Raw genomic sequence first — 45,417 nt, forward strand, 5'->3', positions numbered from 1 at the left:
ACCTGCGCCCGTTCATCGCTGTCGGGCCAGATCGCAGGATTCGTATGATTCAAATGAATAAAACGGATCTTTGACTTCTCTTTCGCCGGCAATTTTGCAAACCGTTGCATGCTGTGGGTGATAAACGGGTGCGGAAAGCCGCTCATATCTCGCCCGGGAATTTCGCCATCGGTAAAAAACGAGCCATCGAGATATGCCGCATCGACAGACGCGATCATGTCCTCGATATGGGTGCCGGCATCCTCCCATTCCTCCCAGCTATCGATATCGGGGATAAAAATCACGGACCGGTTCGGTCCCTCAATTCGAAAACCAACTGCCTCGGAATACTCCTGCCGATGTGGCACCAAGAATGGCGTCACCCGTAGCCGGTTGTTGAGGCGGATTACTTTGCGATCCTCAAGCCCCTGTATCACGATGTTCTGGTATTTGACCAGCTGGCTCCAGGGTCCGTTGCTACTGAGAAATTCCTGCATTCGCGGCATCGCAAACACCGGTACTTTCTTCGCGCCCATGGATTCGTGGCCGAGAAACATCAGGCCGGTGTAATGGCCAATATGCGCATGGGTCAGAAATATGCCTGCGATGCCCGGCTTGTCTGTTGCCGGAGCGAACTGATCCAGGTGGTGCAGTTGTTCGCGGAAATCGGGGGTTGCCTCGAATAACCATCGTTCCTGACTGACCGGGTCAACCAAGGCGAGACTGACGACCCGCCTTCTGAATTTATTATCAGCCCATCCCGGGTGCTCCTTGGTGCCGGCCTGCGGCGTGCCGCCATCTTGTGATATCCCCAGCACCACCAGGTATGGCGCAGCGTTTGTTTCCTTAGAATCTGCAGCCGCTAACGACGGCCCCAATAGCAGCACAAACAGACAAACAGCGATTTTCTTTGCTGGCAAAACCAGCAGCGAAAGGACTCTCACGTTGCGATAATCTCCATGGGGAATGATCGAATCATATCAGGGCCGCGATGGTCGAGTGAGCCGTCAACCCCGGTGCGTACACGATCGCAAAAGCCGGAATCGCTCCAGCAACAAAAAAGCGCCGTTGCCAGCGCCGTTAATGGTTTCTTTGCAGAGTTAGCTAGCGTTTCGCCGATTTTCTCAATCGCTCGAGCGATTTGAGCTGCGCCTGGATCTGGGCGAGTTCGGCCCTGGCATGGGCGATATCGAATTCGCTTTCCTGGTTGACCAGCGCTTCCTCCGCTTTCTGTTTGGCTTCAAGCGCTGCCGCCTCATCGATGTCCTTGGCTCGCAGGGCAGTGTCGGCGAGTATGGTGACCAGGTGCGGTTGCACTTCGATGCTACCGCCCGAGACATAGAAGAAATGCTCCTCGCCATCGGGCGTCTGTATGCGAACTTCGCCGGGTTTCAGGCCGGTCAGCAAGGGCGCGTGACGCGGCGCGATGCCGATTTCGCCCATCTGGGCCGGCGCGAAAACCATGGTGGCATAGCCGGAGAAAATTTCTCCTTCCGCACTGACGATGTTGACTTCAATTTTTTTCATGCCGCGACCTTGGCTGCATTACCTCAGCTTCTTGGCGTTCTCCACGACTTCGTCGATATTGCCGGCCATGTAGAAAGCCTGTTCGGCAAGGCTGTCGTAATCACCGTTGATAATACCCTTGAAACCCCGAACGGTTTCGGCCAGCGGCACATACTTGCCCTCGGAACCGGTAAAGGTCTCGGCGACGAAGAATGGCTGCGACAGGAAGCGCTGGATTTTGCGGGCCCTGGTGACGCTGAGCTTGTCCTCTTCGGACAACTCGTCCATACCCAGGATCGCGATAATGTCCTGCAGCTCCTTATAGCGTTGCAGGATGCTCTGCACCTCACGTGCAGTATCATAATGTTCCTGACCCACCACATTGGGATCGAGCAGGCGCGACGTCGAGTCCAGCGGATCCACGGCCGGGTAAATACCCAGCTCGGCAATCTGGCGGGAAAGAACCAGGGTCGCGTCCAGGTGAGCAAAAGTCGTCGCCGGCGACGGGTCGGTCAGGTCATCGGCAGGAACATAAATCGCCTGGAAGGAAGTAATCGAACCGTCCTTGGTCGAAGTAATGCGCTCCTGTAATACCCCCATTTCCTCGGCCAGCGTCGGCTGGTAGCCCACGGCAGAGGGCATCCGACCGAGCAACGCGGATACTTCCGTCCCCGCCAGCGTGTAGCGATAAATGTTGTCGATGAACATCAGCACGTCGCGGCCTTCGTCGCGGAAATTTTCGGCGATAGTCAGACCGGAAAGGGCGACCCGCAAGCGGTTGCCCGGCGGCTCGTTCATCTGCCCATAGACCAGCGATACCTTGTTCAGGACATCCGCGTCCTTCATCTCGTAATAGAAGTCGTTCCCCTCGCGGGTCCGCTCGCCAACGCCGGCGAACACCGAATAACCGCTGTGCTCGTGGGCGATGTTACGAATCAGTTCCATCAGCGCCACGGTCTTGCCAACACCGGCGCCACCGAACAAGCCGATTTTGCCGCCCTTCGCGATGGGCATGATCAAGTCGATGACCTTGATACCGGTTTCCATGATTTCCACCGAAATAGCCTGATCCTCATAGCTCGGTGGATCGCGGTGAATCGGCAGACGGACATCGGTGTCGATCGGCCCGGCCTCGTCTATGGGATTGCCAAGCACGTCCATCACCCGGCCCAGAGTCGCTTCACCGACCGGAACCGTAATCGGACCGCCGGTGTTGCTCACCGCCATCCCGCGCTTGAGACCTTCACTGGGACCCATCGCGATCGCGCGTACGACGCCATCGCCAAGTTGCTGCTGCACTTCCAGCGTCAGATCCGTCTCTGCCAGGTGAAGCGCGTCATAGACTTTCGGAATCGCCTCCCGCGGAAATTCCACGTCGACCACCGCGCCGATGATTTGCACCGTCTTGCCAATACTCATGCTCTGTTCCTCAACTTTTGTACTGCAGGTGAACGGCTAAACCGCCGCCGCGCCACCAACGATTTCTGAAATTTCCTGGGTGATCGAAGCCTGCCGCGCCTTGTTATAAATCAATTGCAGGTTATCGATAATATCGCCCGCGTTGTCGGTCGCCGCCTTCATCGCCACCATCCTGGCGGCCTGCTCGCAAGCCAGGTTGTCCAGCGCGCCCCGATAAACCTGCGATTCGATGTAACGCATCAGGACGCCTTCGAGCAGATCGCGCGCATCGGGCTCATAAATATAGTCCCAGTGAGCCTGCAATTCCTTTGCATCCATCGGCTCCACCGGCAACAGCGTTGCCACCGCCGGGCGCTGACTCATCGTGTTGATAAATTCGTTATGCACCAGGAACAACCGGTCTATGGTTCCCTCGGTGTAACTATCGAGCATGACCTTGATCGCACCGATCAGATCGGCGACATGCGGCGTATCGCCGAGATGAGTGACCTGCGACACGATCTTCGCGCCGAAACGCCGGAAAAACGCCACGCCCTTGGCGCCGATCAAACTCAACTCCAGCTGCGCCCCTTTAGCCTGCCATTCCCCCATGTGGTCGATCGCCGCCTTGAACATATTGGTATTCAGCCCGCCGCAGAGCCCGCGATCGGTCGAAATAATGATATAGCCGACCCGCTTCACTTCGCGGGTCACCAGATAGGGGTGCTTGTAATCGGGGTTGGCCTGGGTCAGGTGACCGATGACCGTGCGAATCCGCTCCGCATACGGACGAGACGCCGCCATCCGCTCCTGCGCCTTGCGCATCTTGCTGGCGGCGACCATCTCCATCGCCTTGGTGATCTTCTGAATGTTTTTGATACTCTTGATCTTGGTGCGAATTTCTTTTGCGGCTGACATCGGATACCCCGCCTAGTAGGCGCCATTCACCTTGAAATCTTCGATGGCCTTGCGCAAGCCATTGGCGATGTCGTCGTCGTAATCGCCGGTCGCGTTGATGGTGTCCATCAACTCGGTGTGATTGGCGCGCACATAGGCATGCAGCGCAGCTTCGTAATCGACGACTTTCTTCACATCGACTTCATCGATAAATCCTTCGTTGACCGCAAACAGCGAAACCGCCATGTCGGCAACCGTCAACGGCGCGTACTGCTTCTGCTTCATCAGCTCGGTCACCCGTTGCCCGCGTTCGAGCTGCCGGCGAGTGGTCTCATCGAGGTCAGAGGCGAACTGCGCAAATGCCGCCAGTTCACGATACTGCGCCAGCGCCAGGCGCACGCCGCCACCGAGTTTCTTGATGATCGTGGTCTGGGCGGCGCCACCGACCCGCGACACCGAGAGACCGGCATTGATCGCCGGGCGAATGCCGGCGTTGAACAGATCGCTCTCCAGGAAGATCTGGCCGTCGGTGATGGAAATCACGTTGGTCGGGACGAAGGCCGACACGTCACCAGCCTGAGTTTCGATGATCGGCAACGCCGTCAGCGAACCGGTCTTGCCCTTGACCTTGCCGCCGGTCGCTTTTTCGACGAACTCGGCGTTGACCCGCGCGGCGCGTTCCAGCAAACGCGAATGTAGGTAAAAAACGTCACCCGGATAAGCCTCGCGACCCGGCGGGCGGCGCAGCAACAGCGACACCTGGCGATAGGCCCAGGCCTGCTTGGTCAGGTCGTCGTAAATGATCAACGCATCTTCGCCACGATCGCGGAAATACTCACCCATCGCACAACCGGCATACGGGGCGATGTACTGCATCGCGGCCGATTCGGCTGCCGGCGCCGCGACGACAATGGTGTGTTCCATGGCGCCATGCTCTTCCAGTTTGTGCACTACACCGACGATGGACGAGTTCTTTTGTCCGATCGCGACATAAATACATTTAATGCCCGTGCCTTTCTGGTTGATGATGGTATCGATCGCAAGCGCGGTCTTGCCGGTCTGGCGATCGCCGATGATCAGTTCGCGCTGGCCGCGGCCGATCGGCACCATCGAGTCGATCGCCTTCAGCCCGGTTTGCACCGGCTGGTCGACCGACTGGCGCCAGATCACGCCGGGCGCAACTTTTTCGATCGGCTCGAAACGCTTGCAATCGATCGCGCCCTTGCCGTCGACCGGCTGTCCCAGCGAGTTGACCACGCGCCCGAGCAGGGCTTCGCCAACCGGTACTTCGAGAATTCGGCCGGTGGTCTTGACCGTGTCGCCTTCGGTTATGTGCCGGTAACTGCCAAGCACCACGGCGCCGACCGAGTCCTGTTCGAGATTCAAGGCAATGCCAAAGGTTTCACCCGGAAACTCGAGCATTTCACCGTAGCTGGCGTTGGCCAGCCCGTGAATACGGACAATACCATCGGTCACCGTGACCACGGTTCCTTCATTACGGGCTTCCGTGCCGGTCTGGAATTTTTCGATCTTTTCCTTGATCAGATCGCTGATCTCAGATGCCTTGATAGACATAAAACAAACCTCTTAATGCATCAGCTCGGTTGCCAGCCGCGCAAGGCGGCCGCTCAACGAGCCATCGATAACCAAATCCCCGGCACGTATCACCGCACCACCAATAAGACTTTCATCAATCTCGCAATGCAGCCGGACATCGCGTCCCAGTCGTTTCCTCAGCGCGGCGGCAATTTTGTCCTGCTGCGCCTGATCAACCGGCAACGCCGAAATCAGCGACACGTCGACAGAGTTTTCATACTCCGCACGCAGCGCTTCAAACAAGGTGACAATCTCCGGCAGCACATTCAGCCTGCGGTACTGCGTCAATACGCGGATAAAATTGCCGGCCAGTTCATCGGCCTCGTCAGCGCAGAGCTCGACGATCAGATCGGCCAGCTCTGCACGGGCCACCCGCGGACTGTTCAACAAACCGGCAACCCGCGGATCGCTGACTGCGCTGGCGGTATTGCCGAGGAACTCCGACCACTGTGCGAGCTTTTCCCGTTCGCAGGCGAGCGCAAACACCGCTTTCGCGTAAGGACGCGCAATTGTGACTTTCTCAACCATTACCTGTTCCCTAGGTCAGGCCTCAGAGCTCGGCAACCAGTTTGTCGAGCAAATCGGCATGGGTCTTTTTGTCGACTTCGCGGTTTAGCAGTTTGCTGGCGCCGGCAATTGCGATGCTGGCAATCTCGCCACGCAAGCTGTCTTTTGCGCGGTTCGACTCTTGCTCGATTTCGGAACGCGCCGCTTCGACCAGGCGTTTGCCCTCGGTCACGGCGTCGCTCTTCGCATCGGCCATGACCTGGTTGGCCCGCTGGCTCGCCTGATCCACGATCTCGAGCGCCCGTTCGCGAGCCTCCGCGATAATAGCCTCCGATTTTTCAGTCGCTGCCGCCAGTTCCGTATGCGCCTTATCCGAAGCCGCTATGCCGTCGGCAACGCTTTGTCGCCGCTCTTCCAGAGCCTGCATGATGGGCGGCCAGATGAACTTCATGCAAAAATACACGAAGACGATCATGGCTATGGTCTGGCCGATAATGGTCGCGTTGATATCCACCTGATGGCTCCTGCTTATGGTTTGATGTAACGGGCGTATCGCCGTCTAACCACCGAGTGCCTGCTGCAGCTGGCCAATGAACGGGTTGGCAAAGGCAAAATACAGCCCGATACCCACGCCGATCATGGCAACGGCGTCGAGCAGCGCAACCACGATAAACATTTTTACCTGCAGCATCGGCACCAACTCAGGCTGGCGCGCGGCGCCTTCGAGGAAGCGGCCACCCAACAGCCCCATACCAATACCTACGCCCAGGGCGCCCATACCGATCAGGATTGCGACGGCGATCGCGGTCAATCCAATTACGAGTTCCATTAATTTCTCCTGCTTGCAAAATCGAACTAAAAAAATCAAAAATGGTTAAATCAATCAGTGCTCTTCTTGTGCCAGGCTTAGATAAACTATGGTCAACATCATAAAAATAAAGGCCTGGAGCACAATAATAAGTATGTGGAACACCGCCCACATGAAATGCAGCGGTAGCTGATACCAGCCCAGCAGCGCGATCAGAATAAAAATCAATTCGCCGGCATAGAGGTTGCCAAACAACCGCAACGACAACGATATGGGCTTGGCGATCAGCGAGATCCCCTCGAGGATCAGGTTGAACGGGATCGCGGCCCAGTGATTGAACGGCTGCAGCGTCAGTTCTTTTGTGAATCCTTTTACGCCCTTGATCTTGATGCTGTAGTAGATAATCAGCACGAAAACCGAAATCGACATCGCGAAGGTAATGTTGACATCGGTGGTCGGCACGACCTTGAGATAGGGGATGCCCATGAGCTGGGCAATCCCGGGCAACCAGTCGACCGGTATCAGGTCCATCACGTTCATCAGGAACACCCAGACGAAAATCGTCAGGCCCAGCGGCGCGATCAGTTTGCTTTTGCCGTGGAAAGTGTCGCGTACGCTGCCATCGACAAACTCGACCAGCACTTCGACCAGCGCCTGGAACCTGGACGGCACGCCTGAGTTGGCTTTTTTCGCGACCTGTCGAAAAGAGATCAGGAACAACAAGCCCAGAAATACAGAGAAGAACATCGAATCGACATTGAGCGTCCAGAAATTACCGCTGCAATGGTTCCAGACCCACTGGTCCTCGACCCTGCAAACTTGCAGGTTCTGCAGATGGTGCTGTATGTATTCGCCTGCGGATTGGCCTTCAGTCGCCATTCTTGTCCCTTTGCTCAGGCATCGTGGCCCGATGCCTCAAATCCCGTCTTGTCCAGTCTCAGTGCCACCCACATCACGCTCTGGGTAGCGATAAACCCGGCGAAAAGCCAGCCTGCCGCCAGTGGCTTGACCAGCGTGAACGCCACGATGAACAGCATCGCGCTGAGCATCATTTTCCCTGCTTCGCCCGCGTATATGCCGCGTACCAGCGCCCTCGGCTCGCGCTTCATGCCAGCCGCAATAATCCTCAAAGCCAGAAATGTGTTTGGTAGCAGGCAAATCATGCCGCCAATCAGACCGGAATAGGCCGCAGTCCTCCCTGCGGACAAGCCACCGATCGCTGCCAGCAAAAGACTGACGCCCAATTGGGCGGCGAGTATCCCGAACATCGCCTTGGCGGCGCTGGCCGAATTGCTGGTGCTGCTCGCATGCGGAGCATCGGCGCTCACGAATTCCCCTGGTACATCCCCGAATATCGGCCCGGGCCGTGCCCGGGTACATAAAAACGCCACCACCGATAGTCTTTCAATACGGCGTGTGGCGTCCTGTTTTCCCCCTGATTGTCACCTGCCCCAGGGGGTGGCTCAAAGCCGCACTATTATAGTGGCGACCTTTTGGGCTGGCAACAAAACGGCGATTTATTTGATGTGCGCGAGGATCCCTTCAAGTTCGTCCAGGCTGTTGTAGCTGACCACCAGCTTGCCTTTGCCTTTAGCGCCATGGCTGAGACTGACCCTCGCGCCGAGCTTCTCGCTCAGCTCGGTCTCCAGGCGAACGATATTCGGGTCGCGTCGCTCCGGTTTCCGGTCTTTTTTGCCGCTGAGCAGGCGGCGCACCAGGGCCTCGGTTTCCCTGACCGACAGCCCTTTTTTCGCGACCAGCAAGCCGACCTCGGTCTGTTGGCGCTGGGTCGGCAAACCCAGCAAGGCCCTGGCGTGACCCATATCCAGTTCCCGGGCCATCAGCAGTTTTTTGAGTGGCGCGCCAAGATCGAGCAGCCGCAGCAAGTTGCTGACCGCCGCCCGGGACCGGCCGATGGCATCGGCGGCCTGCTGGTGGGTCATGTCGAACTCGCGGATGAGCCGATCCAGCGCCAGTGCCTCTTCCAGCGGGTTCAGATCTTCGCGCTGGATGTTTTCGATCAGCGCCATGGCAATCGCCGCCTTATCGGGAATCCGCCGAACGAGGCTGGCGATTTCCTGCAGACCCGCCATTTGTGCCGCACGCCAACGGCGCTCACCCGCGATAATCTCGAACTGCTCGCCATCGCCAAGCGGCCGAACCAGGATCGGCTGCACCAGGCCCTGCGCACGAATCGAATCGGCCAGCTCCCGCAGCGTGTCCTCGCGCATATCCTGACGCGGCTGGTACGGGCCGGGCCTGATCAGGTCGATCGGCAAGGTACGCAGGCTTTCACCGTCGCCATCCGCCGGCGCGGCGCCGGTCAATAACAAATCCAGGCCGCGGCCCAGCCCCCTGCGTTTCGCCGTCATCAACTCCTGCCCCTTGTATAGCCATTCATCGCGAAGAGTCCTCTTTAATCTACGCCGTACTCACCATAGTCTGCCGTTCTTCGTGGCGGCGATTGATTTCTCCGGCCAGCGCCAGGTAGGCCATCGCGCCACGCGATTTCTTGTCGTGATAAAGGACCGGGAGACCGAAGCTCGGCGCCTCCGCCAACCTGATGTTGCGCGGGATCACGGTGCGAAATACCTTGTCCTTGAAATGCAGGATCAACTGCCCCGATACATCGTTTGCGAGATTATTGCGCGGGTCGTACATACAGCGAAGCACGCCTTCGATGCGAAGTTCGGAGTTGACCGTCTCGCGGATCCGCTCGATGGTCCTGACCAGGCTGGATAATCCCTCCATTGCGTAATACTCGCACTGCATCGGGATCAGCACGCTATCTGCGGCGGTCAGCGCATTGACCGTGAGCATGTTTATTGATGGCGGACAGTCAATAATGATGTAGTCATAGTCATCGGCCAGCGGTTCCAGCGCCTTGCGCAGTCTCAATTCGCGGCCATATTCGTTGAGCAGCTTGACCTCGGCGGCAGTCAGGCTCTCGTTGCCCGGCAAGACGTCGAACCGCGCGTCCTCGATGTTTTGTATGGCGTCTCTCGCAACGCACTCGCCCATCAGTACTTCATAGGCCCCCTGCTCCAGTTTGTACTTGTCCACGCCGGCGCCCATGGTGGCGTTGCCCTGCGGATCGACATCCACCAGTAAAACGCGGCGTTTTGTCGCCGCCAGCGACGCCGTCAGATTGACGGCCGTCGTGGTCTTGCCGACGCCGCCCTTCTGATTCGCAATCGCTATGATTCGTGCCATATCCGTTTCGGATCCTTTGTCTATTCCCGACCGAAAACCAGTAGATGCCGCTCCGCCACAAGCCCGGGTATCACCAGTTTTTCCGCATGCTGCAGCCGCCATCCGTCGGGCAGCATGCTCAGTTCGTCATGGGGCATTTTCCCTTTCATTGCCAGCAGACTACCCCGATCGGCGAGCAGATGTCCTGCCGCTGCCACAAATTTGTCCAGACTGGAAAATGCCCTTGCGGTAATGGTCGAATACGGCGGCACCTCGTCTGAGGTCACAAGATAATCCTCAACGCGCCGGTTTTCTACCTGCACGTTGGCGAGCCCGAGTTCGACCACGGCCTGGGTCAGAAAACGGCAGCGTTTGGCTGCGCTGTCGAGCAGTACGAAGGACCGGTGCGGTTCAGCGATCGCCAGCGGGATACCCGGCAGCCCCGCGCCGGATCCGACATCCAGGATCCGCTCGCCAGCCAGCCACGGCCTGATTGCCAGGCTGTCCAGCAGGTGGGCCGCGACCATTTCATCGATTTCCCGGACCGCGGTCAGATTGATTGTGCGGTTCCAGCGCTGCAAGAGTTCGAGAAAGCGAAGCAGTTTTTGTTCGGCGCCCTCCGGCAAGGTCTGGCCCAGCTCCGCCAATCCATGCCGCAACTCTTGCGTGATCGTCATTATTGGCGCGCTACCGCCAGCAAGCCTTCCGGGTCATGCAGCACAAAATCTTTGAGTTCCCCGCTTTCGAGATCCAGCATGCGAACGCGGTGATTGTTGGTGTCGGCAATGTAAAGATACTGTCCGGCAACGCTCAGACCACCCGGTTCCTCCAGGGTCGGCTCCCCCGGCGTCAGGCTGACGACCGCCAGGCTGTCCGGATCCAGGCGTTTGATCTTGCTGTTGTAGGTATCGGCGATATAGATCACACCCGCGTTCCAGTCCACGCCGAGCGGGTGTTGCAATTTGGCTTTGCGGCCGCGGCCGTCGACATCGCCAAAATCAAACAGGCCGGTTCCAATCAGGGTATGCAATCTGCCACCGCCGTCCAGATCCGCGCTGCGGATCGCGCTTGCCTCGCTATCGGCGATATACAGATTCTCACCATCGGTGGCCAGCCCGCTTGGCTGGTTGAGCCCCGCGGAAAGCAATTTTCCATCCTTGAGCTGCTCGCGTCGCGAACCGGCAAAGGCTTTTAGCCGGCCACTCGCCGGATCGAGGGTCCAGACCTGGTGCTGTCCCGCCATCGCAATATAGACGGTGTCACCGACGCGCAACAGGTCCCACGGAGAATTCAAACCGTCGCCGGGACCCGCGAGGTTGTCGAACATATAGGCTTGCCGGCCGTTTCCCGCGACTGTAGCCACCGTTTTTCCGGCGAGGTCTATCCGGCGAATCGCATGATTTTCCGTGTCCGCCAATAACAAGGTGTCCTTGTCCAGCAAGGTCATGCCCTGTGGCAGACGAAAACGGGCTTCGCCAAAGCCACCATCGGCATAACCCGCCTGGCCGCTGCCGATAAGCTGCTGCACCCGCCCGTCCAGACCGGCAACCACGATGCGATGGTGCCCGGTATCCGCGATAAACAAGCGGCCGTTTGCGGTATCGACCAGCACCTTGCCGGGGAAACTCAGCTGGCCTCCCGCCCGTTCCTCGACTACCAGGCTCAGTACGGAACGGTCGATCTCAAATTCATCCACCAGCCCGCCGATGACCGTATCCAGCAAATCGTAATGCCCCTCCCCGGATACCTGGCCAACAATGTTGCCGGCCGGGTCGATCACCACCAGCGTCGGCCACGCGCGGGCGCCATAGGCCTTCCAGATCTCGAAATCCTTGTCGTTAACGACCGGGTGCATAATTTGGTAGCGTTGCACGAAACGCCTGATTGCCGCGGTCCTGGATTCACGCTCGAATTTGCCGGAATGCACGCCGATGACAACCAGCTCCTCAGCGTATTTCTCCTCCAGCCGTTTCAGATCGGGGATGATATGCAGGCAGTTGATACAACCATAGGTCCAGAAATCCAGCAATATCACCTTGCCTCCGAGCTGTTCAATGCTTAGCTCACGGCCGCCGGTGTTCAACCAGTCCATGGCGGATGGAAACTCAGGCGCCGGGTTTACGCCCGCGAAGGTTCGCATTTCGTCCGCGCCGGCCTGGCTGGACTCCTGCCATTGCGAGAAACCCCAGGCCGTCAGCATCGCGACAACGACAAACGCCCCGATCGCAGCCAGCAGTCGATTTATCGCATTGATCAATGAATCACTCTCCAGGCTTCATCAAAAAAACGGGGCGAAACCGGTCCGGCAACAAGCTCCACCCGGCGCCGACCGCCATCGTGAAGCAAGCGAGTTCAGGCCTTGACCATCATCGCCATGAAATCCGATACCGCCATGGCGGACAAGCGCTGCGGCTCGGCAAAAAGCGCATTCAATGCCCGGCACTGGCCTGCGTCCAACTGCTCCGCCGCCGAGTGTTCGAATTTCTTGACCAGCACCGGAATTCCTTCTTCGCGGCGCTTGCGATGGCCGATTGGGAATTCCACCGCGACCCGATCGGTACTACTGCCATCCTTAAAGAAGACCTGCAAAGCGTTGCCAATATAACGCCGCTCGGAATCGAAATACGAAGTCGTGAAATCCTTGTTTTCCACAACCTCCATGCTATCTCGCAGCGCGTCGATGCGCGGGTCCGCGGCAACATCGTCTTCATAATCGGCCGCGACCAGCCGACCGAAGACCAGCGGAATAGCCACCATGTACTGAATACAGTGGTCACGATCCGCCGGGTTATCCAGCGGGCCGGTCTTGTCGATGATGCGGATACCTGGCTCCTGCGTTTCAATGACGATTTTTTCGACCTCGCCGAGCCGGTCCTTGACCTGCCCATGCAGAGCCATCGCGCATTCGACCGCGGTTTGCGCATGGAACTCGGCCGGGAAAGATATCTTGAACAGGATATTCTCCATGACATAGCTGCCGAAATCCTGCGGCAGGCTGAATTCCTTCCCCTTGAAAAGCACGTCGAAATAGCCCCAACCCGGTGCGCTCAGCGCCGATGGGTAGCCCATTTCGCCGGTCATCGCCATCAATGCCAGGCGCACGCCGCGGCTGGTCGCATCGCCGGCCGCCCAGCTTTTTCTCGATCCGGTATTGGGCGCATGCCGGTAGCTGCGCAATGCGCCGCCGTCGATCCAGGCATTGGATAGCGCATTGACGATCGTGTCCCGATCGCCACCGAGCATATGCGTTACCACTGCGGTCGTGGCCACCCGCACCAGCAGCACATGATCGAGACCAACCCGGTTGTAACTGTTCTCCAGCGCCAGCACGCCCTGTATTTCGTGCGCCTTGATCATCGCGGTCAGCAGGTCATGGATGGTCAATGGGTCTTTGCCATGCGCCTCGGCCTGGCGGCTCAGGTAATCGGCCGTGGCCAGGATGCCGCCGAGATTGTCCGATGGATGCCCCCATTCAGCCGCCAGCCAGGTGTCGTTGAAGTCCAGCCAGCGGATCAGCGCACCGATATTGAACGCCGCCATGACCGGCTCCAGCTCGAAACTCGTTCCGGGCACGCGCGCGCCACCGGGCAGCGTGGCGCCGGGGACGATGGGCCCAAGCAGCTTGGTGCAGGCCGGGTATGACAAGGCCTGGAAACCGCAGGCCAGCGTGTCCATCAGGCAATAACGCGCGGTGTCGAAGGCCAATTCGCTGTCGATCCGGTAATCACAGACATAGTCCGCGATTTTTCTCAACACCAGGTCGGGCTCCGGCCGTTTGGCGGAACGGATATCACTGGAAGACATTATTGCTCCTGAAGACGACCGGGCGGCGAGCCCGGTCTGGACAAAAATCAATCACGTTCTTCGACGGGCATCCATTGGCGCAATCCCGGACCAATGTAATCCGCAGCCGGGCGAATCAGCCGGTTGTCGGCGCGTTGCTCCATGATATGGGCGGACCAGCCGGTGATGCGCGAACAGACGAAGATCGGCGTGAACAGTTGCGTCGGGATACCCATGAAATGGTAGGCCGTCGCCGAGTAGAAATCTGCATTGGGGAACAGTTTCTTTTCGTCCCACATCACCTTGTCGATCGCCTCGGACACGGCAAACAAACGCGTATCGCCAACTTCCTCCGACAATTGCCGAGACAGTTCCTTGATCACGACGTTACGCGGGTCCGAAGTCTTATAGACACGGTGGCCAAAACCCATGATTTTCTCTTTCTGCGCAAGCGCCTCGTGGATACCCTCGGTAGCCTGTTCCGCGTTGTCGAAGCGCTCGATCAACGCCATCGCGGCTTCGTTGGCGCCGCCGTGCAGTGGTCCGCGCAAGGCGCCAATTGCACCGGCAACGGCAGAGTGGAAATCGGACAGTGTCGCGGCAATGACGCGGGCAGCAAAAGTCGATGCATTGAACTCGTGTTCCGCGTACAAAATCAGTGAGATATCCAGCACCCGGCGATGGAAATCACCGGGCGGCTTGCCGTGCAACAGGTGCAGGAAATGACCGGCGACCGAATCGTCATCGGTTTCCGTGTCGATACGCACGCCATCGGTGTGATAGCGATGCCAGTACATCAGCATCGACGGAAAACAGGCGAGCAAGCGGTCAGCGACGTCCGTCTGATTGGAGAAATCTCCTTCGGGCTCAAGGTTTCCCAAAACCGAGCACCCGGTACGCAACACGTCCATCGGGTGGCAATCCGCCGGCGTGTTCTCCAGAACGTCCTTTAGCGCCTGCGGCAGGCCCCGCATGCCCTGGAGTTTGCCCAGGTAGGTGTCGAGCTGGCCGCGGTTCGGCAGATCACCATGATGCAACAGGTAGGCAACTTCGTCGAAGGTGGCGTTTTTCGCCATGTCCTCGATGTCGTATCCGCGGTAAGTCAGCCCGGCGCCTTCCTTGCCGACGGTGGCAATCGCCGTTTCCCCGGCGATTATGTCGGCCAGACCGCCAGCGCTTTTCTTGTCACTCATTCTTGTTCTCCAATCGGCAGGGTCCTGGCGTCACGACTTCTCTGCGGCAAACAGCTCGTCCAGCTTGCGCTCGTATTCGTGATAGTCCAGAACTTCGTACAACTCATCGCGGGTCTGCATGGCATCGGTACAGGTTTTTTGCGTGCCTTGTTTACGCAAGGCACTGTACACTTTCTCGGCGGCCTTGCTCATGGCCCGGAAGGCGGATAACGGATACAAGGCGAGCCTTACGCCCGCATCGGCAAGTTCGGCAACGGTAAATAGCGGCGTTTTGCCAAACTCGGTGATGTTGGCCAGCACGGGCACGCCGACCTGGGCCGCGAACTCCCGATATTCATCCAGCTCGGTCAGCGCTTCGGCAAAAATCATATCGGCGCCCGCTTCCACATAGTGCATCGCCCGGTCGATCGCGGCCTGCTGACCTTCCACCGCGTGGGCATCGGTGCGCGCCATGACAACGAAACGATCGTCCGGCCGGCCATCCACCGCCGCCTTGATCCGGTCGGCCATTTCAGCGGCCGCGACCAGTTCCTTGCCCGGCCTGTGGCCACAACGCTTGGCGCCAACCTGATCTTCCATGTGCATGCCGGCCGCACCGGCCACACACAAATCGTGTGCCGTGCGCGCAATCATAAATGCCTGGCCCCAGCCGGTATCGGCATCCACCAGCAATGGCAGTTCGACTGCGCCGCAGATTCTGCGAACGTCCTCGCAGACATCGTTGAGGCTGGTGATACCCAGATCGGGAAAGCCGAAAGAAGCGTTGGCGACACCGGCGCCAGACAGGTAGATCGCTTTAAAACCGGATTTTCTTGCCTGCAATGCGCTAAACGCATTGATGGTACCCACGACCTGGAGCGGGCTTTCTTCGCCCATGGCCTGCCAGAGACTGTCACCCGCTGAATGAATTGTGCTCATGTTGTCGTCATCTCCGGTCTGCCGCCGCTGATTCAACGGTGTTGCGAAAAGGGCGGTTATGTTAGCGCAGCGGAGTGCCGTTTCCCAAATGCAGGGGTGCGGCTTACGGTTTACGCAATTTTGACGACGCTGCGGCCGATATTTTTGCCCCGCAGGTAATCGTCGAATTCGCCGGCTAACTGATCGAAGGCTATAACCCGCGTGCAAATACGCTCCAGATGGGCCGGCCTGAGATCACCGGCCAGGCGCTGCCATATTTTCAGGCGCAGCTCTCGCGGCGTCGCCATCGAATTGATCCCCAGCAGGTTTATCCCGCGCAATATGAACGGCATCACCGTGGTATGGAGTTCGTGACCGCCGACAAGCCCAATGCTGGCGATGCTTCCCCACCAGTTCATCGTGCGGGTCAGCCAGGTCAGCATCTCGCCACCGACATTATCCACTGCGCCGGCCCAGATCGCCTTTTCCAATGCCCGGCTGCCGAAATCGATTTCCTCGCGCAGCAAAATCTCAGTGGCGCCCAGCGTCTCCAGATAGGGCAGAGCGTCAGCTTTGCCGGTTACCGCGGTGACCCGGTAACCCGCGCCGGCCAGCATGTCCACCGCCAGGCTGCCCACACCACCGGTGGCGCCGGTTACGACCACCGGTCCGTCACCTGGAACCAGCCCGTTGCGTTCCATGCGGGTAATTGCCAGGGCCGCGGTAAACCCCGCGGTACCCAGCGTCATCGCCTGTGCCTCACTGAGGCCGCCGGGAAGCGGAATCACGCTGTCGCCTTTGACACGGACGATCTCGGCATAGCCACCATCAAATTCTTCACCCAGTCCACAACCGGTAACCACGACCTTGTCGCCTGCTGAATAGCGGCTGTCATCGCTGTGGATAACCGTGCCGGCCACATCGATGCCGCCGACCAGCGGGAATTTCCGCAGGATTTTGCCGACGCCAGTCGCCGCCAGCGCATCCTTGTAGTTGATGCTTGAGAAAGACGAGCGGATAACGACCTCGCCTGCGCTCAGATCATCCAGGGTCAGGGTTTCAAACCTGCCGCTGACTTTTCCATCATCGTTGTGAATTCGAAAGGCTTTGAATGTTTCCATAATGGGTCTCCGGCCAGGAGTCTGACTAACGGCTAGCCATTCGTCTTGCGATCCAGCCAGTATTCCAGCCCCTGCGCGTTGAGTTCAATGTCCGGGTCAAGCAGGCGGTGCCTTTCTGCCTGGCCCAGGCCGCAGCCATGCTGATCCAGGCGCAGGCCCAGATAGTCGTACAATGCGCTGACCATCGCGCTGTGCCGATCATCGCTGTCCGCATGCTGGTGGGTGATCTCAACAAAGGCGTCGATATCGGCATGTAAATCGCGCGCCAGTTTTTCCGGTGATGACACGGCGCTGTAATGGGTCAGAAACATTCGGCTGACCTGGTAACTCAACAGCCGGTCTATGGACGCATGTGCAGCTTCGGGGTCGAAGTGTATCGGTGTAGTCGTGGGCATGATGAAGGCACCGGCCGCGGTATCGAACTCGCGATAGGACACGCCAAAACTGTCGCCGCTAAAGATCGCATCTGCTTCCCGATCCACGATGCAATAATGATGCAGAGCATGGCCGGGCGTGTGCAGGAATTCCAGCTCGCGATCGGCGAGTTTCAGTTTTTCCCCGTCTTCGACCACGCGGATTCGATCCTCGGGGATCGGCAGCAATTCACCATACAGTTGCCGGTACATCTTTTCGCCATAAACGGCGATGCTGCCGGCGATCAGTTTCGTTGGATCGATCATGTGCCTTTTGCCACGCGGATGCACCACCAGGGTCGCGTTGGGTAATGCATGCATCAACCGGCCAGCGCCGCCAGCATGGTCGAGATGGATATGGGTTAGCAGGACATATTCAACATCCGCAGGGCTCAGCCCGCAACGACCCAGCGCCGCCAGCAACAGCGGCACCGAATGCGCGGTGCCGGTGTCCACGAACGCACCCCGACCTCGATGCACGAGCAGATGGCTGGCATCCATTCGCGGCCTGAGATAACCGGTATCGATGGCGAAAACGCCGTTGCCCTGATCAATGATGTCTGGCCTCGGCTCGCTGATCTTTGCTGTCATTTCGGCTGGGTACTCTTCAAAAACAAAAAAGCCGGCTGTCCGCAGCCGACTTTTTTCTCGGGCGAACATGCATTACCGGCTCAGCGTGAACAGGCCCTCCTGCGCCGCGTAGTACGCGGCCAGATCGGCAATGTCTGCGTCGCTAAGCGTAGCCACAAAGGCAGCCATGATCGGGTTGCTTCTTTCGCCGCTGCGGTAGGCCTTGAGAGTGTGTTCAAGGTAGTCCTGATGCTGACCCGCGAGGACCGGGTAGTCCGGCATGACCGATTCCCCGCTCACACCGTGGCAACTGGCACAAACCACCGACTTTTGCTTGCCCTCGACCGCGTCGCCATCGGCAGCGGCTGCAGCGCAAATCAGCATGGCTCCGGCCAGTGCCGCGAAAATCCGAACCCCGTGTTTTCTCATTTTTATCATCCCCTCAGTCATCGAACCGGCTGGCGAGATAGGCCGCCACGTCGGCCATTTCCTGGTCGCTCAGTGTGGCCGCCTGGGCATGCATGGTCTTGTGTGGCCGCGCGCCATCCCGATAGGCCTTCAGCGCAGCGACGATGTAGGCTTCATTCTGTCCGCCCAGCTTGGGAACCTTGTACATCGGGTAGAGGGTCCGGTAATTTTTAATCGCATGGCAACCCAGGCAGGTATCGGTCAGTGCCCGGCCGTTTTTTGCATCGCCATCGGCTATCGCAGCCAAGGGCAGCAATGCCGCCATTGCCATTATCAGTATTTTTCTGGTCACCGTTTTTATCTCCGTCCGGACCGGCGGTGTCATCGCCACGTTGCACAAGTTGCGAAATCTTAAATGCCCGCCGACAAAAATGCCACCGCAGAGCGGGCCCACGTTAAAGAATGGCCGCCAGATCGAGCATCAGACCGGCGTCGCCGGCCATTGTGGCTGATGGATATCGCGCTTTCAGCGTTCCTTCGCCGTCCACCAGGAATTTTTCGAAATTCCACTCAATGTCGCCCGGGCAACCATGCTCCTCGCTGGTCAACCAGGTGTACAGTGGATGCCGCCCGGAACCATTGACCTCGACTTTTGCGGCCATCGGGAAACTCACCGAATACTTTTCCGTGCAGAAACCCAGAATTTCCTTGTTGCTGCCGGGTTCCTGTGCGCCGAACTGATTGCACGGAACACCGAGTACGATCAGGCCCATGCCGCCCATTTCCTGGTATAGCGTTTCCAGCCCTTTGTATTGAGGCGTATATCCACATTCGCTGGCCACATTGACGACCAGGACCGCCCGGCAACGAAATCCGCCCAGCAAATTTTCATCACCGGCGATACCCGCCAGCTTGATATCGAAAAAACCACTCACATCGTTCACCGTCTTCCAACCATGTCACGCTCCCGTTTCACTGTGATAGCATCCGGGCACACTGAGCCTGGGAATGTAACATGCGCCGTCTGCTTGTAGTCTTTCTGATTATCGTCGTTCTGGCTCTGGTTTCTCCGACGCTGACCCGTTCAGTTGCCCAAAAACAGTTTCACCGTTCATTGGCGGATCTCGAGGAACTGGTGCCGGGCTTGCTGTTTGAAGAGACTCAGGCCGATTCGGGTTGGTTCAAGTCGGTCAATACCCAGGAACTGGTTTTCAAGGACATGCTGATTGCCCAAGACGGTTCGGTCGAGGACCAGCACAGCGGTATATTCGTGGAAACCGAGATTTTCCATGGCCCGTTGATATTCGGGATGGGCGACTCCGATTTGCCAGCGATCAGTTTTGCCGCCGCGATCACCCGCTCCCGCGTCAGCTACGTCGATGGAGATGAAGAACCCGTCGAATTACCTGGCGGTATCTACAACCGAATTTCATATGATGGCAGCGGATCGCTGTCCCTGGTTTTCGAATCCTTGTCCGAAGAATTTGGCAAAAAAGCCGCGGCGGGCGGAGCCACCATCACCTGGGAAGGCGCGCACCTGGAAGTCGATTACGATGCGGGCTTGAGCCATTTGGAATCCGTTGGCCTCATCAAGCCTTTGCGTATCGCGTCCGCCGACGGCGAGTTGCGTATTGGTGAAATCAGTTTTGAAAGCACCGCCGATTACAATGATTTCGGCTTCTGGACCGGCAGCTCCACCACCCGTGTCGAAGAGTTAGCCGTGGTCGGCTCGTCGGCGGAGTTCGCCGCGGCCTTTTCCCTGCAGGAAATGACTATGTCCGGCGATAGCGGTATCGAGCAGGATCGCCTGACGGGAAGCATTACCCTGTCGATCGCCGACCTCCAAATAAATGATATCGCAGACAGTTCAGTCCGGTTCGCGATGTCTGCCGAGGTCGATGCTGCGATTGTCGGCCGGCTGAAGAACACCCTGGAGGCGCAGAATCCGGCCAACGCCGGGGTGAATGGGGAGGTTCCGGCGGTTTTGCAGGATGCAGGCATGGAGGTGTTGGCAGCAGGCGTGTCGTTCGAAATCTCCGAGCTGCAAATCAACACCGCCCAGGGTGATGCGCGGTTCGCGCTTCGGATCGATATCCCGGCAAGCGATTTGAGCGGCCAAGCCGCCGTAATCAATGCTTTGTTTTCCATGTCTGCCGAATCGAGCCTGCGGATCAGCCGTTCCTTGTTCGATTATGTATCCGGGAAGAATCCAGCCATGGCGCAACAAATGACGGCTTTGCTGCAGGCCGGCATGCTGATCGACGAAGGCGAGCAACTGACCATGGTGGCGATCTACGACGGCGGCCTGCTGACCGTCAACGGCATGCCGATTCCATTGCCGGTCGTACCGCAATAGTCCGCCACCCGGGAGCCCGCGCATTATTCAAATTCGAGCCTGGCCTCCGACGCCAGCAGGTTTTGGGTGTACGGATGCCGAGGCTCGCTTAGTATCTGCCGCGCCGGCCCGCGCTCCACGATTCTGCCCTTGTGCATGACAATCACCTGGCTGGCGATCCGCCGGACGACGCCGAGGTCATGCGCGATAAACAATATCGACAGCTCCAGCTTTTGTTGCAGTTCGAGCAGCAGGTTGATGACCTGTGCCCGTACCGAAATGTCCAGTGCACTGACGGGTTCATCGCAAATCAGTACTTCGGGCCGGTTGGCCAGCGCCCGCGCGATCGCCACTCGCTGGCATTGCCCGCCTGACAGCTCATGCGGATAACGATTGACGATGTCTTGTCGCAGACCAACCTGAGCGATCAGCTCAGCCAGCCGCTTGCTGATTTCGCCGGCATCAGGCCGCGCGTCGCGGGCGACCGACAACAGCGGTTCGGCCAGCGATCTGGCGATGGTCTGCCTGGGATTCAGCGAGGAAACCGGGTCCTGGAAAACCATTTGCAGATGCTGCGCCTGCCATTGCAGGTCTTTCGCCCGACGCCTTGCCAGCGGCCGGCCAAGCAATTCGATGCTGCCCTGCTCGGGCGCCAGCAAGCCGGCGCAAGCATATGCCAGGGTCGATTTCCCGGAGCCTGACTCGCCGACGACTGCCAGTGTCTGGCCGCGGATCAGTTCGAACCCCACGTCTTCGAGAGCAACAAAGCTGCCGCCGCGACGCTGGTAACTGACTCGCAGATTCGCGGCCGTCAATACCACGGCGCTCACTGCTCATGCTCCAGGTGACAGGCCACCCAATGGGATTGCGTATCGCCGATACGCTGCACCGGTTTGGGCCGCGGAATTTCCTTGTTGCAATGGGGCAGGACTTCACTGCAGCGTGGATTGAACGGGCAGCCGCCCGGCGGATTCCGCAAGTCCGGCGGCTCCCCCGGGATGACCGACAACGGGCCTGTGGCGCCATGCAAATCTTCCAGCGTCCGCAGCAATGCTGCGGTATAAGGGTGGATGGCGTGCAGCAAGACCTGCCGGCTCGGGCCGCGTTCCATTTCCATGCCGCCATACATAATCATCAGGTTCCGGCACATTCCCGACAACACGGCCAGATCGTGGCTGATCAGGATCAGCGCAGTGCCGGTTTCCTGGCACAGGGATCGCAACAATTCCAGGATCTTCTTCTGCACCGTGACATCCAGTGCAGTCGTGGGCTCATCGGCAATCAGCAGGCGCGGTCCGCAAGCCAGCGCCATCGCGATCAGTATGCGCTGGCGCTGGCCCCCCGAAAATTGGTGGGGGTACGCCTTGCTGCGCCGCCCCGGCTCATCGATGCCGGTCATCTGCAGCAATTCACAGGAACGTTTCGCGGCCTCCTTGGCGCTCATCCCCTGGTGTAACTCAAGAACTTCACCGATTTGACGGCCTACCGTCATATAAGGATTCAGCGCGCTCATCGGATCTTGGAACACCATCGCGAGACTCTTGCCGCGCAGGCGGTCCAGGCCGCACTCGCTCTCGCCGATCAGTTCTTGCCCGTCCAGCCGAATACTGCCGCTGACCCGCGCGTTAGCCGCTAGCAAACCCATGATGGCCAGCGCGGTTTGACTCTTGCCCGAACCCGACTCGCCGGCGATGCCCAGGCTATCCGCTTCGTCCACCTCGAAGCTGAGATCGCGTACCACATCGAACACCCCATCCCGGGTGGGATAACTGACTTTGAGGTGACTGACTTCGAGCAGGCTCACCAGCCGTCCTCGTCGCTTTTAGGATCCAGCGCATCGCGCAGACCGTCGCCAATAAAGTTGAAACAGAACAAGGTCCCCGCCAGGAACAGCGCCGGAAAAACCAGCAACCAGGGTGCGGTTTCCATTTCCAGTGCGCCCTGGTTGACCAACGCGCCCCAGGATGTGAACGGTTCCTGTACGCCAAGCCCGAGATAACTGAGAAACGCTTCGACCAGCATGACCTGCGGTATGGTCAGCGTGACATAGACGACGACGACACCGAGGAGGTTGGGAATAACATGGCGGGCAATGATGGTCAGCGTTCCGGCGCCCATCAACGTCGCTGCCTGGATAAATTCCCGATGCCGCAAACTGATGGTCTGGCCGCGCACGATGCGCGCCATGTCCAGCCAGTTGATCGCGCCGATGGCCACAAAAATCAGCAGGATGTTGCGGCCAAAAACCACCATCAGGAGAATCACGAAAAACATGAACGGCATGGCGTATAAGGTGTCGACGAAACGCATCATCAACGCATCGATGCGCCCGCCGCAGTAACCGGCGACGGCGCCCCAGAAGACGCCGATCAGCAACGAAACCAGGGTGGCCACCAGGCCGACCAGCAATGAGATTCGTCCACCCGCCAGCGTGCGCGCCAGCACATCGCGACCCAGCGCGTCGGTGCCGAACCAGTGACCGCCGGCCAGGCTCGGCGCGGTCGAGCCCAGTGACAGGTTGGTCTGCGTGTAGTCATGCTGAGCCAGCCAGGGGCCGGCGATGACCAGGACAACGAAAAACAACAACAACCACAAACTGAACATCGCCGCCTTGTTCCGCCGCAGCCGCTCGCCGGCATTCTGCCAGAGACTGCGGCCACCGACGGTGGCATTTGCGCCGCCGTTGTTCATTGTTTCTGCCGGCTCCTCGGGTCCAGCCAGGCATAGAGGAGATCGACCAGCAAGTTCATCATGATGATCAGCGCGCCGTAGAAAATCACCACGCCCATGACCAGCGTGTAGTCGCGGTTCAGGGCGCCGGTTACGAAATACCGGCCGAGACCCGGTATCTGGAAAATCTGTTCGATGACCACCGACCCGGTCAGCAAGGCCGCCGTCGCCGGACCCAGGTAGGAAATTACCGGCAGCAGGGTCGGTTTCATCGCGTGCCGCCAGACCGCCTGGCTGCGCGACAATCCCTTCGCTCTCGCGGTACGCAGGAAATCGCTGCCCAGGACATCGAGCAGGCTCGCCCGGGTCAGCCGTGCAATGTAGGCAGCCTGCGGCAGAGCCAGCGTAAACGCGGGCAGCACGACGCTCCCCAGGCCGTGCCAGCCGCCGGCTGGCAGCCATTGCAGGTGTACTGCAAACAGCAAAACCAATAACGGGGCGAGCACGAAATTGGGTATGGATATTCCGCTCATGGCGATTGTCATCAGCGCATGATCGCGAAAGCTGTTGCGACGCAACGCGGCGAGTACGCCGGCCGTTATCCCTCCCAGCAACGCCAGCAACAACGCCGTCATCCCGAGCGTGAACGAGACCGGAAAACTCTCCGCAATCAGCTCACTGACATCGCGGTCGCGATAATGGTAAGAGGGGCCGAAATCACCGCTGACGACGCCTTTTAGATAACGGCCAAACTGTTGCAGCAGCGGCTCATCGAGATGGTAGCTGCGTTCGATATTGGCCCGGATATCCGGCGGCAGGTTTCTTTCGCTGTCGAACGGCCCGCCCGGCGCAATACGAATCAGGAAAAACGTTGCCGCCACCACCAGTAACAATGTGGGAACAGCGGACAGCAGCCTTTTCAGCGTAAACGCGAGCACCGGCTCAATCCGCCCCGTCCGCGCCGGCCAGCGACAAGTCCTGACTGTAATGGATGTTCAGGCTGTTGTTTTGCCAGCCTTTGACCCGCGACGCAACCATGCGCTTGTTGACGTAAAAATAGATCGGCATCAATGGCTGGTCGTCCAGCATGATGGCCTCCGCCTGCCGCAGCAAAGCGCGCCGCTGATCGGCATCCGGCGTCGCTGCGGCGCGCCCCAGCAAGTCGTCGTAATCGGGATTGGCATAGCCGACGAAATTTGCCGCCGCACCGGTGCGCATTATCTCAAGAAAGGTAAAGGCGTCATCGTAATCGGCGATCCAACTGCTGCGGAAAACATCGGCCTTCCCATTACGCATGTCCTGCAACAGGACCTGGAACTCCACGTTGAGCTGGCTGGCCTGCACGCCCAGGGTTTCGCGCCAGATGCTGGCGATTGCCACCGCGATGTTGCGATGAATATCGGCGCTGTTGTAGCGGATCTCGATCTTCAGCGGGTTGGCTGCGCTGAAACCGGCTGCGCGATACAGCCGCCGCGCCTCCGTCAGTCTTCGCGTCATCGTCCAGCCGGCCCATTCGGGCTCGACCGCGGTGTAGTTGGCGACGCCCGGCGGCACCCAGCCGGTCGCCGGAATCTGACCGGCGGTCAGGATACTGCCCGCAAGCAGCTTGCGATCGACGACCATGGACAGCGCGCGGCGCAGCCCGCGCTGTCCCGCAAACGGCGCACGCCGCAGATTGAAGCCGTAATAATAAGTCGTCAGTTGCGGCGAAACCTTGAGTTGGTCCGGATAGTTTTTCGCGGCCAGCGCGAACTGGTTATTGGGCACTGTATAAGTAATATCGAGTTCGCCGGCGCGAAACCGGGCCAGCTCCGCGTTCTGATTGGCGATCTGGTGGTACACGACCTTCGCGATAGCGGTATTTTCAGCGTCCCAGTAATGCCGGTTTTTTTCCATCGAGTAATGCGAACCAATCACGGCCTCGGCAAGAACATACGCACCGTTGGAAACAAGATTTCCCGGCCGGGTAAATCCTCGGCCATGCCTGCCCAGCGATGACCGGTGTACCGGGAAATTTGCCGGGTGCGTCAGCACCCCCGGCAGATAGGGGGTCGGGGCCCGGAGGCGTATTTCCAGCGTGTGCTCATCGAGCGCGATAACCCCAAGATCGGCGGCGGGTCTGTCACCGGCAATAATTTCCGACGCGTTGATGACCGGGCTTAAAAAGAATGCGAACGCGGCCGCGGTCTCCGGGTCAACCAGTCGGCGCATGGAAAAAACATAGTCGTGGGCGCTCAGTGGATCGCCGTTCGACCAGCGTGCTGCGGGCCTGAGATGGAATGTGTAGGTCCTGCCATCGGCGGATACATCCCAGCTCGCCGCGGCACCGGCAATCACCTTGCCATCCGGGCCCAGCCGGGTCAGCCCTTCGAAAAGGTCCCTCAGTATCGCCCCGGACGAATCGCTGCGGGCAATTTGCGGGTCCAGGGATTCCGGCTCGGGGCCGTTGCCCCGGTGCAACACGGCCGCCGCGTCCACGTCGCCAGCGCCCTCGTCCGGCGCAGAGTCATCGACTAGCCGCCAACCCATCCAGAGCAGCACCAGCAGGCCGAGCAAAATTATGATTCTTCGCATGTCCGTGTCCGTCCGATGGGCACGGTGGAAGTATATCGCCGGCGCGGGATTAAGCCGAGCGCTGGTATTCGCGCTTCTTCAGATGAACCAGCAACAATGACAGGGCCGCTGGGGTGACCCCGGAAATCCTCGCCGCCTGCCCGATCGTAGGCGGTCTGGCCGCGGTCAGCTTTTGGGTGACTTCCGCAGACAAACCGCTGACTGTCCGGTAATCCAGATCGCCGGGCAAAACGGCATTCGCCTTCCGCTTCAATCGCCTTATTTCCGCCTCCTGGCGCTCGATGTAGCCCGAATAGCTGGCCTGGATCGCTACCTGGTCCCGAACCTGGCTCCACAACCACGGGTCTTCATGCCCAGGCTCGCCGACCACCTCAATCCGTGCCAGGTGATGATAAGCAACCTGGGGCCGGCGCAGCAGATCCAGCGCCTTGATGTCGCGGCCGGGGACTCCGCCAATCTCCTCGGCAAGACCGGGCGGGATATCGCCGGGCTGAATGACTATTTTCGCCAGGCGTGCCTGCTCGGTTTCTATGGCCTGGCTTTTTCTCTCAAAAACCTGCCAGCGCCGATCATCGACCACACCGAGCCTGCGCCCCGCCGGTGTCAGACGAAGATCGGCATTGTCCTCGCGCAACAACAACCGGTGTTCGGCGCGGCTGGTAAACATGCGGTATGGCTCGCTGGTTCCGCGGCTGATCAGGTCGTCCACCAGGACCCCGATATAGGCTTCGTGCCGCTGCGGACACCAAGCCGGCTCACCGCGTATTTTCAGCACCGCATTGATGCCGGCGAGGATGCCCTGGGCCGCGGCTTCTTCGTAGCCGGTCGTGCCATTGATCTGGCCGGCGAAAAACAGGCCGGCTATGAATTTTGTCTCTAGACTGCTGCGCAGGTCGCGCGGGTCAAAATAATCGTACTCGATGGCATAACCGGGTCGCGTGACGTGCACATTCTCAAAACCACGAATGCTGCGAAGAAACGACAGTTGCACATCGAACGGCAGGCTGGTCGAGATACCATTCGGGTAAACCTCGTGCGTGTTCAGGCCTTCCGGCTCGATAAAAATCTGGTGCGAAGCCTTGTCGGCAAAACGGACGATCTTGTCCTCGATGGAAGGACAATAACGGGGACCTACCCCGTCGATTGCGCCGGTGTACATCGGCGAACGATGCAAGGCCTGGCGAATGATGTCGTGGGTTTGCTCGTTGGTGCCGGTTATGTGACAACTTACCTGCCGCGGGTGTTCTTCCCGCCGGCCCAGGAACGAAAACACCGGCGCCGGATCGTCGCCAGGCTGCTCCGCCAGCTCGCGATAATCGATGCTGCGGCCATCGAGCCGCGGCGGCGTACCGGTCTTCAGGCGTCCGACCCGGAACGGCAGCTCCCGCAACCGCGCGGCCAACCGGCAGGCGGACGGATCGCCGGCCCTGCCCCCCCGATGCTGCCTCTCGCCCACGTGGATCAGGCCGCCGAGGAAAGTGCCGACCGTCAGCACCACCGCCTGGGCCGCAAAACTCAAACCCATCCCGGTCACCACGCCGGTTATCCGTTCGTTTTCCACGATCAGGTCGTCGACCGTCTGCTGAAACAGGCTCAACCCGGGTTGGTTTTCGACGATCGAACGGATGGCCTGCCGGTAAAGCACACGATCCGCCTGCGCACGCGTCGCCCGTACCGCCGGGCCCTTGCTGGCATTCAGCGTGCGAAACTGGATGCCGGCGAGATCGGCCGCCCGCGCCATCGCGCCGCCCAGTGCATCGACTTCTTTGGTCAGGTGTCCCTTGCCGATGCCGCCGATCGCAGGGTTGCAGCTCATCTGACCGACGGTCTCGATGTTCTGCGTCAAAAGTAAGGTGCGCGCACCCATACGCGCGGCAGCCAGCGCTGCCTCGGTACCGGCGTGACCGCCGCCGACGACAATGACGTCGTATTGTTCCGGGTGCTTCATCAAACGACAAAAGTCATGTGTGGGTGGCGCATTGTAAGCGCCGAATCGTGCCCGCACCAGCGGAATGCTTTACACTGGTACCGATGCCTGTTTCCCAATCGGCCGTCAGCAGGGCCTTTTTTTTATGCCCCCCGATTCACGCCGCTGTCAAAGTCCGGGTGAACCGGCTGGTGGGCGGCCTGCTGGCAAGCCTTCTTTTCATTGCGCCGGTTTCTTCGACGTTCGCCGAAAGCGACCTGCCGGCCGATGCGCCGCCGATCTCATCGATCGATGAACTACAGGATTGCAATCTCTACGCGGCATCGGGCCTGCGGCGCGTCGCGGCGCGCTGCGGCTGGTTCGAGGTAGCCGAGAACCGCGATGACGCAGACAGCAGAAAAATTCGTCTGCACATTGCACTGGTACCTGCGGTTGATGAAACAGCCCGTGGCTCGCCGCTGGCTTTGCTGGCCGGTGGCCCGGGCCAGTCGGCACAAGACGTTTACACCAGCGTCACGCCGGCGCTTGCGCGCGTGCGCAACAAGCACCCGATCTTGCTGGTCGATCAGCGCGGCACCGGCAGGTCCAACCGGCTGAGCTGTGAGCAACAGGAAGAACTCGAGGACCAAGAGTGGAGCGTGGAGTTGATGCGCAGGGTTGTCAGCGAGTGTCTGGAAACCCTGGCTAGCGATACTCGTTTCTACACGACCACCGTCGCTGTTCGCGATCTGGACGAGGTGAGGCAGATGCTCGGTTTCGAACAACTGAACCTGCTGGGCGGTTCGTATGGTACGCGGGTAGCGCTGCATTATCTTCGTCGCTATCCGCGGGCGACGCGGGCCGTCATTATCGATGGCGTGGTGCCGGCCGATCTGACGCTGGGCCCCGGCATCGCGATCGATGCGCAAAACGCTCTCGATATGGCGTTTGCCCGTTGTGCGGCGGACGATGCCTGCCACGAGGCTTTTCCCGATCCGGCGGCCGATGTCAAATTGCTGCTGGAGCAACTGGCGGCGAATCCTGTTTCTTTGATTTTGCCGGATCCGCTGACCGGCGAGATGCTCGATAAGCGCCTCGATAAGAATCAGTTTATGGGTGCACTGCGGATGCTCACCTACTCCCCGGAAACGGTTGCCCTCATACCTTTGCTGCTCAGGGAAGCAGCCACCGGAAATCCTGCTCCCTTGCTGGCGCAATCGCTGATGATCGCCAGCGACATAGGCGAAATGATGGCGATGGGTATGCACAATGCGGTGGTCTGCACGGAGGACGTGCCGTTTTTTAAGGATCCGGACAGCTATAAGCCGGAACTCAAAGAGACTTTCATGGGCACGATAATGCTCGATGGCATGATCGCCATTTGCGATGTCTGGCCCGCCGGCATAATCGATGACGATTTCAAGACTCCGGTGGTCAGCGATGTACCTGTCCTGCTGTTGTCGGGCGAAGCGGACCCGGTGACTCCGCCGGTCTATGCCGAGCAGGCCGAGGCAACGCTGAGCAATTCACATCACGTGGTGCTGAGTGGGCAAGGCCACGGCCAGATCAGTACCGGTTGCATACCGAAGTTATTGGGCGAGTTTATCGCCGATCCCGATCCGCTGGCGCTGGACGATTCCTGTAAGAAAAACACCAAACCGACTGGCTTTTTCCTCGATTTCAACGGGCCATCGCCATGATACGCGCACAAGGACTGAGCAAATCTTTTGGCAATATTCAGGCTGTGGACAACATATCCTTCACCGCCGAAGACGGCAAAATCACGGCGCTGCTTGGACCCAACGGCGCGGGCAAATCAACCACCCTGCGCATGCTTTACACGGTCCTGAAACCCGATGCCGGCCAGGCGCTGATCGATGGCGCCGACAACCAGGACGATTTGCTGGCGGCCCGCCGCAAGGTCGGCGTTTTGCCGCATAGCGCCGGGCTGTACCCGCACCTGACTGCGTTGGAAAACATCCGCTACTACGGCCGTCTTAGCGGTTTGCAAAAGACCGAGCTTGAACAGAGCGTGTCCGAATTGACCGCTGTTCTGGACCTGGGGCCGATCGCGGATCGGCACGCCAAGGGTTTTTCCCAGGGCGAACGAACTAGAGTCGCACTGGCGCGCGCACTGGTACACCGGCCAAAAAACCTGCTGCTCGATGAGCCGACCAATGGCCTGGATGTAATGGCGACACGATCCTTACGCAAATTGCTGCTGCAGCTGAAAGACCAGGGGCATTGCATCTTGCTGTCCAGCCATATCATGCAGGAGATCGCCGCACTGGCCGACCAGATTGTCATTATTGCGCATGGCCGGGTCGTCGCCGATGGAACCCCGGAGCAGATTCTTGCCAGAACCGGCGCCGATGACCTGGAGTCTGCATTTGTCGATCTCGTAGGGGCAGGGGACCCGGGATGAAACTGCTGACGATCGTATGGGCCAAAGAGGTACTGGACAATCTGCGTGACCGGCGCACGCTGCTTTCCTCGCTGATATTCGGCCCGTTGTTTGGCCCGATACTTTTCGTATTCATGATGAATTTCATGCTTGACGAAGCGACCTCCGATGTGGATGAGCTGCTTGAATTGCCGGTCAGTGGTCAGGAACACGCGCCCGAATTGATACGCTGGCTCGGTGGCAACGGCGTCAATGTCGTGCCCGGTCCGGTAGACGCTCGCGAGGCGGTCAGCCGAGGCGATATGAGCGTCGTGCTGATCATCCCGGATTCGATCGGCGAACAGATGCGCGCAGGACAGCCTGCGCCGTTGCAACTGGTTGTCAACAATGCCAAAAGCCGCGACCGCGGCGATGTGCGCAAAGCAAGAAATTTGCTCCGTGCATACCGAAACCAGCTCGCGGCATCGCGTTTGCGAGCCCGCGGAATCAATCCGCTAGTACTGTACCCCGTGGTAATCGATGAGGTCGATGTTTCCACGGCGGTAGGACGAGCGCTGGTTGTACTCGGCATGTTGACCTACTTCATATTGTTTTCGATGTTGATGGGCGGCATGTACCTGGCGATTGACACGACCGCCGGTGAACGGGAGCGTGGCTCACTGGAGCCACTGCTGACGCTGCCGGTACCCACCGGCCAGCTGATTCTGGGCAAAGTCGCGGCAACCTGCACATTCATGCTGGTGGCATTGGCCGTCACCGTCACCGCGTTTTCCATCAGCCTCAATTTCCTCGACCTTCAGGCGCTCGACATGCAAGCCAACTTCGGTCCGGTTATCGCTTTGTCGGTGTTCGCGGTGATGCTGCCATTTACCTTGTTTGGCGCTGGCATGATGACGCTGGTCGCTTCGTTCACCCGAAGTTACAAGGAAGCCCAGACCTACCTGACGATCGTGTTACTGGTACCGACCTTGCCCATCATTTTTGCGGCGATTTTCTCGCTTGACCCCACCTTTGAGTTGATGGCCGTTCCCAGTCTCAGCCAGCACTTGCTGATCACCGCCATTATGAAAGGCGAAGCATTGCAGACGGAGTGGATATTGGTCTCAGCGGCAAGCACCTTGCTGGCCGGCGCACTTTTCATCTGGCTTGCCAGTTTCTTTTATCGCCGGGAGAGCATCCTCGGCTGAGCAATTCTGGCCCAGGATTTATCGTTCGCGAGCACGGTATTGCGATCATCGGCAGGTCCCACACCCCGCAGGCCCTCTGATTGGGCCTTTTTGAAATAATTGATTTGACATATTCCGCGCAGTTTTCATGAATGCGACAGCCCTCACGCTTTGTAAAGCCGATTTCCCCGATGCTATGCGACATACACCAAGCCAAGGACTGGTAAGTGGATTTTTCACTGGTACCACAAAAAGATCAAAAACAGGCCTTGCGCCTCCGCCGATTCCGCATGGCGCTGATCTCGTATGTCCTGTGGGTCTCCCTTGGTCTCGGCGGGTACTTCAGCGGAACGCTGACGCTCGACCAGAATCTCCTGTTGTACCTGCTCGGTGGCATTGCGGTTTCCAATCTGTTGATTTTTGCCGTTTTGCGCTCCGGCCTCAACAAGCGTTTCAGCGATCCATCGTTAACACTTTTTCAATGCCTGGTTGCGATGTGCTGGATCCTGGCATTTATGTATATCTCACCGCCAGCCAGAGACGTAATGCTGATGATCTACGTCATGACCATGCTTTTCGGGATGTTGGCTTTGAGCCGCGGGGAACTCATGTTCCTCGCAGTCTTCGCGCTCGGCGGCTACGGCGCCTTACTGTTTTACGATAATGTCCTTCAAGCCAGCCAGGACATACTGGCTCGCGAAGCACTGCGATATTCTGTTTTGACCGTGATGATCTTGTGGAGCGCCTATTTTGGCAACTACGTCGGCAGCCTCAAGCAAAAGCTGCGCCGGCACAATCAGAACCTCAAGCGGGCCATCGAAACCGCCACCCATCAGGCGGAGCGCGACGAACTGACGCGGACCTATAATCGCCGTTTCATCATGGGCAGCCTGGACGAGGAAAAAATTCGTGCCGATCAAGAAAACCGAATTTTTTCGATCTGTATTTTCGACCTCGATCATTTCAAACGGGTCAACGACAACTTCGGCCACATCGCTGGTGATCAGGTGCTTGCTGAGTTCACGATGCGGGCCGGCGGCATCCTGCGATCGATGGATCAGGTCCGCAGGCGTGGGCATCCAATGGGCCGTTATGGTGGCGAGGAATTTATCGTGCTGCTTCCCGGCACCGGGCTGCCGGGAGCGATAAATTGTGCCGAGCGAATTCGCGAACTGACCGAGAAGCGGACATTTGTCAACGATATCAAGGTAACCGTGTCTGTCGGCGTCGCCCAGTACCGGGCCGACGAGGAAATCAAGGAAACCATTCGCCGGGCCGACGAAGCCCTGTATCAGGCCAAAGCCCTTGGCCGCAACCAAGTTTGCGCGGAACCGCGGTTCGACGGGCCGCAGGGCCTGGATACACATTCCGAGACCGTACTCACCGGCCGGCAAAAGCGCCTATCGACCTGAGCGAAGCGTTTCGGCTACCCACTCCGCCGAGTCGCGCCTGCTGAGCTTTTCTGCCAATTCCTGAATATCCGATTAACATGCACAGCGACGGATCAGTTACGCTGACCCCATCGCTAACCAATATCGCCAACCAGAAGGGGCAGCGAGACCGGCCACGATGAAGAACCTGATGAACGCGACGGTTTTTTGCCTGCTTTGCCTGGTGAGCGGACCGAAAGCCCACAGCGAACAAAGCCTGAGCGAAGCGTCATCAGGCAACCCGGCGATCTCGGCCGCTGATTGCGTTGCTGGCTCCGCAGGCGGGCTACCTTGCAACAACGTGAACCTTTTGTCGCATATTGCGCTGAACGAATTCAGTAGCAACCCGCAGCGCGCCAACGACATCTGGGGTTTTTACGATCTGCACACTGAACGCGAGTACGCATTGATCGGTTTGCAGAATGGCATTGCTGTCGTCGATGTCAGCAACCCCTCGTCGCCAGTCGAAATCGACACCATACCTGGCGCCAGTTCGACCTGGCGGGATATCAAGATCTACCAGTTTTTCGATGAAACCAGCCAACGCTTTCGCGCGTATGCCTATGTAACGACCGATGTTTCAAATATAGGCTTGCGGCTCATCGATCTGTCCGGCCTGCCGCACGCGGTCAGCGGCTCGGTCGCAGTGTCGCCAGAGCTGCGCGCGCACAATGTCTATATTACGAATCTGGACTACACGACCAACTCGGTAGTCGATGGCGTACCGCCTGTCCTGTACACCGCCGGCTCAGACCTGAGCGGCGGTAGAATCCGCGCTTACTCGCTCGACGTGCCGACCATACTGACGCTGGCCGCCGCCGCTCCCATAGGCGGTGCTTCGCATGACCTGAGCTCGGTAACCATTCGCGATGCGCGAATTAATCAGTGCCCTGGCGCAATCAATTATTGTGTCGTATTGATCGATGCGAACGAGGACAGTTTTCAAATCTGGGACGCAACAAATCCGGCGAATCCCTTTCGTCTCAGTTTGACCCTTTATGCCGGATTGGGTTACGTACACTCCGCGTGGTTCACCCGCGATGGCAAGTACGCCTTCGTCCAGGACGAACTCGACGAACTCGATTTTGGCGGCAACACCCGGTTGCGCATATTTGACATGAGCAACCTCGCGCAACCCGTCCTGGCGGGAACCTGGACCGGCACGGAAGCGGCAATCGACCACAACGGTTTTGTGCGCGGCAATCGCTACTACCTGGCAAATTACACGCGTGGCCTGACGATTCTGGACATCAGCAACCCGGTTCAACCGGTTGAAAGCGGTTTTCTCGATACTTTTCCGGCCAACAATCTCACGGCCTTCGACGGCGCCTGGGGAGTTTATCCGTACCTGCCCAGCGGCAACCTTTTGCTCAGCGATATCAACAGCGGATTGTTTGTCCTGCAAGATCAAACTCTCGATATACCACAAGGAACTTTCAAGATCGCGGCGACCAGCGGCGCCAGTGAAGGAAGCACACTGCAGCTGGCAGTCAGGCGAAGCGGCGGCGCCAGCGGGGTTGTCAGCGTCGCCTGGGACACGCAACCCGGTTCCGCCAACACACTGGACTATGTTTCCGGCGCCGGCGTTTTGAGTTGGGCCGATGGCGAAAGCGCCGACAAGATAATTTCCATCAGCCTGACCGTCGACGGGCTCAGTGAAGACCCCGAACGATTCTTCGTGCGCCTGTATCAGCCGGCAGGGGGCGCGACGATTACACCGCCCGATGTCGCTAGTGTCTTTATCAGCGATGCCGGCGCACCCAGCTCGATCGGCTTCGTTGCTGCTGCTCAACAAGTCGACGAGCGCGATACCCTCGCGATTGTCATGGTAAATCGCCGCGGCAGCGCGGAAGGCGCATTGAGCGTCCAATACCAGACCATAGACAATTCGGCGACCAGCGGGACTGACTACACGGCGGTAAGCGGGCAACTTGACTGGGCGGGCGGCGATGCGACCGCCAGGTCGATCGAGATTCCGCTGCTTGCGGATAATGAATCGGAAGGCGACGAAGATTTTCAGGTAATTCTTTCTGCCCCGAGCGGCGGCTTTCTGACAGTCGATATCGCCACTGTTAGGATCCAGAATATTCCCAACAGCGCGCCGACTGCAAACGCCGGATTCAGTCAAACCATTCAGGAAGGAGTGAACGTAGTCCTCAATGGATCGAATTCGGCAGATCCGGATGGAGACACCATCACCTATGCTTGGGTGCAGACGGTCGGCCCTGCAGTAACCCTGAGCAATCCGGATTCGGCAATCAGCAATTTTCTCGCGCCCCAGGTCAACGCCAGCGTGACATTCAATTTTGAGTTAACGGTAACCGACATTTTTGGCTTGTCCTCGTCGGCCATTACCGCGGTCACCGTAACGAATACAGTGTCGAGCGGTGGCGGTGGCGGCGGATCATCAGGCGCCCCGATGCTGCTCTTTTTGTTGTCAGTGACGCTCGTGATTCGTTGGCAAAAGAGGCAGGCGGCAGACATTTAGCTCTATTACAACCAAAAGACCATTCGGTCGGGAGACAGCCATGCGTCGATGGGGTTTGCTGGTATCAGCTGTTTATCTGCTTCTTCTGTACCTGCTGTTCATGCCACTGTGGTCAATTCTTTTCGAGGGTTCCGCAATCTGGATTGTGCCAATCGAGGATATCGACTGGGACTGGGACTCGATTGAAACCTTGATGTTCATCGGCTTGATGATTCTTCCAGTATTAGGGCTGCTGCTGTCGCAGGCGGTTCTGTTTGTTTCCGTCGACCGCTCGTTTCGCCGTCCGGTACCTCGATCCAGTCTGCAGCGAATCGTTTGGACAACCGCGTTCGCCACCGGCCTGTTGACTACCGGTGCGCTAATCTCGGTCGCCTTCGCAATCGACACCGCGTGGAAATCGGCGCTCATCGATTCCCGATTCGGATTTACTTTGCTGATGTTGTCCTGGATACCGGCCTGGATAGTCTGGGGCCTGGCGTTCAATCGCTATGTCAAAGACGAAGAATCGCTGGTTCACAGAATGATTTCCCGTCTGCTTGCAGGCAGCGTGCTGGAACTGCTGGTGGCGGTTCCCTGCCATGTGTATATCCGATACAAGGAAGAATGCTCGGCGCCCATATTTTCCGGCTGGGGTATCGTTACAGGAATCGCCGTGATGTTTCTGGCTCTTGGTCCGGGAGTACTGCTGCTGTACCGCAAGCGTCTTGAGCAGTACCAGGCATCGCAACCGTAAATACGGGATCGTGCGCAACCGGCTCTGGCCGGCTGGTGTCAGCGCGACGAAAGCAGGTGATCCATCTTACTCCTGTATCTCGCTTTCTGGTTCGCCTCGGTACTCATCTCGACCGCCTTGAGCATGCTGGCCTCGGCTTTTTTCGCGTTGCCGATTTTCTGATAGATCGCACCCAGCAAAAAATAGAAGCGATGCTCTTTCGAATACATCCGGATCGCGGCCTTGGTGTGCCTCATGGCGACACCAAAATCCTGTTCCGAAAAAGCATCCATGCCCTGCCGGTAACGGAAATACGGGTTACGGCTGCGAAAATATTCTGCCCTTTTGTCGAACTTGCGAGCCAGTTCCATTTTCCCGTCGTTTGAATAAAGCCGCGCCAGGTTGCTGATCGCTATAAGGTCGCCTCGTTTTTCGCTCAACGCGGTTTGGTAGGAAAGTTCGGCGGCCTCACGATTACCCGTGCGCCGGTACAAGGTGCCGAGATTGGCCCACAGGTATGAGGCTTGTGGATCGAGCTCGATGGCTTTTGCCAGGTAACTGAACGCATCCGTTATGTTTTCATCGAACAAATAGCCCATCGCGCGGTTGTTGTAATACTGCGCGACCGCCTGGTCATCGGAAATGATTCTCTGCCGGTAGCTATCGTCATACCCGGCCATATCAAGATCCGCGATCTTTTTTTGCCCGCCTCGCGGGCGAATCACGACATTGACGTGTTTATACAGGACCATCGTCTTCGGGCTCAGCATATCCCAGACTTCCGGCACGTCCACTTCGTTAAACTCCGCTCGTATACCCAGGTGGCGAAGCATCGCCGTCACCATGCCGGCAAACGCCAGGCAATTGGCCCGCCGATATTCGAAGGTTTGTGCGGCGGTATAGGTTGCCGCCGGATCAAATATGAAGTTCATTTCGGGCGGCTCAATCAATGCCCGCAACAGCGCTTCGATTTTGCCGGTATCGGTTTCGCTATGCGCCGCGGCCTGATCCACGAAGCGGATCATATCCGCAGTGAGACCGAGGACATCGTCGTCAGGCTGGCTGATCCCGGTTTGCAGGTGTGCCGGCAATGCGTCCCCGCTCAATAATCGCTCACGGGCGTCACTGCTGGTCTGTGCCGATGGAATCGATGCCGCGCAGGCGGCCAGCAACAAGGACAGCCATGCAACCCCAAGAAATTTTCCCTTGCCAATCATTGTGTTCATTATAACCGGAGTAGTTTTTCAGATTGCCGCCCGCCGGTTTGGTTCAAACGCCTGGCGGTGCCCGTGGCGGAAATGACCAGGGCAGGCACTTTGGGCTTGGATTTGGCGAGCATCGGCAATCATTCAAATGGTCGAAACGGAGCAGGATATCCCTTTGAAAACAACAACCCGCAGGAAACATCGCCGAATTCTCAACCTGTACTAGACTTATAGACTAGACACCAATAAGAACCAGCAATGATCCTCACGATCGCTGAGTAATTATCTATTTCACACAGGCAGGTGACCGCCAAAAAAGGAGCAAACCATGGAAATCAGAAAAATAGCAGGCGTTGTAATTTGCCTGGGCTTGATTATGCCCGCAGCAAATGCCGGTGATGCCGATGCGCTGATACAACTGGACAAGGAATGGGGATCAGCACCGGGACCGGACGCCATTGCGCAATTTGTTACTGACGACCTTTTGGCCCTGGACCCCACGGGTGTAACGGGCAAGGCAGAAATGATCGAAGCGGCGGCAAGCGCCGGCGCACCGACGGGACCGTACGTCGCCGGCGATTATGAAGTTCGCTTCCTTAGCAAAGATATCGCCGTGATGGTGCACAGCGCCGGCGAGCCTGATCCACACTGGAGCATGCACGTATGGCAAAAACAGGACGGCAAGTGGCGAGTCACCGCGACTGCTGCCATACCGGTCGGGGATTAAAATTCTGACAAAAAATCAAACCCAGGGTCAATACTCAGAAAGGGCTGCCAGGAAACCGGCAGCCCTTTTGGAATACCGGCAAAGGCCAATGAACCCTGAGATCAATTCACGACATGGGTCTGCCGACGACCCGTTTGTGAAATTTTGTATTAAATCTGCAGGCGGGCCATCAGGCCCGATGGGGAAACCTATCGCGGCTAAAGCCGCTCCTCTACGAGCCCCTTCCACTGGCTCGGCGCAATAGTCACAGAATGATTCGCGGTAATGTAGGATGGCGCCTGGTCCTTTTTCAACCCCGGCGCGGAAGCTCCATGAAACCAATTTATCACAGCTTGCGCATTGCAACGATACTGGCAATGCTCGTAGCCCTCCCGTTCGAGAACGCGGTTGTCGCACAGGAGCCGCCCGCGGTAATCGATATTCACGTTGACCTCAGCGATGCGCCGCGCCGAATTTTCCACGCCCGCCTCTCGATGCCCGTTCAACCCGGCTCCCTTGACTTGCTTTATCCCAAGTGGCTGCCGGGAGAGCACGGGCCCACAGGCCCGATAACGGATCTTGTAGGCCTCAAATTTTACGCCGGTGGAAAAACAATCTCCTGGCGCCGCGATCCCCAGGAGATGTTTGCTTTCCAGGTGAACATCCCGGCGGGCGTTACCCAGCTCGATATCAAACTTGACTATCTGCCACCCAGCGGCAGCGGCCAATTCACCGCCGGGGCGGCGACTTCGGATCGGCTTGCGGTCATGAGCTGGAATACGCTGTTGCTCTATCCCGCCGGGAAATCAGCGCACGAAATCATGTATCGGCCTTCTCTGACTCTGCCAGCGGGATGGGGTTTTGGTACAGCGCTGGTTGAGAGCAGGCGCGAGGGCGACGAAATACATTTCGCAACGGTCTCACTGGCCACACTGGTCGATTCCCCGGTATCGGCAGGCGCCCATCACCGGGTTCTTGACCTGACCGGAAAGGCTGAAGTGCGGCATCGACTGCACCTGGTTGCCGATAGCGAAGAAGCGCTCGATATAAAACCGGAAACCGAGCAAGCGTTTCGGAACCTGGTCGCCGAGGGCATCGCCCTTTTTGGCTCGTACCACTACAGCAAATACGATTTCCTGCTGACGCTGAGCGATCATGTGCAGTCCTTCGGGCTGGAGCACCACGAATCGAGCGATAACCGACTGCCTGAGAGGACGCTGGTGGAAGAGGTGCGCATGAATTCGAGGGCCGGGCTTCTGCCCCACGAGTTCGTGCACTCCTGGAACGCCAAGTATCGACGGCCCGAGGGCTTGACGCGCGACAACTTTCAAACGCCCTATCAGACAGATTTGCTCTGGGTCTATGAGGGTCTCACCTCATACCTTGGCCTGGTTCTGACCTCCCGGAGCGGTCTGTGGACGCCTGAATATGCCCAGGATGCGCTGGCCCGGATCGCCGCCAGGCTCTCGAACCGCCCGGGACGCACTTGGCGCCCGCTCATCGACACAACGCGGGCAGCACAAATTCTTTTCGGTAGTCCCATTGCGGGTTCATCATGGCGGCGCGGCGTCGATTTCTACGACGAAGGCGTGTTGATCTGGCTGGAGGTGGACACACTCATTCGCCAACTCAGCAAAGGCCGCAGAAGCCTGGATGACTTTTGCCGCACGTTTTTCGGTGGCGAAAGTGGTTTAGCCACCGTCGCGCCGTACGCATACGCAGACCTCGTCGCAGCGCTTGCAGAGATCGCACCCCATGACTGGAAAGGATTTTTCGATAGCCGAATCTACTCGATTCAGGCAGAGGCGCCCCTCAACGGGATCACGAACTCAGGGTGGCGGCTGGTTTATACAGCAGAGCCCAATCTTGCCCAGCAGGACCGCGAGGAAACCCGCGAACTGCTCAATTTGTCATTCTCGCTCGGCTTCTCTGTTTCCACCAAAGACAACCGGGTTCTCGATGTGTTGCCTGGCTCTCCCGCGGCGGCTGGAGGTCTCCCATCCGCATTCACCCTGGTTGCCGTCAACGGCCGGCGCTGGACTCCGGAAATTTTGCAGCAGGCAATAGTCGATGCCCAGCAGGCAAATGAGCCCATTCGTCTGTTGGTCGAGAACGCCGAGTTTTTCAGCGAGATTTTGGTCGATTACCATGCTGGCGAGAGGCACCCCCATCTCGAACGCAACGACCGCAAGCGCGATCTTTTGAGCAAGATCCTGGCGCCTCGACTGCGTTGAACGCCAAATCTACTCTATGAAAGGACGACTGAATGTTTGCTGCCGAAGCGAAGCAGCCATGGTTTGCAAGTGAGCGTTAGATTAAAAACCCAAACGCGCAACTGGACATTCCCGATCGTTCATTGCTCTCCAGCTTAAGTTCCCCGGCGGTATAATTTTTCCAAATCAGCGTATAAAAGCCTCACAAAAAATAACGAAAAAACAAACCCACTGAAAGAAGGGGAGAGAAAGCCATGCGGGAATTGCATCTTCGAAGCAAATTCTTCCTGTACCTATCCTTTGCCTTGCTGGTTATAGTCCTGGTTGGATTTTCGCCAACATTTTACTTGCGTGCATTCTTCGATGTTCCCGTGATTCCGCTGTATGTCTATGCACACGGGGCTGCCCTGACCGCATGGTTCACCTGGTTCTGCGTGCAGACGACAGCCGTAAACCGCGGGCGAGTCGACTTGCACAGGCGCCTGGGCGCGATCGGCATAACCATTGGCATTTTGGTCCTTATTTCCGGTGCTGCTTCCGCGCTGGGGCTTGCGCCTCGTTTGCTGGAGAAGTATGGAAACATCGATGCAGATTTACCGCGAATCGCGGGCGTTGTATGGGGAAATATTGGCATGCTGGTCGCATTCACCGGATTCGTCGTTGCAGCAGTTCTTAATCGTAAGAGATCCGAGATTCACAAGCGACTGATGTTGCTCGCAACAATTGCTATCATTCTGCCGGCTTTTGGACGAATTGCAAAATTTCCCATCATCGACGTACCGGACGGGCCTTTCGCATTCGCCGGCTTGTTGGTGTTGCTCATAATGCTGGCGATTTTCGACAAGATTAACAAAGGCCGCGTCCAACCAGTGACGTTGGCCGGCGGAATCGCGTTGCTTGCCATTCTCATCTTTTTCGGCTTTGTGATATCAACCTCTATATTTGGTCGTACGTTCGTCCTCGCACTGACCTAAGGAAGCTCTGATCTATTGATGGTCAAGGCTTGCATAAAATACTTCGATGAGTAAATTTTGGCGTTATCGCCGGCACCCGTAAGCAGGCATGGCCCCAGAACTATTTGCCAATACAAAAACTGGAAAAAATTTCACCCAGCAAGTCGTCGCTGGTGAACTCGCCGGTTATCTCGTTCAATCGTTGTTGTGCTTCGCGCAGCTCTTCGGCCATCAACTCGCCGGCGCGATTATCCTGTAACTGGCTCTTCGCGGCTTGCACATGGCGATGCGCGTTGTGCAACGCGTCCAGGTGCCGCCGGCGCGCGCTGATGCTGCCGCCCTGTCCGCTAAACCCGGCTGCCTCCTTCAAGTGCCGACGCAACAGCTCGATCCCGTCGCCGGTCAACGCCGACAGGTAGATTGCGGTCTGCCCGTTTTGTTCGACGATAGCCGGCGCCTGGTCACGCAGATCGATCTTGTTGTGGATGACCGTGACCGCGAGACCGGCCGGCAACTCGGCGTACAATTCGTCGTCTTTTGCGAGCGCTTCGCCGCTGTCGGTCACCAGCAAGGCGCGGTCGGCGATTGCCAGCTCGGCTTTAGCCCGGCGTATGCCTTCTTTTTCGATCGCATCGCCGTGTGCGCGTATCCCCGCGGTATCGACAACATGTACCGGCATGCCATCGATACTGATGTGCTCGCGCAGCAGGTCGCGGGTGGTCCCCGGGATGTCCGTGACGATGGCCGCCGCATAGCCGGCCAGCCTGTTGAGCAGGCTGGATTTTCCGGCATTCGGCGGGCCGGCGATCACCAGGTGCATGCCATCGCTGAGCAACACCCCCTGCTTCGCTTCCTCCTCGAGCTGCACGAATTGCTGCAACAGCTCGTCAACCTGGTCGAGCACTTTTGGCTCGGCAAGAAAATCGATTTCTTCTTCCGGGAAATCCATCGCCGCTTCGACCCAGGTTCGCAAATGCACCAGCCCGCCAACCAGCTCGTTTACGCGCGCGGAAAACTCACCCTGCAGCGAGCGCAAGGCCGCTCTCGCCGCTTCCGCCGAGCCGCTTTCGATCAGGTCGGCGACAGCCTCGGCCTGGGCCAGGTCCAGTTTGTCGTTGAGGAAAGCCCGCTGGGTAAATTCACCCGGATCCGCCTGCCGGGCACCGTATTCGAGCGCAGCGTTCAGTAGTGTATCCATGACCACGGTGCCGCCATGCCCGTGCAGTTCGACGACGTCCTCACCGGTGAAAGACCCGGGCCCCAGGAAAAACAAAACCAGCCCCTGGTCCAGTGCATCGCCGGCCGCATTTTTGAATTTTCGAAAAGCCGCGGTTCGCGGGGCCGGCAGCACCCCACAAATTTTTTCGCCGATCGTGACTGCACCGGGTCCGGACAGCCGCAAAATACCGATGCCGCCGATACCGGGCGGGGTGGCAATCGCGGCAATCGTATCGTCTGTGCGCAGGGTCATGGCATCAGTCTAGACCACCACCGGCACTGAAAATACAATGCTGTTGACGCAGACTAACCGGACGCTTCTATAACTTTGTTGATGCGCCACTGCTGGGCAATAGACAACAGGGTGTTGCTGAACCAGTAGAGCACCAGACCGGACGGGAAAAACGCCATCAATCCGGTCATCATCACCGGCATGAACATAAAGACTTTCGCCTGGATCGGGTCGGGCGGTGCGGGATTGAGTTTGAACTGGCCGAACATTGCTGCACCCATCAGAACCGGGAGAATAAAATAGGGGTCGCGCGATGACAGGTCGGTAATCCACAGGATAAAAGGCGCCTGCCGCATTTCAACACTTTCGAGCAAGACCCAGTAGAACGCCAGGAATACCGGCATCTGCACCAGCATCGGCAGGCAACCGGCAACCGGGTTGACCTTCTCGCGCTTGTACATTTCCATCATGCCCTTGCTCAGCGCTTCGCGGTCGTCCTTGTAGCGTTCCTGGAGCAATTTGATGCGCGGTTGCAGCTTGCGCATTTTCGCCATCGATTTGCCGCTGGTCTCGGTGAGCTTGAAAAAAACCAGCTTCAAAAGCACGGTCACGATCAGGATCGCCCAGCCCCAGTTGCCTACAAAACCGTGGACTTTTTCCAGTAGCCAGAAAAGCGGCTGCGAAATGATCGTCAACCAGCCATAATCGACCGTCAGCCGCAGCCCGCTGGCCAGTTCCTCGAGTTGATCGGTCAGCTTGGGCCCGATAAACAACAACCCTTCGAAGGTGTGGGATTGCCCGGGCTGAATTACGCGCCCCGGACCCAGGGCAAGCAGTTCATCGATGTTCTGGCGTACGCTGCCCCGGTAGACATACGCCGCCGGCGGTACCGCCGCAGTCAGGAAATGATGTTGAATGGACGCTATCCATGCATTAGCGTAAGTCCCGTCGATTTCGCCTGCCCGGATCTCGTCAGAATCCAGTTTTTCATATTTATCGCCGTCATAAAAAACTGGCCCGTGGAACGAGAATGTTTCGACATCGAACATCGACCGTTCCTGTTTCTGGTTGTGGCGGCGAATTCTGAGGTAATCGGCGCCGGTCCAGCTGGCGTCACTGCCGTTGCTCACGGTGGTTTTAACCTGGATGCCGTACTGGCCTCGTCGAAAAGTATATTCCTTGATCCCACTGATGCCGTGGCCATCGTTCCAGTGCAGCTCTACCCGCAGCTCGTTTTCGCTTTCGGCAAGCCGATAAGCCGGCCGGTCGGTCCGGAACCATGCCTCGAAATTCGGTGCGCTCGCGCCCTGGGTCGTCCGCAAACCTGTCTGCAGCTGGTACAAATCCGGCAGGTTCGGCGACAACAAGGTGATCTTTTGATCCGGCCGGTCTTTTGCCACCGGGTATGCCTTCAGTGTCGCGTGGCGAATATCACCGCCCTGCAGCCCGATTTCGAGATCGAAAACATCGGTGCTGACATGAATAACGGGGACATGGTCGCCCTGGGCCGGTTGCGCCGACGGCGCTTGTGCCAGGCTCTCGATCGCGGACGACTGAATTGTCGCGGGCTCTATGGCCTCGGCAGGAGTATCGATCGCGATCTCGGGTAGTGCATCCTGCAAGCTGTCAACGCGTTCCGCGGCATATGGCTGACTGCCTGGCCCAGAAGCCTGCTGAGCGTAGTCTTCCTGCCAGGCCTGATAACTCAGCCAGAGCAAAAACCCGAGCGTTACCCAGAGTATAAAACGCTGATTATCCATTGCAGTTGAACGCCTTTATGTCCTTGGCTGGGACCGGGTCATAGCCGCCATCGGCCCACGGGTGGCAACGTCCTATGCGCTGAGCCGCCAGCAGGGAACCCCGTAACGCCCCATGGATTCTTATTGCGTCCCGCGCAAAATGGGAACAACTCGGGTAATAGCGGCAATTGCTTCCCAACAGCGGGCTGAGAAACCAACGGTAGATATCGATCACAAACAGCATCACCCGGCGCATTTTTCGCTAACCCTTTGCCAATGCCTGTCAAGGCTGTGCCTTAGTTTACCCCGCTTCGCCATCGTGGCGCCGGCCCTCGCCACTACCACGAAATCTATCGCCGGCAGTGTACTGCCAGCCTGGCGAAACGATTCCCGTACTGCTCTTTTCAGGCGATTCCTGCGCACCGCATTGCCTGCCATTTTCACGGAAATAGCCATACCCAGCCGAGCGTAGCCAAGATCGTTGTTTTTCCCCAATACTGTAAACAGCGAGTCACTGGAACGCTGGCTGTTTTCGAATATTCGGGAAAAATCAGGCTTGCTGATCAGCCTCTGGTGTTGCTGGAATGAACGGTCTTTGCTGTTGACGGTCGTTGGCAAGCGCTAATCTGGCAAAGGTCTGCTATGGAGCCAATCTTACACGGCCTTTGGCGCGACGCCTTTTCAACACCAGCCGCCCCGCTTTCGTCGCCATCCGGGCACGAAAACCGTGGGTGCGCTTACGCTTGATGATGCTGGGTTGGAATGTGCGTTTCATGATGACCTCGGCCCCGAATTATTTCTGCTGTCCATCAATTGGTCGACCGTCCCCCGGCCCCTGACGAAAGGCCGCCACTGTACGGATGGCCTCGCTTAGTGTCAAGCGAAGGGAGGTGTTTTTTGGTGCAAAATCGCCTGTGGATAACTCGTCACAAGAAGTATAGACTGGAATGCTTCCCGGCAAAAAAATTTTCAGAACAAAAAAGGAAAATCGTGCTTTCGCCTCTTTGGAACAGTTGCGTACAACAACTCGAAAACGATCTGCCCGAACAGCAGTTCAACACCTGGATCAGGCCCCTGCAGGCAATCGAGACAAACGGCGATTTACAACTCCTGGCGCCGAATCGTTTTGTCGTCGACTGGGTAAACACCCATTTCATCGAGAGAATCCAGGAAATCCTACGGGAAAGCCAACCCGATA

General features: G+C 58.2%; 45 protein-coding genes. 11 read left to right on the forward strand and 34 right to left on the reverse strand.

Going from position 1 to position 45,417, the window contains the following annotated elements; genetic code table 11:
* The 22 genes from IIA05_09625 to IIA05_09730 form a co-directional block, all read right to left on the reverse strand.
* Positions 1-884, reverse strand: an 884-nt coding sequence (locus tag IIA05_09625) for a pyrroloquinoline quinone biosynthesis protein PqqB (GenBank protein ID MCH9027361.1), incomplete at its 3' end; no start/stop codon positions are given.
* Positions 885-1,083: 199 nt separating this feature from the next.
* Positions 1,084-1,506: a F0F1 ATP synthase subunit epsilon gene (locus IIA05_09630; GenBank protein ID MCH9027362.1), complete on the reverse strand. Its 423-nt coding sequence runs from the start codon at positions 1,504-1,506 to the stop codon at positions 1,084-1,086.
* 18 nt (positions 1,507-1,524) lie between these two features.
* A complete protein-coding gene (atpD, locus tag IIA05_09635) occupies positions 1,525-2,904 on the reverse strand; it encodes a F0F1 ATP synthase subunit beta (protein ID MCH9027363.1) in 1,380 nt (459 codons plus the stop codon).
* Between the two features lie 36 nt (positions 2,905-2,940).
* Positions 2,941-3,801 (reverse strand): F0F1 ATP synthase subunit gamma, encoded by an 861-nt coding sequence (gene atpG / locus IIA05_09640; GenBank protein ID MCH9027364.1) that lies wholly within the window; start codon positions 3,799-3,801, stop codon positions 2,941-2,943.
* A gap of 12 nt (positions 3,802-3,813) precedes the next feature.
* Positions 3,814-5,355 (reverse strand): F0F1 ATP synthase subunit alpha, encoded by a 1,542-nt coding sequence (locus IIA05_09645; GenBank protein ID MCH9027365.1) that lies wholly within the window; start codon positions 5,353-5,355, stop codon positions 3,814-3,816.
* 12 nt (positions 5,356-5,367) lie between these two features.
* Complete coding sequence (locus IIA05_09650) at positions 5,368-5,904, reverse strand: F0F1 ATP synthase subunit delta (GenBank protein MCH9027366.1); 537 nt, start codon at positions 5,902-5,904, stop codon at positions 5,368-5,370.
* 22 nt (positions 5,905-5,926) lie between these two features.
* Positions 5,927-6,397, reverse strand: coding sequence for a F0F1 ATP synthase subunit B (locus tag IIA05_09655; GenBank protein ID MCH9027367.1), 471 nt, complete (start codon positions 6,395-6,397; stop codon positions 5,927-5,929).
* A gap of 45 nt (positions 6,398-6,442) precedes the next feature.
* A complete protein-coding gene (atpE, locus tag IIA05_09660; GenBank protein MCH9027368.1) occupies positions 6,443-6,712 on the reverse strand; it encodes a F0F1 ATP synthase subunit C in 270 nt (89 codons plus the stop codon).
* 54 nt (positions 6,713-6,766) lie between these two features.
* Positions 6,767-7,570, reverse strand: a complete 804-nt coding sequence (atpB, locus tag IIA05_09665; protein MCH9027369.1) for a F0F1 ATP synthase subunit A — start codon at positions 7,568-7,570, stop codon at positions 6,767-6,769.
* 14 nt (positions 7,571-7,584) lie between these two features.
* The gene (locus IIA05_09670; GenBank protein ID MCH9027370.1) at positions 7,585-8,019 is read right to left on the reverse strand and encodes an ATP synthase subunit I; all 435 of its coding nucleotides are present in this window, start codon (positions 8,017-8,019) and stop codon (positions 7,585-7,587) included.
* A 189-nt stretch (positions 8,020-8,208) separates the two neighbouring features.
* A complete protein-coding gene (locus IIA05_09675) occupies positions 8,209-9,063 on the reverse strand; it encodes a ParB/RepB/Spo0J family partition protein (GenBank protein MCH9027371.1) in 855 nt (284 codons plus the stop codon).
* Between the two features lie 49 nt (positions 9,064-9,112).
* On the reverse strand, positions 9,113-9,904 hold the full coding sequence (locus tag IIA05_09680) for a ParA family protein (GenBank protein MCH9027372.1): 792 nt from the start codon (positions 9,902-9,904) through the stop codon (positions 9,113-9,115).
* Between the two features lie 20 nt (positions 9,905-9,924).
* Positions 9,925-10,560 (reverse strand): 16S rRNA (guanine(527)-N(7))-methyltransferase RsmG, encoded by a 636-nt coding sequence (gene rsmG, locus IIA05_09685; protein ID MCH9027373.1) that lies wholly within the window; start codon positions 10,558-10,560, stop codon positions 9,925-9,927.
* Positions 10,560-12,023 carry a redoxin domain-containing protein gene (locus tag IIA05_09690; protein MCH9027374.1) on the reverse strand — a complete coding sequence of 488 codons (1,464 nt, stop codon included), beginning with the start codon at positions 12,021-12,023 and terminating at the stop codon, positions 10,560-10,562. Before IIA05_09690 ends, rsmG begins: the two co-directional genes overlap by 1 nt.
* A 212-nt stretch (positions 12,024-12,235) precedes the next feature.
* On the reverse strand, positions 12,236-13,687 hold the full coding sequence (locus tag IIA05_09695) for a bifunctional 2-methylcitrate dehydratase/aconitate hydratase (protein ID MCH9027375.1): 1,452 nt from the start codon (positions 13,685-13,687) through the stop codon (positions 12,236-12,238).
* A 47-nt stretch (positions 13,688-13,734) separates the two neighbouring features.
* On the reverse strand, positions 13,735-14,859 hold the full coding sequence (gene prpC / locus IIA05_09700; protein ID MCH9027376.1) for a 2-methylcitrate synthase: 1,125 nt from the start codon (positions 14,857-14,859) through the stop codon (positions 13,735-13,737).
* A gap of 30 nt (positions 14,860-14,889) precedes the next feature.
* The gene (gene prpB / locus IIA05_09705) at positions 14,890-15,777 is read right to left on the reverse strand and encodes a methylisocitrate lyase (protein ID MCH9027377.1); all 888 of its coding nucleotides are present in this window, start codon (positions 15,775-15,777) and stop codon (positions 14,890-14,892) included.
* A 110-nt stretch (positions 15,778-15,887) separates the two neighbouring features.
* A complete protein-coding gene (locus IIA05_09710) occupies positions 15,888-16,877 on the reverse strand; it encodes an oxidoreductase (protein MCH9027378.1) in 990 nt (329 codons plus the stop codon).
* Between the two features lie 32 nt (positions 16,878-16,909).
* Positions 16,910-17,881 carry an MBL fold metallo-hydrolase gene (locus IIA05_09715; GenBank protein MCH9027379.1) on the reverse strand — a complete coding sequence of 324 codons (972 nt, stop codon included), beginning with the start codon at positions 17,879-17,881 and terminating at the stop codon, positions 16,910-16,912.
* Positions 17,882-17,953: 72 nt separating this feature from the next.
* Complete coding sequence (locus tag IIA05_09720; protein MCH9027380.1) at positions 17,954-18,289, reverse strand: cytochrome c; 336 nt, start codon at positions 18,287-18,289, stop codon at positions 17,954-17,956.
* A 13-nt stretch (positions 18,290-18,302) separates the two neighbouring features.
* Positions 18,303-18,653 (reverse strand): cytochrome c, encoded by a 351-nt coding sequence (locus IIA05_09725; GenBank protein MCH9027381.1) that lies wholly within the window; start codon positions 18,651-18,653, stop codon positions 18,303-18,305.
* 70 nt (positions 18,654-18,723) lie between these two features.
* Positions 18,724-19,203, reverse strand: coding sequence for a glutathione peroxidase (locus IIA05_09730; protein MCH9027382.1), 480 nt, complete (start codon positions 19,201-19,203; stop codon positions 18,724-18,726).
* A gap of 80 nt (positions 19,204-19,283) precedes the next feature.
* Between IIA05_09730 and IIA05_09735 the strand changes: the two genes are divergently transcribed.
* Positions 19,284-20,624, forward strand: a complete 1,341-nt coding sequence (locus tag IIA05_09735) for a DUF945 family protein (protein MCH9027383.1) — start codon at positions 19,284-19,286, stop codon at positions 20,622-20,624.
* Between the two features lie 23 nt (positions 20,625-20,647).
* Here the strand turns inward: IIA05_09735 and IIA05_09740 are convergent, their stop codons facing one another.
* The 6 genes from IIA05_09740 to mnmG are packed head-to-tail and all read right to left on the reverse strand — an operon-like array spanning position 20,648 to position 27,795.
* Positions 20,648-21,424 carry an ABC transporter ATP-binding protein gene (locus IIA05_09740; protein ID MCH9027384.1) on the reverse strand — a complete coding sequence of 259 codons (777 nt, stop codon included), beginning with the start codon at positions 21,422-21,424 and terminating at the stop codon, positions 20,648-20,650.
* 5 nt (positions 21,425-21,429) lie between these two features.
* Positions 21,430-22,407, reverse strand: coding sequence for an ABC transporter ATP-binding protein (locus IIA05_09745; protein ID MCH9027385.1), 978 nt, complete (start codon positions 22,405-22,407; stop codon positions 21,430-21,432).
* Entirely contained in the window at positions 22,404-23,294 is an 891-nt protein-coding gene (locus IIA05_09750) for an ABC transporter permease subunit (GenBank protein ID MCH9027386.1), read from the reverse strand. The genes IIA05_09745 and IIA05_09750 overlap by 4 nt, the downstream gene beginning before the upstream one ends.
* On the reverse strand, positions 23,291-24,211 hold the full coding sequence (gene oppB / locus IIA05_09755) for an oligopeptide ABC transporter permease OppB (GenBank protein ID MCH9027387.1): 921 nt from the start codon (positions 24,209-24,211) through the stop codon (positions 23,291-23,293). Before oppB ends, IIA05_09750 begins: the two co-directional genes overlap by 4 nt.
* A 4-nt stretch (positions 24,212-24,215) precedes the next feature.
* Positions 24,216-25,847: a peptide ABC transporter substrate-binding protein gene (locus IIA05_09760; GenBank protein MCH9027388.1), complete on the reverse strand. Its 1,632-nt coding sequence runs from the start codon at positions 25,845-25,847 to the stop codon at positions 24,216-24,218.
* 49 nt (positions 25,848-25,896) lie between these two features.
* Positions 25,897-27,795: a tRNA uridine-5-carboxymethylaminomethyl(34) synthesis enzyme MnmG gene (mnmG, locus tag IIA05_09765; GenBank protein ID MCH9027389.1), complete on the reverse strand. Its 1,899-nt coding sequence runs from the start codon at positions 27,793-27,795 to the stop codon at positions 25,897-25,899.
* Positions 27,796-27,953: 158 nt separating this feature from the next.
* On the opposite strand from mnmG, the gene IIA05_09770 reads away from it, so the two are divergent.
* From IIA05_09770 to IIA05_09795, 6 genes are all read left to right on the forward strand, one after another.
* Entirely contained in the window at positions 27,954-29,453 is a 1,500-nt protein-coding gene (locus tag IIA05_09770; GenBank protein ID MCH9027390.1) for an alpha/beta fold hydrolase, read from the forward strand.
* Complete coding sequence (locus IIA05_09775; GenBank protein ID MCH9027391.1) at positions 29,450-30,178, forward strand: ATP-binding cassette domain-containing protein; 729 nt, start codon at positions 29,450-29,452, stop codon at positions 30,176-30,178. Before IIA05_09770 ends, IIA05_09775 begins: the two co-directional genes overlap by 4 nt.
* On the forward strand, positions 30,175-31,344 hold the full coding sequence (locus IIA05_09780; GenBank protein MCH9027392.1) for an ABC transporter permease: 1,170 nt from the start codon (positions 30,175-30,177) through the stop codon (positions 31,342-31,344). Before IIA05_09775 ends, IIA05_09780 begins: the two co-directional genes overlap by 4 nt.
* A gap of 206 nt (positions 31,345-31,550) precedes the next feature.
* Positions 31,551-32,735 carry a diguanylate cyclase gene (locus IIA05_09785; GenBank protein ID MCH9027393.1) on the forward strand — a complete coding sequence of 395 codons (1,185 nt, stop codon included), beginning with the start codon at positions 31,551-31,553 and terminating at the stop codon, positions 32,733-32,735.
* Positions 32,736-32,892: 157 nt separating this feature from the next.
* Positions 32,893-35,241, forward strand: coding sequence for a choice-of-anchor B family protein (locus IIA05_09790; protein MCH9027394.1), 2,349 nt, complete (start codon positions 32,893-32,895; stop codon positions 35,239-35,241).
* Positions 35,242-35,281: 40 nt separating this feature from the next.
* Entirely contained in the window at positions 35,282-35,974 is a 693-nt protein-coding gene (locus tag IIA05_09795; protein ID MCH9027395.1) for a hypothetical protein, read from the forward strand.
* A gap of 38 nt (positions 35,975-36,012) precedes the next feature.
* Here IIA05_09795 and IIA05_09800 read toward each other — a convergent pair whose 3' ends face one another.
* Complete coding sequence (locus tag IIA05_09800; GenBank protein ID MCH9027396.1) at positions 36,013-37,179, reverse strand: tetratricopeptide repeat protein; 1,167 nt, start codon at positions 37,177-37,179, stop codon at positions 36,013-36,015.
* Between the two features lie 307 nt (positions 37,180-37,486).
* On the opposite strand from IIA05_09800, the gene IIA05_09805 reads away from it, so the two are divergent.
* The 3 genes from IIA05_09805 (at position 37,487) to IIA05_09815 (ending at position 41,051) form a co-directional block, all read left to right on the forward strand.
* Entirely contained in the window at positions 37,487-37,885 is a 399-nt protein-coding gene (locus IIA05_09805) for a nuclear transport factor 2 family protein (GenBank protein ID MCH9027397.1), read from the forward strand.
* Positions 37,886-38,196: 311 nt separating this feature from the next.
* Complete coding sequence (locus IIA05_09810; GenBank protein ID MCH9027398.1) at positions 38,197-40,098, forward strand: M61 family metallopeptidase; 1,902 nt, start codon at positions 38,197-38,199, stop codon at positions 40,096-40,098.
* Between the two features lie 233 nt (positions 40,099-40,331).
* A complete protein-coding gene (locus IIA05_09815) occupies positions 40,332-41,051 on the forward strand; it encodes a hypothetical protein (protein MCH9027399.1) in 720 nt (239 codons plus the stop codon).
* Between the two features lie 100 nt (positions 41,052-41,151).
* Here IIA05_09815 and mnmE read toward each other — a convergent pair whose 3' ends face one another.
* The 5 genes from mnmE to rpmH are packed head-to-tail and all read right to left on the reverse strand — an operon-like array spanning position 41,152 to position 44,994.
* Positions 41,152-42,501 carry a tRNA uridine-5-carboxymethylaminomethyl(34) synthesis GTPase MnmE gene (gene mnmE / locus IIA05_09820; GenBank protein ID MCH9027400.1) on the reverse strand — a complete coding sequence of 450 codons (1,350 nt, stop codon included), beginning with the start codon at positions 42,499-42,501 and terminating at the stop codon, positions 41,152-41,154.
* A gap of 53 nt (positions 42,502-42,554) precedes the next feature.
* Positions 42,555-44,240: a membrane protein insertase YidC gene (yidC, locus tag IIA05_09825; protein MCH9027401.1), complete on the reverse strand. Its 1,686-nt coding sequence runs from the start codon at positions 44,238-44,240 to the stop codon at positions 42,555-42,557.
* Positions 44,233-44,475, reverse strand: a complete 243-nt coding sequence (yidD, locus tag IIA05_09830) for a membrane protein insertion efficiency factor YidD (protein MCH9027402.1) — start codon at positions 44,473-44,475, stop codon at positions 44,233-44,235. The genes yidC and yidD overlap by 8 nt, the downstream gene beginning before the upstream one ends.
* On the reverse strand, positions 44,463-44,837 hold the full coding sequence (gene rnpA, locus IIA05_09835; GenBank protein MCH9027403.1) for a ribonuclease P protein component: 375 nt from the start codon (positions 44,835-44,837) through the stop codon (positions 44,463-44,465). The genes yidD and rnpA overlap by 13 nt, the downstream gene beginning before the upstream one ends.
* Positions 44,838-44,859: 22 nt before the next feature.
* Complete coding sequence (rpmH, locus tag IIA05_09840; protein ID MCH9027404.1) at positions 44,860-44,994, reverse strand: 50S ribosomal protein L34; 135 nt, start codon at positions 44,992-44,994, stop codon at positions 44,860-44,862.
* Between the two features lie 212 nt (positions 44,995-45,206).
* Between rpmH and dnaA the strand changes: the two genes are divergently transcribed.
* The coding region (dnaA, locus tag IIA05_09845; protein MCH9027405.1) for a chromosomal replication initiator protein DnaA at positions 45,207-45,417 on the forward strand (211 nt) is incomplete at its 3' end.

The organism is Pseudomonadota bacterium (genome assembly GCA_022572885.1).
In the GTDB taxonomy this organism is placed as follows: domain Bacteria; phylum Pseudomonadota; class Gammaproteobacteria; order Steroidobacterales; family MnTg04; genus MnTg04.

Excerpts from the sequence above, each read along its gene's own strand:
- IIA05_09630 (MCH9027362.1), bottom strand. The coding sequence starts at position 1,506 with ATGAAAAAAATTGAAGTCAACATCGTCAGTGCGGAAGGAGAAATTTTC.
- atpD (MCH9027363.1), bottom strand. The coding sequence starts at position 2,904 with ATGAGTATTGGCAAGACGGTGCAAATCATCGGCGCGGTGGTCGACGTG.
- atpG (MCH9027364.1), bottom strand. The coding sequence starts at position 3,801 with ATGTCAGCCGCAAAAGAAATTCGCACCAAGATCAAGAGTATCAAAAAC.
- IIA05_09645 (MCH9027365.1), bottom strand. The coding sequence starts at position 5,355 with ATGTCTATCAAGGCATCTGAGATCAGCGATCTGATCAAGGAAAAGATC.
- IIA05_09650 (MCH9027366.1), bottom strand. The coding sequence starts at position 5,904 with ATGGTTGAGAAAGTCACAATTGCGCGTCCTTACGCGAAAGCGGTGTTT.
- atpE (MCH9027368.1), bottom strand. The coding sequence starts at position 6,712 with ATGGAACTCGTAATTGGATTGACCGCGATCGCCGTCGCAATCCTGATC.
- atpB (MCH9027369.1), bottom strand. The coding sequence starts at position 7,570 with ATGGCGACTGAAGGCCAATCCGCAGGCGAATACATACAGCACCATCTG.
- IIA05_09675 (MCH9027371.1), bottom strand. The coding sequence starts at position 9,063 with ATGACGGCGAAACGCAGGGGGCTGGGCCGCGGCCTGGATTTGTTATTG.
- IIA05_09680 (MCH9027372.1), bottom strand. The coding sequence starts at position 9,904 with ATGGCACGAATCATAGCGATTGCGAATCAGAAGGGCGGCGTCGGCAAG.
- rsmG (MCH9027373.1), bottom strand. The coding sequence starts at position 10,560 with ATGACGATCACGCAAGAGTTGCGGCATGGATTGGCGGAGCTGGGCCAG.
- IIA05_09690 (MCH9027374.1), bottom strand. The coding sequence starts at position 12,023 with ATGCGAACCTTCGCGGGCGTAAACCCGGCGCCTGAGTTTCCATCCGCC.
- IIA05_09695 (MCH9027375.1), bottom strand. The coding sequence starts at position 13,687 with ATGTCTTCCAGTGATATCCGTTCCGCCAAACGGCCGGAGCCCGACCTG.
- prpC (MCH9027376.1), bottom strand. The coding sequence starts at position 14,859 with ATGAGTGACAAGAAAAGCGCTGGCGGTCTGGCCGACATAATCGCCGGG.
- prpB (MCH9027377.1), bottom strand. The coding sequence starts at position 15,777 with ATGAGCACAATTCATTCAGCGGGTGACAGTCTCTGGCAGGCCATGGGC.
- IIA05_09710 (MCH9027378.1), bottom strand. The coding sequence starts at position 16,877 with ATGGAAACATTCAAAGCCTTTCGAATTCACAACGATGATGGAAAAGTC.
- IIA05_09715 (MCH9027379.1), bottom strand. The coding sequence starts at position 17,881 with ATGACAGCAAAGATCAGCGAGCCGAGGCCAGACATCATTGATCAGGGC.
- IIA05_09720 (MCH9027380.1), bottom strand. The coding sequence starts at position 18,289 with ATGAGAAAACACGGGGTTCGGATTTTCGCGGCACTGGCCGGAGCCATG.
- IIA05_09725 (MCH9027381.1), bottom strand. The coding sequence starts at position 18,653 with ATGACACCGCCGGTCCGGACGGAGATAAAAACGGTGACCAGAAAAATA.
- IIA05_09735 (MCH9027383.1), top strand. The coding sequence starts at position 19,284 with ATGCGCCGTCTGCTTGTAGTCTTTCTGATTATCGTCGTTCTGGCTCTG.
- IIA05_09750 (MCH9027386.1), bottom strand. The coding sequence starts at position 23,294 with ATGAACAACGGCGGCGCAAATGCCACCGTCGGTGGCCGCAGTCTCTGG.
- IIA05_09760 (MCH9027388.1), bottom strand. The coding sequence starts at position 25,847 with ATGCGAAGAATCATAATTTTGCTCGGCCTGCTGGTGCTGCTCTGGATG.
- mnmG (MCH9027389.1), bottom strand. The coding sequence starts at position 27,795 with ATGAAGCACCCGGAACAATACGACGTCATTGTCGTCGGCGGCGGTCAC.
- IIA05_09775 (MCH9027391.1), top strand. The coding sequence starts at position 29,450 with ATGATACGCGCACAAGGACTGAGCAAATCTTTTGGCAATATTCAGGCT.
- IIA05_09780 (MCH9027392.1), top strand. The coding sequence starts at position 30,175 with ATGAAACTGCTGACGATCGTATGGGCCAAAGAGGTACTGGACAATCTG.
- IIA05_09790 (MCH9027394.1), top strand. The coding sequence starts at position 32,893 with ATGAAGAACCTGATGAACGCGACGGTTTTTTGCCTGCTTTGCCTGGTG.
- IIA05_09795 (MCH9027395.1), top strand. The coding sequence starts at position 35,282 with ATGCGTCGATGGGGTTTGCTGGTATCAGCTGTTTATCTGCTTCTTCTG.
- IIA05_09800 (MCH9027396.1), bottom strand. The coding sequence starts at position 37,179 with ATGAACACAATGATTGGCAAGGGAAAATTTCTTGGGGTTGCATGGCTG.
- IIA05_09805 (MCH9027397.1), top strand. The coding sequence starts at position 37,487 with ATGGAAATCAGAAAAATAGCAGGCGTTGTAATTTGCCTGGGCTTGATT.
- IIA05_09810 (MCH9027398.1), top strand. The coding sequence starts at position 38,197 with ATGAAACCAATTTATCACAGCTTGCGCATTGCAACGATACTGGCAATG.
- IIA05_09815 (MCH9027399.1), top strand. The coding sequence starts at position 40,332 with ATGCGGGAATTGCATCTTCGAAGCAAATTCTTCCTGTACCTATCCTTT.
- mnmE (MCH9027400.1), bottom strand. The coding sequence starts at position 42,501 with ATGACCCTGCGCACAGACGATACGATTGCCGCGATTGCCACCCCGCCC.
- yidC (MCH9027401.1), bottom strand. The coding sequence starts at position 44,240 with ATGGATAATCAGCGTTTTATACTCTGGGTAACGCTCGGGTTTTTGCTC.
- yidD (MCH9027402.1), bottom strand. The coding sequence starts at position 44,475 with ATGCGCCGGGTGATGCTGTTTGTGATCGATATCTACCGTTGGTTTCTC.
- rpmH (MCH9027404.1), bottom strand. The coding sequence starts at position 44,994 with ATGAAACGCACATTCCAACCCAGCATCATCAAGCGTAAGCGCACCCAC.